This window comes from Phyllobacterium sp., from assembly GCF_037994405.1.
In the GTDB taxonomy this organism is placed as follows: Bacteria; Pseudomonadota; Alphaproteobacteria; order Rhizobiales; family Rhizobiaceae; genus Phyllobacterium.
Window position 1 is genome coordinate 1 of record NZ_JBBNAN010000439.1, and the last position, 56,653, is coordinate 56,653.

The following is a 56,653-nucleotide window of genomic DNA, read 5'->3' on the forward strand; positions in this document are numbered from 1 at the left end:
AACATACGAAAACAGCGACCCCGTCCGATCATCCCCACCGCGCATCCAAATCAATCCTATCTGTTGCACCATCAGGGAATCATGCCGCAAACCCAAAAGCCAGAGAGTTTTTCAGCAGCCTGCTAGAGCAAATGTTGTCTATTTAGAGCCGGAAACCCAGCCGTTGGTTTGCTGGGCAAACCTACCAGCTTTCAAACCCGCTGGTCGAATTGACCGCATTTCGAGAGAAATGTCGGCTTCGTCCAATGCACCCATGTCGGCCTTGCCAAACCTCTTGACCTTGTCCATGAATTTTCTCCGGCAGAACGACCCTAAATAGACAAAACTTGCTCTAGATACCCTTTTTGCCCGGTGCCATCGGTTTGTCGATCGGGACGGCGGATGCGCGAAACTCCGCCCATGGGTCGGTCTTTAGCGAGGCTATCCGGTTTGGCGTATTCAGGACTGTGAAATATGCAGGGCCAATGCCAGGGGTCAGTTCATCCCATTCAAGCGGCATCGAAACCGCCGCACCTGGGCGTGCGCGAGTCGAGTATGGGGCAACCGCGGTGGCGCCGCGCTGATTGCGCAGATAATCGATGAGGATCTTGCCCGTGCGTTTCGACTTGGTGATCGTCGAGACGTAACGATCCGGACTGTCCGAGGCCATGGAATCGGCGATAGCCTTGGTGAAAGCCTTCACCTCGGGCCACGTGGCTTTGGGCTTTAGCGGTGCAACCACATGCAGGCCTTTGCCGCCGGATGTCTTGAGATAGGCCCTTAGACCGGCTTGCTCAATCCGCCGACGGGTTTCCTGCGCCGCGTCGATCACCCTTGCCCAGGGCACGCTATCACCAGGATCAAGATCCATGATGATCATGTCAGGGTGTTCCCAATCCTTAACTGTCGAGCCCCATGGGTGAATTTCGAGAACGGCGGATTGCACCAGCCCGATAAGGCCATCCAGGTCGTTGATGCTGATCAGCGGTTCGCCATCCTTGTCTTTGGGATCCTTGACCAGGGCAATATTCGGATTGAGCCCCTTCCACGCATGCTTCTGGAAGAAGGATTGGCCGGTTATTCCCTCAGGGCTCCTGAGAAGGGCGAGAGGGCGGCCGACGACGAAAGGTGAAATATACGGCCAGACCTCAGTATAATAGTTCGCCAGACCTTCCTTGGTGACGCCCTGCTCGGGCCAATAGATACGATCAGGATGGGTGAGCTTCACGGTGTGCCTCTGGGGTTTTGATGGGGCGGCCGAACTTGCCGTTTCTCGCACGACCTCAGCAGCGTCTTTATCTTCACGCAGGCCGCGAAAGGCGGCGTGGCGCAGGTTGCCGTCGGCCGTCCACGCGCGGAACTCCACCTCGGCAACGAGCTGCGGCTTGGTGTAGCGCACCTGCCGCGCTGCGTCTGCGGTCAGGCGCTCGGCAAAGGGGCTTTCGGGGATGCGAATACGTTCCAGCCGGCGGTACAGGTCTTCGGCCACGGAAGTGCTGTAACCGGTTCCGACACGGCCGACGTGTTTGAGCTTCTTGCCGTCATAAACGCCCATGACCAATGAGCCGATGGCCTTGCGCGACGTCGTGGATGGCACGTAACCGGCAATGACAAATTCCTGATGCAACGAGCACTTGGATTTGACCCAGCTTTTGCCCCGGCCAGATCGGTACGGCGCATCGCGCAATTTGGAAACAATGCCCTCAAGGCCGAGGCGGCAGGCGTGGTTACGGATGACTGCGCCATCGCCCTCGAAATGCTCGCTGTAGCGGATGAGAGAGGCTGCATTGCCCACAAGGGTTTGCAGCAGCGTCTTGCGTTCGATAAGCGGTAGCCACTGCAAATCATAGCCATCAAGATAGAGAAAGTCGAAAACGTAGAAGACAAACCGGTCCGTCCGGTCCGCGCTGAGGTCGGCCTGCAGGGCGGAAAAATCGGAAGCGCCCGCTGCGGTTTCCACCACAAGTTCGCCGTCGATAAGCGCCGTACCCACTGGCAGATCCTGAAAGGCGGCGACAATCTGCTTGCCAAATCGCTTGGTCCAGTCGAGACCCGTACGGGTCAGGAGTTTTACACGGCCAGCCTCGATACGAACCTGCAAACGATAACCGTCGAACTTTATCTCGTGGACCCAGCGTTCGCCCGATGGCGGCTTGGTCACGAGGCTCGCCAAGGTTGGCTCGACGAAATCAGGCAGGCGCGCCTTCTTAGCGCCTTTGATTAAAGAGGGATCAGGCGCTACGATTTCGGCTGGCTCTGCTGGCTTTCTTGCAGGCTTGGCCCTCGAGGCGTTCCTGTCGATTTTGCCGGTCTTCGACGACCATCCTGGCTCTTCCCCCGCGACGTCGGCAATCTCGCGGCCGGTTTTTACGGATTTCGGCTTCTCCTCAAGGATATCCGGGTCACGTTCCGAGCGTGCAGCTTGGTCCTCGCCCTTGATCAGCAGCCAGTTCTCGTGCTTCTCGCGCGGTTTGCCTTGCATGCGCACTAAATGCCACCGTCCGGAGAGCTTCTTGCCGTGCAGCTCGAATTCCAGGTGGCCTTTCGCATAGCCTCGATCGGGATCTGCAACGGGCTCCCAAGTGCCGCGATCCCAGATAATGACGGTGCCGCCGCCATATTCGCCCTTGGGGATGGTACCTTCGAAGTCGCCATATTCGAGCGGGTGATCCTCGACATGGACGGCCAGTCGTTTCTCTCCGGGTACGAGGCTGGGCCCGCGCGTGACCGCCCAGCTCTTCAGAACACCATCCATTTCCAGCCGGAAATCATAGTGCAGCCGCCGCGCATCATGCTTTTGAATGACAAAGCTGTTTCCCGACTTGCGCGCCTTGCGGCCTCTAGGTTCGGATGTCGTCTTGAAATCGCGCTTCTTGCGGTAGGTTTCAAGCGCGACCACGGATCAGCTCGCTTTCCGCCGGGCAGGCTCCGCCTTTGCTTTCTTTGCTGCCGCCGGTTTCTTTTTCATGCCAGCGCTTTCGCGCAGTGCCTGCATAAGGTCGACGACCTTTTCGGTTTTTGCGGGCTTTCTCGCCGGGATCGGCTTGCCCTCAAGTTTTGCTTTCACCAGCTCGGCCAACGCAGCCTCGTAGCGATCTTTATACTCCGAGGGATCGAAGCTGCCGTACTTGGTCTCAATAATATGTTTGGCAAGGTCGAGCATCTCGCCCTTGATCTTCATGTCGGGAATGCTGCTGAAAGCGTCCTTGGCGGAACGCACTGCGTAATCGAAATTCAGCGTTGTGGCGATCATTCCAGCATCTTCAGCGCAAATGAGAACGGTGCGAACGCGCCGGAAGAGCACCGTCTGAGCCAGCGCCGCGACTTTCTTGGCTCTGAGGCCCTCGCGGATAAGGGCGAAGGCCTCCTGGCCATGCTTGTCGCTTGGTGTGAGATAGTAGGGTTTGTCGAAATAGATATCGTCCACCTCGTCATACGGGACAAAGGCTTCAACCGCGAGCGTCTTGTCGCTTTCGGGAACCGCCGCTGCGACTTCCTCCGGCTCCAGCACGATATAGTCGTTATTGCCTATCTCGTAGCCTTTGACCTGATCTTCCCGTTCGACCAACTTGCCGGTGTCGCTGTCGACGAATTGACGCTGAACGCGATGACCGGTCTCGCGATTGAGCGTGTGGAAGGCTATGCGTTCTGACGTCGACGCGGCCGTATAAAGGGCCACCGGGCAGGTGAGCTCGGCAACTTTCAGATAGCCTTTCCAATTCGCACGTGGCGCCAACACTCAACTCCCTTTGGCTACCGTGGCAATGCCGGAGCATGCAATTGGTTCCGATTGCAGCGGTTATTCTATCGAAATCATCTAAATTTGGATAGTGCGGGCCTTCACGTGCGTCGCGCGCCCCGCTCCCCAACCAAATATTGCAACACCGAGACCCAAGAGAACGAACAAGATTGCCGTTGCGCTGTAGCCGCCTGTCGCACTGTGGATCAAGCCCACAAGCAGAGGACCGATGGCCGCCAACATGTATCCGACACACTGGGCCATGCCAGAAAGATGAGAGGCAATATGGGCATCGCCTGACCGTAACACGATGATGGTCATGGCGACTGCGATAAGACCGCCTTGGCCGATGCCCTGAATGACGGCCCAGAGCCAGACAGTCGACAAGGGCGCGAACAGGAATCCGAGCAACCCCGTGACTGCAAGTGTGACAAGTGCCACATTGACCAATCGCTGGTCCTTGCAGCGTACGGCAATCGACGGCACAAGGAGGCAGGCGAAGACTTGTGCCATGACAGACACTGAAACAACGACGCCCGCTGTAACACCATCCAGGCCCCGGTCGCGCAGGATGGGCGACAGCCATCCAAAGACGCAGTAAGCCAAGGCCGATTGCAGGCCCATGAACAGCGTCACCTGCCAAGCGAGGCGATCGCGCCAGAGCCCCTCGACCCGGAAGCCGGCATGTTTCATCCGGACCTTTCTGAAAAAGGCGTGCGGAAACCAAATCAGTGCAACAAGAATTGCCGGGAGGGCCCATGCGCCGAGCGCCAGTGACCAGGATCCTCCCAGCATGCGTTGCAGGGGAAGCGTAAAACCAGCGGCACTGGCTGCTCCGGCGCAAAGCGCCATCGTATAAAGGCCTGTCATCAATCCTGTTCTGCTGGCGAAGTCACGCTTGACAAGGCCCGGCAGCAAAACGTTTCCAGTCGCGATGCAGGCGCCTGCGAGCGCGGTGCCAAGAAAAAGCAAGGGCAGGGACCCAAATCCTCGCAATGCAGTCCCAAGCGCCAAGAGCAGCAGAACGCCCAAAAGCGTGCGTTCAGCACCGATGCGTTGCGCCAGCCTTGGCGCGAGCGGGGCGAATACGCCGAGGCAGACAACGGGCAGGGTGGACAGAACGCCGGCACCGAGGGAAGATAGCCGCGTCTGCTCGATGATCTCCGGCAACAGGGCAGCAGCGCTGGAAAAGACTGGGCGAAGATTAAAAGCGATGAGGACGAGACTTAGACCGGTGATGATTTGTGCGGCACTGTTCGCAAAAACCGGAGCGCGCGGCTGAGGAACACTGTCGGCTTCGGCATTGATTAGCTGTTCGCTGACAATGTCCTTGGTACGCGGTTCGAGGGCGATATGTTGATTCATGATGCGAGAAGCCGATCGAGTTCTGAGAGAATGGGCGCCATGAAGGCGCGGGTGGTCGATGCTGCCCTGTCCGGGTCGCCGGACGCGATGGCATCAACAATAGCGACGTGAGCGGCCATGTCCGGTTCGGGAAGCTCGCCCGTTACCGTTGCTTTGATGACTTCCTGTATGGAAGCTGAGAAAAACTCGTAGACTTCTACGAACGCATGATTTCCGGAAGCGGCAACGACGGCCCTGTGGAAAGCAAGATCGCGTTCGACATAGCGGTCGTGAACGGCCGCGTCATATTCGCCGCGCTCAACCAGCAACTGGCGAAGGTCAGCTATAATCCCGGGCGTATGGCGCATGGCCGCCAGCCGGGCGGCCTCGACTTCAAGGGCGCACCGGGTTTCGACCTGGTCGCGAAGTCCGGTCCGCCGGATTCGCAAGAGGCTGTCCTGCGCATCGATCACGGATCGCACGTAGGTTCCGGAGCCTTGACGTGTCTCAAGAAAGCCTTGGGCAACCAGAACGCGAACGGCTTCCCTCACGGTCCCCCTGCTGACACCGAGCATGTCGGCAAGTGTCGCCTCATTCGGAATGCGGTCGCCAATCCGCCAGCAATTGGCAGTGATTTCGGTCCGGATGTTGTTAATCGCCGTTTCCGCAAGGTTTGTGCGCGCCGCAGGTTGCATTTGCTCATATTCCTCAAGTCATCCGATGACATGAGGAATATGAGTTTGTCCAAGCCCTGTCAACACGTCTTTATGGCACGAACGGTCCCCAATCCCGATTCAAGCCTGCCTCAGCCGCGGCCTGCATACTGCCGCGAGAGGTGGCAAGCGCGTCCCTAATCCTGATGCGGGCGGATCGTCGCAAATGAATGACAAGAAGTTACTGGATTCATCGAAGATACGGCGCGGTGCTTTTCTACATCCAATTCAGTAGACGGGTAACTTTATGGTTTTAGAGCGATTTCTGATTCAACCGATGGATTCGCTCGCCCACAACCGCCACAACAGAACTGTTACATTCCTGTCATATGACTGTAATAAAGCTTCTATAGACCGCAGACGACGTCGGAGGCGTCACGCAATTAATCCAACAGGAGCTGCTCCTATGAACAAGCTATTTTCCACTGCCGCATTGCTTGCAATCGCGGTGGCCGCATCGACAGTTGGCGCATCCGCCCGCGACCAGATCCAGGTTTCAGGCTCCTCGACGGTGCTGCCATATGCCAAGATCGTTGCCGAATCCTTCGGCGAAACATTTCCTAGCTTCAAGACGCCAGTCGTTGAATCCGGTGGTTCCGGCGCTGGCATCAAGGAGTTCTGCAAAGGCGTTGGCGAAGACACGATCGACATTGCCAATTCTTCCCGCCCAATCAAGGATAGCGAGCTGAAGTCCTGTGCCGATGCCGGCGTCAAGGATGTTGAAGAAATCCGTATCGGCTACGACGGCATCGTTTTCGCGACCGACATCAAGGGTCCGGACTGGAAGCTGACACCGAAGGACGTCTATCTGGCGCTCGCGGCACAGGTTATCGTTGACGGCAAGCTCGTTGCCAACCCCAACACCAAATGGAACCAGGTGAACCCAGCCCTTCCTGACTGGGATATCGCGGCTTACATTCCGGGTGAAAAGCACGGCACGCGTGAAGTCTTCGAACAGAAGCTGCTGGATGGCGGGTGCAAGGCATCCGGTGCTGCAGATGCAATCAAGAAGCTCGGTCTCGATGAAAAGGCCGCTGCCGCTGCCTGTATCGCTGTCCGCAAGGACGGCAAGGCAATCGATATCGATGGCGACTATCCGGAAACGCTGGCACGTATCGCGGCCAACAAGACTGGCGTTGGCGTATTTGGCCTCTCCTTCTATGAGAACAATGCCGACAAGCTGAAGGTTGCGACGGTTTCGGACATTGTGCCGAGCACGGAAACGATTTCTTCCGGCAAGTATCCGGTCTCCCGTCCGCTGTTCTTCTATGTCAAGAAGGCCCATCTCGGCGTCATTCCTGGCCTGAAGGAGTATGTGGAATTCTTCCTCAACGACCAGATGATCGGCGACGACAGCCCGCTCGTCGAGTACGGTCTGGTTGCTGCGCCTGCAGCAGAGCGCCAGGCCCAGCGCGACGCATTCGCCGCTGGCACGACGATGAAGAAGTAAACTTGAACCTGCGTGCGCGGGCGGCTATGGCTGCCCGCGGATGCGCTCCAAATTCATGACTTTGTGAGACAGATAAAGGGCTCTCGATGTCGACTTCATTGGTGTTTGTGATCGTCGTTGCGATTGGTGTTGTCGGATACTTCCTCGGGCGTCAGCGCGCTGTCAGCAAAGACGCGTTCGAAAAGGATGGCAGAAACGTCAAGGCACATTCTTTGCCCCATTATCATGGGTGGTGGGTCTTTCTGGCTTCAGCCTTGCCGGCCATTCTCTTCCTTGCCGTTTGGGCGGCCGCGAGCAATCTGTATCTGGAGCGAACTGCCATCGCCGCATTGCCGGTGCGCACCGCCGATACCGTCATTGCCAGCCAGAGTCTCGAGCTTGGCATGGTCAGCGGCATTGCCCGCGGTCTCGGTAAGCTGAGCAATGAGGAGAGAGCCAATCTTCCGCAGACCTTCGCCGAATTGCGGCCATTGCTGTCGGCCAAAGGCGTCGCCCTTGCGCCGGATGGCCAGGACTACATGATCCTCATTGCTGTCGAGTGGAACAAGAACACAGTAAGGGCAAATAATATTGGCGGCACTATCGCGCTGATACTTGCGGTCGCCGGTGCGATCTTCGGTCTTTCAGGCGTCCATGTTCGGGCGCGCGCACGCAACAATGTCGAGCGCGTTATCCTTGGCGGGCTGATCGCTGCTTCCACCATTGCCATTCTCACGACCGTCGGCATTATCCTGTCGATGCTTTTCCAGACACTGACTTTCTTCCAGTCGGTTTCGCCAACAAGCTTCTTCTTCGGCACGGTGTGGGACCCGCGCTTTGCCGCTGCTGGTTCCGGCGGATCGCAAGGTCAGTTTGGCCTCGTTCCCCTGTTGGCCGGTACAATCTACATTGCCTTCGTTGCCATGCTGTTCGCGGTGCCGGTCGGTCTTTTCTCTGCGATCTACATGGCCGAGTATGCCAGCCCAAGATTGCGCTCCGTCGTCAAGCCCCTGCTTGAAGTGCTCGCAGGCATTCCGACGATTGTTTATGGCTTCTTCGCACTCGTCACGGTCGGCCCATTCCTGCGCGATCTCAGCGCTGCACTTTCCGGTGGCTATGCCTTTATTCAGGCGCAGAGTGTCCTGACCGCTGGTGTCGTGATGGGCGTCATGCTGATCCCCTTCGTCTCGTCGCTCTCAGACGACATCATTACCGCTGTCCCAAGATCACTGCGCGATGGCTCTCTCGGCCTCGGCTCAACCCGCTCGGAAACGATCCGCCGTGTTGTCCTGCCGGCTGCCTTGCCAGGTATCGTCGGCGCACTGCTGTTGACGGCATCACGCGCAATTGGCGAGACGATGATCGTGGTGCTGGCGGCCGGCGTTGCGGCTAACCTAAACATTAATCCATTCGACGCAATGACGACGATCACCGTCAAGATCGTCAATCAGCTGACCGGCGATCTTGAGTTCAACTCGCCGCAGACGCTGGTAGCTTTCGCCCTTGGCCTCACCCTCTTCTTCATCACTTTGGCGATGAATATTTTCGCGCTTTACATCGTGCGTAAGTATCGGGAGCAGTACGAATGACCGACATAGCCCTCAATCCCGCTGCTGTTTCTGCCAAGCCGGCCCGCCGCGATATTGGCCTGAAACGCCGCTACGCCGCTGAACGCCGTTTCAAGCTCTACGGGATCATCGCGATTGGCATTGGCCTCTTCTTCCTGGTAGCGCTGCTCTATTCTGTTATCTCCAATGGATACACCGCCTTCTGGCAGACAGAGGTCAATCTTTCGATCAATCTCGATCCGAAGATCATCGATCCGGAAAACAAGCGGGCCACCGATCCGAATGTGCTGCTGACCGCCAATTATCCGCTCTTGGCCCGCAACGCGCTGGCCGAAAAACTGGGTGTGAGCCAAAGTGACAAGCCAGGATTGCGTGAACTCGGCAAACTTTTTTCTGATGGCGTGCGCGGGCAATTGCGCGAAATCGTGGTTGGCAATCCTTCGCTGATCGGTACGACACAGAATGTCTGGGTGCTGACCGGTGCCGATATCGATTCCGCTTTCAAGGGCCAGATCGATCTGAGCGTTGACCAGACCCGCCGCAAGGTCTCCGACAAGCAGGTCGAGTGGATGAACAAGCTGAAGGGCGAGGGTGTTATGGCCCAGCGTTTCAATACGGGCCTGTTCACCTATGGCGCATCGAGCCGTCCGGAAACGTCGGGGCTAGGTGTCGCGTTGATCGGCTCTCTTTATATGATGTTGATCGTGCTGCTGCTGTCGCTGCCCATCGGCGTTGCTGCTTCGATCTATCTTGAGGAATATGCACATAAGAGCCGGCTGACGGACATTATCGAGGTCAATATCAACAACCTGGCGGCGGTCCCGTCGATCGTCTTTGGTCTTCTTGGCCTCGCGGTGTTCATTAACTTCTTCCACATGCCGCGTTCGGCTTCGCTTGTCGGCGGTCTTGTGTTGACTCTCATGACACTGCCGACGATCATCATCGCAACACGCGCCGCGTTGCGGGCCGTTCCACCATCGATCCGCGCGGCCGCTCTCGGCATTGGGGCGTCGAAGACGCAGATGGTCTTCCATCACGTCCTGCCGCTTGCTGCACCTGGTATCCTGACGGGCACGATCATCGGCCTCGCCCATGCCCTTGGCGAAACCGCGCCGCTGCTCCTCATCGGCATGGTGGCCTTCGTCGCCAACAGTCCCGTCACGCCGCTTGATCCAGCTACGGCACTTCCGGTCCAGATCTACATGTGGGCCAATGAGGCAGAACGCGCGTTCGTCGAGCGGACATCGGGTGCTATCATCGTGCTGTTGCTTTTCCTCGCGGTCATGAACATCACAGCTATCATTCTGCGCCGGCGCTTCGAGCGTCGCTGGTAACCGCTCAGGAAAGGATCTAACGATGAACCTGATGACAGAACGAAATCTCGAAAAAGCGGTAAACGACAAAATGAACGCCCAGCCAAATGCGATCAAGATGCAAGGCAAGGATGTCACGGTTCACTACGGTGAGAAGCAAGCCTTGTTCGGCGTCAGCCTCGATGTGCCGGAGAAGATGGTAACCGCCCTGATCGGCCCGTCTGGCTGCGGCAAGTCCACGTTCCTGCGCAGCCTTAATCGCATGAACGATACGATCGAAGGCTGCAAGATTGGCGGCAAGATCACCCTCGACGACGAAGATATCTACAATCCCAAGATCGACGTTGTGGAGCTTCGCGCTCGCGTGGGCATGGTGTTTCAGAAGCCGAATCCATTCCCGAAGTCGATTTTCGAGAATGTTGCCTATGGCCCGCGCATTCACGGTCTTGCCAAGAACCGCCAGCAGCTCGAAGAAATTGTCGAGAAGAGCCTGCGCCGCGCCAGCCTTTTCGACGAGGTGAAGGACCGTCTGCACGAAGCAGGAACGGGTCTGTCGGGCGGTCAGCAACAGCGCCTGTGCATTGCCCGTGCCATCGCTGTCAGTCCGGAAGTCATCCTGATGGACGAGCCGTGCTCGGCACTTGATCCGATCGCCACTGCCAAGGTGGAAGAGCTGATCGACGAATTGCGCCAGAACTACACGATCGTCATCGTAACGCACTCGATGCAGCAGGCGGCACGTGTTTCGCAGCGGACCGCAATGTTCCATCTCGGCAATCTGGTCGAAGTTGGCGATACGGAGATGATGTTCACCAATCCGACTGAAAAGCGGACCCAGGATTACATCACCGGGCGCTTCGGCTGATCGAGCTTCGCCACAGGGAACGAGGAAAAGAAATGACCGAATTGCAATCCCAGCACACCGTCCGTTCCTACGACGATGAATTGAAGTTCCTAACCCACAAGATCGCCGAGATGGGCGGCCATGCGGAACGGATGGTCGAGCAGGCGGTTACCGCCATGGTCAATTCCGATAACGCGCTCGCGCAGCGTGTAATCTCGGATGATCTGATTCTTGATGCCGGCCAGCGCGAGATCGATGAAAAGGCCATCACCATCATCGGCAAGCGCCAGCCCATGGCGATTGACCTGCGCGAAATCATCGGCACGATCCGGATTTCCTCCGATCTGGAGCGCATCGGCGACCTCGGTAAAAACATTGCCAAGCGCGTCGTTGCCGTAACGGATACGCGCCAGACATTGTCCGTCTATCGCGGGTTGCAGACGATCGCGGAACTTGCATTGACGCAGCTGAAGGATGTGCTGGACGCCTACGCGACGCGCTCGGTGCAACAAGTCAACATCGTGCGCGAGCGTGATGACGAGATTGATGCGCTCTATACCTCGCTCTTCCGCGAACTCCTGACCTATATGATGGAAGATCCGCGCAATATCTCGGCCTGCACGCATCTTCTGTTCTGCGCCAAGAACATCGAGCGTATCGGTGACCATGCAACCAACATTGCCGAGACGGTCTACTACATCGTAACCGGCTCGCAATTGCCGGCCGAGCGGCCGAAGGAAGACCAGACCCACAGCATTGTTGTTGACGAAGCCAGACAACCGTAATCCAGGATAGACGAGCCATGGCGATAGCCCCCAAAATCACCGTTGTGGAGGACGAGGAAGCTTTGAGCGTTCTTCTCCGGTACAATCTTGAAGCTGAAGGCTATGTTGTCGAGACGATCACACGCGGCGACGAAGCAGAAATTGCCTTGCGCGAGAAAGTGCCGGACCTTTTGATCCTCGACTGGATGTTGCCGGGTCTCTCGGGCATCGAGCTCTGCCGGCGTCTTAGAACTCGGCGCGAGACCGAAATCCTGCCAATCATCATGCTGACGGCACGTGGAGAAGAGAGCGAACGTGTACGTGGCCTCGCCACCGGTGCTGACGACTACATGGTCAAGCCGTTCTCGACGCCGGAGCTTCTTGCCCGCATCAAAGCGATGCTGCGCCGGGTAAACCCAAGCTTGTTGTCGCACGTCTTAAGCTTTGGCGATCTTAAGCTCGATCGTGAACAGCACCGTGTATTCCGCAAGGAGCGCGAACTGAAGCTCGGGCCGACCGAATTCCGGCTGCTGGAATTCCTGATGCAGTCTCCGGGGCGGGTGTTCTCACGCGGCCAGCTTCTCGACAATGTCTGGGGTGCCGATATTTATGTCGATGACCGCACGGTCGACGTACATGTGGGCCGGTTGCGCAAAGCGATCAATATTGGCCGCTCGGTAGATCCCATCCGCACTGTACGCGGAGCGGGCTACTCGTTCGGCTGATCGGTCAATGCCTGCGCGACAGTTCGCGCGTCGCGGTTTCGATACCTGAAAGGGTGAGCGGATACATGCGATGCGCGAAAATCTTGCGGATCATGGTTGTCGATGCCGTATAGTCCCAATAGGCTTCCTTGGTAGGGTTGAGCCAGACCGTATTCTTCCATTGATCGAGCACACGCATAAGCCAGACGCTACCTGCTTCCTCGTTCCAGTGTTCGACTGAACCGCCGGGATGCGAGACTTCATAGGGTGCCATGGCCGCATCGCCAACGAAGATAACCTTATAGTCCGAGCCATATTTATGGATGATATCCAGCGTCGGGATGCTTTGTGTATAGCGGCGGCGATTGTCCTTCCAAACGCTTTCATAAAGGCAATTGTGGAAGTAGAAGTATTCCATGTGCTTGAACTCGGAGCGCACGGCCGAAAACAGTTCTTCCGCAATCTTGATGTGTTCGTCCATTGAACCGCCGACATCGAAGAACATCAGGAGTTTCACATGGTTTCGCCGTTCTGGACGGGTCTGGACGTCCAGATAACCATGCTCTGCCGTTGATCTGATCGTTCCCGACAGGTCCAGCTCATCCTCAGCGCCTTCGCGCACCCAGCGCCGCAACCTTTTCAGTGCAACCTTGATATTGCGCGTACCGAGTTCGACGCCATCGTCAAAGTTTTTGAACTCGCGCTTGTCCCAGACCTTGACGGCACCGCGGTGACGGCTCTCGTCCTGGCCGATCCTTACGCCTTCCGGGTTGTAGCCATAGGCGCCAAAGGGCGATGTCCCGGCCGTGCCGATCCATTTCGAACCGCCCTGATGTCGTCCCTTCTGTTGCTCCAGGCGCTGGCGCAGGGTTTCCATCAGCTTGTCAAAGCCGCCAAGCGCTTCGATCAGCTTTTTCTCTTCCTCCGTCAGGTGTTTTTCCGCCAGCCGCCGCAACCACTCCTCCGGAAGATTGGCAATATTGATACCGCCATCGCCGCTCAAGGTTTCGATGCCCTTGAAGACATGGCCGAAAATCTGGTCGAAGCGGTCCATGTACCGCTCGTCCTTCACCAGCGACGACCGGGCAAGGTAATAGAAGCCTTCGACATCATAGGTTACGAGCCCCGCATCCATGCCCTCAAGCAGCGTCAGGTATTCCCGCAAGGATACGGGAACCTTCGCCGCTTTGAGTTCAAGGAAGAAGGGGATGAACATAGCTTTCAGACCATCTTCACATATTTGATGAACGGCGTGACCTTGGCGATGCGGTCATATAGCAGCCTTGCCGTCGCATTGTTCTGGTTGGTCGTCCAATAGACCGAATGCGCACCGGCCTTTGTTGCTTCGGCGTGGACGGCCTCGATAAGAGCGCGGCCGATGCCCTTGCCGCGCACTTCCGGATCAGCATAGAGATCCTGCAGATAGCAGACATTCTCGACACTCCAGCAATGGCGATGGAATAGGTAATGGGTGAGGCCCACTGGCTTGCCGTCAACCTCGGCAATAAAACCGCGATACTCATGGTCGGCGCCTGACGTCAGCCGCGCGAATGTGGTCCGATAGACATCTTCAGAGACGGTCGTCTCGTAGAAGGTCAGATAGCCGGTCCACAGCCGGCGCCATTCGGCTTCATCGGATTTCCGTAGAGGGCGGACTTCAACGCTCATTTATCCCTGTCTCCTCGCCATGAAGGCCAATCGTTCAAACAGGTGCACGTCCTGCTCATTCTTCAACAGCGCTCCATGCAATTTGGGCAATGCATTTTTCGGATCGGCGCGCAGATCTTCCGGTGCGATGTCATCGGCAACAAGCAGTCTGATCCAGTCGAGCGCCTCTGATGTGGAGGGCTTCTTCTTCAGGCCGGGGACCACGCGGATTTCGTAGAACTGTGTGAGGGCGGCGCGCACAAGATTCTGCTTGATGCCGGGATAATGCACCTCGACGATCCTGGTCAGTGTGTCGACATCGGGGAATTTGATGTAGTGGAAGAAGCAGCGCCGCAGAAAAGCGTCCGGCAGTTCCTTCTCGTTATTCGAAGTAATAATGACAATGGGCCGATGCGCGGCGCGGATGGTCTCGCCGGTTTCGTAGACGTAAAACTCGTTGCGATCGAGTTCCTGCAACAAATCATTGGGGAATTCGATGTCGGCTTTGTCTATCTCATCGATGAGGAGCACGATTTTCCTATCGGCGGTGAATGCGTCCCACAGTTTGCCCGGCTTGATGTAGTTCTTTATATCGTTGAACCGGGTGTCCCCAAGCTGCGAATCCCGTAACCGGCTCACCGCATCATATTCATAAAGGCCCTGCTGTGCCTTCGTAGTCGATTTGACATTCCATTCGATCAGATCGAGATCAAGTGCAGAAGCAATCTGACGGGCAAGTTCCGTCTTGCCGGTTCCAGGCTCGCCCTTGACGAGAAGTGGCCGTTCAAGTGCAATCGCCGCATTCACGGCCACCATCAAATCCTTATCGGCCACATAGGCCGCTGTTCCTTCAAACCGCATCATAGGTCCTTTCGCGATGGGACGAGATTAGAGTTGGGATGGAACGAGGGCAAGAGTGCGAAATTAGCCGACAACGCCACTGGTGCAAGACAAGCATCCGTCCTATATTTGTGGCGGCGCTCTGCGCTTCTCGACAGGAGAGACATATTCCCCGGGGCCTTAATGATCCCTTAGGGAGCTGTCCCTGAGGAGGCCCGTGGGCTTCCTCACACGGCGCCCACCTACTTTGTAGGTTCCCGGGATCGACTTCTCCATCGGTTGTGTGGACGCCACTTTTATTTCGTGCTCATCCCGAGCTGGCTCGCCGTCAGCGCCTCATGAGATCCACTGTGAAGCACCATTCTCCCGTCAAAGAACTGAAGAAACATCTGCGGCTCGAGGCGTTGGGCCGACGTGATGCGCTTGAGATCGAAGATCGCATCGAAGCATCGATGCGGATCGCAGATGTCGGCCTCGCGTCGTTTGTGCTTGATCGCGGTACCATCGTCTCGGGTTTCTGGCCTATCCGTTCGGAAGTGGATCTGCGTCCGCTCCTCTTCGGTCTGCGTGATCGCGGAGCTCAGCTTTGCCTGCCCGTAATCATGGACAAGAAGACTATCCTGTTTCGGGAGCTGGTGCGGGGGGCTTCAATGATCGACACCGGTTTTGGTACGGCAGGCCCCCCGGAGGATGCTCCGGTCCTTGATCCCACCTTCATGCTGGTGCCGCTTGCGGCCTTTGATGCGCGCGGTCACCGTATCGGCTATGGTGCGGGCTATTATGACCGCGCAATTGCGCGCCTCCAGGAGATAGGCGTCAATCCGCGGCTGATAGGCGTGGCATTTGACTGCCAGGAGGTCGAAATCGTGCCGGATGAGCCGCATGACATGCCGCTGGAGGCTATCCTGACCGAAAGCGGGTTGCGCAGGTTTGGCAGGATCGATAAAGCCAGTTAACAATTATGAGCCCCGCAGGAACGGGGGCTTTTTGTCAGGATATAGGCGTGAGATTACTTTTTCTTGGTGACATGGTGGGCCGTTCGGGCCGGACAGCTGTCTATGAGCAATTGCCGGGTTTGATATCCGATCTGAAACTCGACTTTACCATCGTCAATGGCGAAAATGCCGCCGGCGGCTTTGGCATCACCGAAGATATCTTCCACGATACGATCAACGCCGGTGCAGATGTTGTCACGACAGGTAACCACGTCTGGGATCAGCGCGAGGCGCTGGTCTTTGCGGCGCGGGAACAGCGTTTCCTGCGACCCGCGAATTTCCCGCTCGGTACGGCCGGCAAAGGTTCTGGTGTTTTTCTTGCCAAGAATGGAGCGCGCGTACTCGTTTCCAACATTCTGGGCCGGGTTTTCATGCATCCGGACCTACATGATCCTTTTACCGTTGCCGAGGAAATTCTGGCGGCATGTCCGTTGGGTGAACAGGCGGACGCCGTCGTTTTCGATTTCCATGCGGAAGCGACCAGCGAAAAACAGTGTTTCGGACATTTTGTCGATGGCCGCGCCAGCTTCGTCGTAGGTACCCATACCCATGTGCCGACCGCGGACGCACAAATCCTGAATGGCGGTACGGCCTATATGTCCGACGCGGGAATGTGCGGCGACTATGATTCCTCGCTCGGCATGGACAAGGAAGAGCCGCTCAACCGCTTCCTGTCCAAGGTGCCGAAGGGCCGATTTGAAGCGGCCAGCGGCAAGGCGACAATTTGCGGTGTTGGCGTCGAGATTTCAGACCGCACCGGGCTTGCCGAAAAGATCGCACCTTTGCGGCTTGGCCCGAGACTTGAAGAGACAATCCCATCGTTTTGGAAATGACTTCTGAAACGACCTATTACATCCGTCTTCGGTTTGCACCATCCGGGCCAACAGCAACGCAGGAACGACCCCCATGGAAGCACTTCTGTCTCATTTCGATTTCATCTATCAGCCATCCGGTCTGATTGCACTTGTCACGCTCGTCGTGATGGAGGTCGTGCTCGGCATCGACAATCTCATCTTCATTTCGATCCTCACCAATAAGCTTCCAAAGGCCCAGCAGGCGCGTGCGCGCCGCCTTGGCATTAGTGCGGCACTCATTCTCCGACTGGCCCTGCTGTTCGCCATTTCGATCATCGTTCGGTTGACTGAGCCGGTGTTCGAAGCCTTCGGGCACGGTTTCTCATGGCGTGACCTCATCCTGATTGCCGGTGGATTGTTCCTGGTGTGGAAGGCTACAAAAGAGATCCATCATACGGTCGATCATGAGGACGCCAAGGAAGATGTCATTGGCAAGGCTGTGACATTGACAATGGGCGCAGCGATTACGCAGATACTTGTGCTCGATCTGGTGTTTTCGGTGGACTCGATCATAACCGCCGTCGGTATGACCGATGAAATCGCCATCATGGTGATTGCCGTCATCGCCGCCGTGACAGTCATGTTGCTCGCTGCCGAGCCGCTGTCGAAGTTCATTGCGGCCAATCCGACGATCGTCATGCTTGCCTTGGGCTTCCTTCTGATGATCGGTATGACGCTGATTGCCGATGGTTTCGGGTTCCACGTGCCGAAAGGCTATATTTACGCGGCGATGGGCTTTTCTGCCCTTGTCGAAGCCCTCAACATGCTGGCACGGCGCAGGAAAAAGAAGGCGCAGGCCGCAGAATAATTCAACATTCGTACAAGGACTCTAATTCAATGAACCACATGACGTTTTCCGGTGCTTTCGTTCCTCTGAGATTCGCCAACAGTCCACTAGCCTACAAGGTCTTGGCTGTGCTGATCGGTACGGCGTTTCTCGCTGTCAGCTCGTGGATCGAGGTGCCGATGTATCCGGTCCCGGTCACCATGCAGACATTCGCTGTAACCTTGGTCGGAGCGCTTTATGGATGGCGCCTGGGCGGCCTGACGGTCATCGCTTGGCTCGCCGAGGCTATGATCGGCTTTCCGGTGCTGGCCGGCGGGGCAGGCGGTTTTGTTCACTTTGCTGGACCGACGGCTGGCTATCTCTTTGCCTTTCCGGTTGTTGCAGCCTTTGTTGGCCTTCTCGCTGAGCGCGGTCTGACCCGCAATCCGTTCGTTTCAGCTATTGTCATGCTTCTAGGCAATGCGCTCTGCCTCGTGCTCGGTGCGTCCTGGCTTGCTAGCATAATCGGGTTTGAGAAAGCCTGGGTATTCGGTGTCGCCCCCTTCATCGTGGGTGGTGTGCTCAAATCGGCGCTGGCGGCCGCAACGATCGAACTGTTGCGCCGTTCGGGAATTCTGGTTCGCCTGTCTTGACTATAAAGCTTCGCCCGCATCATCTGCTGTGCATGCTGACCTATGTCGGCAAAGGCTATAATCCGGCCTTTACCGCTAACTACAATCAGGTCATTGCACGGCTGATGGCCGGCGAGGATATCATGATCCACGAGGGGCCGGACGATATCTGCCAGCCTCTCCTTGCGACGCGTGAACCGCATTGCCTTCGTGACAGCGTTGCGGAGCGCGATGCCAAAGCCGCACGCGATGTCGGCCAGTTGCTAGGCCGGCCATTGCATGCGGGTGATGTCATCAACCTCGATGGCGGGATACTCGATGACTTGCGCAATGCCTTTCTGAATGGCGTCACGCGCTCCGCTTGCACGGGGTGCGAGTGGTTTGACCTTTGCTCGGCCGTTTCAGCAACAGGCTATCCCGAGACCCGCCTCAAGCTATCTTGAAAAAATAGTGTGGCAGCTAAACACGTTTGTGCGCTGGACGAGACGCCGCTTTTTACCTATAAGGGCGCCATTCCAGAAGCATGTTTCTGTCCGGAGTAGCCCGCAGCCTCAACTTGCAGGGCCCCTGATGTGAAACACAACAACCGTATTAAGCACGCAGGGGTGCCATGGCAGGTCATTCACAATTCAAGAACATCATGCATCGCAAAGGGCGCCAGGACGCCGTGCGGTCAAAAATCTTCTCCAAGCTCGGGCGCGAAATTACCGTCGCCGCAAAACAGGGCTTGCCCGACCCGACGATGAATCCGCGGCTTCGTCTCGCCGTGCAGAATGCTCGGGCACAGTCGATGCCGAAGGACAATATCGAACGCGCCATCAAGAAAGCTGCCGGCGGCGACGCCGACAATTATGAAGAAGTACGTTACGAAGGTTATGGCCCGGGCGGGGTTGCCGTCATTGTCGAGGCCTTGACGGATAACCGCAATCGCACCGCCTCCAATGTCCGTGCCGCCTTTACCAAGGCCGGCGGCGCAATGGGCGAAACGGGGTCGGTGGGCTTCATGTTCAACCGCGTCGGTGAAATTACCTACAAGCCCGAAGCCGGCAATGCCGACAAGGTGATGGAAGCTGCGATCGAGGCTGGTGCCGACGACGTTACGAGCGACGAAGACGGCCATGTGATCCTCTGCGGTTTCGAGGATATCGGCGAGGTGTCGAAGGCTCTGGAAAGCACGCTCGGCGAAGCCGAGTCGATCAAAGCGATCTGGAAGCCACAGACAACGGCACCAGTGGATGAAGAAAAGGCCCAGTCGGTTCTTCGACTTATCTCGACATTGGACGATGATGATGACGTTCAGAATGTTTATGCGAATTTCGAGGTAAGCGACGAAGTTCTGGCCAAACTCAGCGCGGCCTGATCCTTTGCAAAATCTGTCGAGTTCGATCCCGCCAGCCGAAAGTCTGGCGGGATTTTTCATTTATGATTAGTTCGTGGGGCCGCCGCCGCCGAGCGTTTCCATATCCGGTTCCGCGGGTTTGACACCGGTCGCCCGGTTGATGAGAACCGTGACTATCCACAAGGCAATGCCAATACCGATGAGGATCCCGGCAATCTTGTATTGTACCGGATCACGCCCTGTCCAGGGACCGGCAAAGAAGGCGCAAGAAATCGCGCCCAGAACCGGCAGGAAGGTCGGGGTACGGAAATGCTGGTGATCGACGGTTTCCCGCCGCAGGATCAGCACGGCTACATTGACGATGGTGAAGACGAGCAGCAACAGCAGCGCTGTTGTGCCGCCGAGTGCTGGAACCTCGCCGACAAACATGATCAGGCAAAATGCCAGCAATGTAGTGAAAGCAATGGCGAGATAGGGCGTGCGCCGGCGTGGATGTACCTTGCCAAACACTGGCGGAAGAACATGTTCTCGGCTCATGCCATAAACGAGACGGCTGGCCATCAGCATGTTGATCAAGGCGCTATTGGCGACGGCGAACATGGTGATGAAGCCGAAAATCCATAACGGGAAATTCGGCGCACCTGCCTGAACCACCTTGAGCAGCGGTGTTTCGCCTTCGCCAAGCTCTGATGGTGAAACCAGGGTAATGGCAGAGATGGAGACGAGTACGTAAATGGCTCCGGTAATGAACAGACCGGCCAGCAGTACCTTCGGAAAAATTCTTGTCGGGTCCTTGCATTCCTCTGCCATGTTGACGGAATCCTCGAAACCGACCATGGCGAAGAAAGCGAGGGTGGTGGCCGCCATGACCGACCAGAAGACGCTGGAATCCGGCGCTGTCGTGAACTGCGTGATGCGGGATACGTCACCCTGACCACCCGCAATAGCCCACAGCCCGATAATATGATGATCAGCAGGCCGGTCAGTTCAACCATTGTGAGAACGACATTGGCTTTCACACTTTCGCCCACACCACGAAAGTTAACCGCCGCGACGATGCCCATGAAGGCAAGGGCGACGAGGGAGATGCCGATGCCGGCTTCGAGATTGAGCTGAAATGCTCCGGAAAGATTGGCCGCGAAGGCGCGCGATGCCGTCGACGCGGACGTGATGCCGGAGCACATGACGGTGAATGCAACAATGAATGTGATGAAATGAATGCCGAATGCCTTGTGTGTATAGAGCGCGGCGCCTGCCGCCTTCGGATATTTCGTTACGAGTTCAAGATAACTCAAGGCGGTGACCACAGCGACGATGAAAGCCACGAGAAAGGGCAGCCAGACCACCCCGCCAACCTGTTTTGCTACTTGTCCAGTGAGCGCATATATTCCGGTTCCGAGGATATCACCGACGATGAACAGGAGTAGAAGCCAAGGGCCCATGACCCTATGAAGACTTGGCTCGATCGCTGTCCTTGAAACAATCTTGCTACCTGAAGTCGTGTCAGTCATCGGGCTCTCCTTCCCTTTGCGTGCAGACAAGATTGAAAAAAGCTATTGGCAAATCAGCGACTTGTCGAACAACCCGATGTGCCTGCTCTGCTTGGAGATCAAGCTTGCGGGCCGGCAAGCCAGGTCTCGATACAACTGATAGTTATTGAAGCTGCATCACTGATGTGCGAACTGAAAATACGCCGCAAGCCCTTCATTTCCGCTGCCTATGCGCTATGATTTTCAAACGAGTCAGAGCCGCAGGGAACCGTCATGAAAAAGCTTGCCATATTTGCCGCGACCGCGCTTGGTTTCGCTGTGGTGCTGCCTGCGGGCGCGCAGCAGGCGGCCGAAGACCGGATTGAACAATCCACCTATCTCTGCGAGCGGGGTGTGATCGTCGACGCGACCTACATCAATACGAAAGATGGTTCGGCCTTTGCAGTGATCAACGTCGAAAATAAGCTGGTGCCGATGCGTAGCGCGCAAAGCGGCTCGGGTGCGCTTTATATCGCGATCGATCAGCAAGACGGCTACCGCTGGCATACCGAGGGTGATGGCGCGATCCTGTCTTACCTCGATGCTTCACCGGGTGCACAGGAAAAGACCCTGCTCTCCGAGTGCAAGGCGAGCGACGCGGAAGAGTAATCGCAGCTCCCTTGTTATTGGCTCAGGGCAGCCATCTGGATTGCCCAAAAACGAAGACGGCCCCGAATGATCGGAGCCGTCTTCAAATCCAGTTTGCGGATAAAACTTATATGCCGAGATTCGCAAAACGGCTCTTGAACTTCGACACGCGGCCGCCACGATCGGTGAGCTGCTGCGAACCACCGGTCCATGCCGGATGGGTGGACGGGTCGATATCGAGGTTCATCGTATCGCCTTCCTTACCCCAAGTGGAGCGGGTCAGGTATTCGGTGCCATCGGTCATGACAACCTTGATGGTATGATAATCGGGATGAATCTTGGCTTTCATCTGTATTGTCCTAAACTAGAGGGCACAAAACCAGAGCCACTGACTATGTGGGATGCCGGTTGGGAGCCGATTGGTAGAGATGAAGCCAAACGTCACAGGGGCGTGGGCTTCCAAAACTGTTGGCGAGCCTATACATCAGCCTTTAAGCAATAACAAGGCCGTCTGGCCGCAAAGTCGCATAGCGATGTGAGGAAGACAGATACAATGGCCGATATGGCTCCATCTCAGTCAAAAGAGACGGAAAGAAAGCGGCGCTCGTTGAAGCCGCTGCGCCGCATCTTCCCCTATATGTCCCGCTACAAGGGCATGGTGGCTGGTGCAATGGTCTCGCTGGTCCTTGCAGCAGCAACGACATTGACGCTTCCACTTGCCGTTCGCCGCATGATCGATCACGGCTTCACGGGCGCCAATGGTGCTTTTATCAATAACTATTTCGGCATGCTGGTCCTGCTTGCTGCCCTCCTCGCGGTCGCTTCGGCCGGCCGTTACTATTTTGTCATTACACTTGGCGAGCGGATTGTTTCTGATCTGCGCCATGATCTGTTCGCTCATCTGACGAAGCTCTCGCCGGCGTTCTTCGACAATACCCAATCGGGCGAGATCGTCTCAAGGCTGACTGCTGACACGACGCAGATCAAATCGGCCGTTGGTGCTACGGCTTCAGTTGCACTGCGCAACGTTATTCTTGCCTTTGGCGCCATCGTTATGATGATCATAACGAGTCCAAAACTCTCGGGTCTGGTCATCGCTGCCATCCCGGTGATCATCATTCCGCTGGTTGCATTCGGCCGATCAGTCCGGCGCCGCTCTCGCGCTGCGCAGGATACGCTGGCTAACGCCACAGCCTATGCAAGCGAATCCATCTTATCAGTACGTACGCTGCAGGCCTTCACCAATGAAAAGCTGGCGACCGGACGGTTTGGTGCCGCGGTTGAGGACGCCTTTCTTGCGGCCCGATCTTCAGTGAAGGCGAGGGCAGTCCTGACAGCATTCGCAATCTTCATGATCTTTTCGAGCGTGGTCGCCGTGCTCTGGTTCGGGTCACGTGATGTTCTATCCGGTGCGATCACACCAGGAACGCTTGGCCAATTTCTGCTCTATTCGGTGTTTGCCGCAGGAGCACTCGGTGCGCTCTCCGAGGTGTGGGGTGAACTCAGCCAAGCTTCGGGAGCTGCGGAGCGGCTGATGGAAATATTGGCTGAGACGCCTGTCATTGCTGCACCGGCCAATCCTGCCGCGCTGCCCTGGCCGCCAATTGGCTCGGTCACTTTCGAAGATGTACAGTTCAACTACCCGACGCGTCCCGATGCCCCGGCACTGAAGGGTCTCGATTTCACGATTCGGCCGGGTGAGACAGTGGCGATCGTCGGCCCATCCGGCGCTGGCAAGAGTACTGTGTTTTCGCTGCTGCTGCGCTACTACGATCCGGTATCAGGTAGCATTCGTGTCGACGGCGTCGATCTGCGTGATGCAGATCCGTCAGCCCTTCGCTCGCGTATCGCTATCGTTCCGCAGGATACGACGATTTTTGCCGCGAGCGCGCGCGAGAATATCGGCTTTGGCCGACCTGATGCCAGCAATCCCGAGATCGAGGCAGCCGCCGGGGCGGCGCTCGCGCATGATTTCATTGTGGCGCTGGATCATGGTTATGACACACAGGTCGGCGAGCGCGGCGTGACGCTGTCTGGTGGCCAGCGCCAGCGCATTGCCATTGCCCGGGCTATCCTGCGCGACGCGCCGATCCTGCTGCTTGACGAAGCAACCTCCGCACTCGACGCCGAAAGCGAAATGCTCGTTCAGAAAGCGCTCGACCACCTCATGCAGGGCAGGACCACGCTCGTCATTGCCCACCGCCTTGCGACCGTGCTCAAGGCCGACCGCATTCTCGTCATGGATGATGGCCGCATCGTCGAGGAAGGCACCCATCAAACGCTGGTCAAGCAAAACGGCATCTATGCCAGCTTGGCCAAGCTGCAGTTCGAAGCGGGAGCCGACGCCTTCAAGGGCGCTGCCGAATAACCTACCCATTGCCATTCGAATCATCCGATGCTTTTGTCGAGTTGGGGCAAGGGGAGATCGAGCATGATTGCAAACATCCTGATGGTGCTGGTGGCGCTATTGCACGTCTATTTCATGTTTCTGGAAATGGTCGCATGGGACAAGCCATTGGGTTTGAAGACCTTCAGGTTGACGCAGGAATTCGCTTCCGCCTCCAAGGCACTTGCAATGAACCAGGGGCTTTACAATGGCTTTCTGGTTGCCGGATTGGTTTGGGGGCTGTGGCTCGGCGATGCTGGCTTCGCCATCAAAGCGTTTTTCCTTGGCTGCGTGATCGTTGCCGGGATCTTTGGCGCGCTAACCGTCAGCCGGAAAATCCTTTACGTGCAGGCTGCCCCCGCTTTGCTAGCATTGCTGGCACTGATCTACCTTTAGGGTCAGGACCTGTTAATCTGGTCGAAATGGTATTTGGCTTTTCGTTCGGATACGAGGAGCAAAGGGACAAGAAATGTTTATCCATTTTCAAGTCCTTTGCGAGGACGTTGCTGGTCAGATGGCCCATATCCGGCGGACGCCGAAACGGCGGCAAGCTCAAGTGTCGAACCGTTCGGCCCGGGGGAAAGACCCCGCCCTCCTCGCATCTTCTTGCCGTTTCAGGCGCCATTTCGATCAGATTAACAGGTCCTGACCCTCGATCTCAGCGCTCCGTCAATTTCAGCTCGATACGCCGATTGCGGGCGCGGACTTCTGGCGTATCGCCGGGCTCGAGCGGCTGGAACTCGCCAAAACCCGCCGCGACGAGCCGGTTGGCTGGAACGCCGTTGGCGATCAGGAACTTGACGACGGAAATGGCGCGAGCGGACGACAGCTCCCAATTATCCTTGAACTGGCCAGTACCGGAAAGCGCGATATTGTCCGTGTGACCGTCGACGCGCAGAACCCAGTTGATGTCATCAGGAATTTCCTTCTGCAGGTCGATCAGGGCGACGGCGAGCTTCTTCATTTCTTCAGAGCCAGCTTCGTTCAGAACGGCCATACCCGAAGGGAAAAGGACTTCGGACTGAAAGACAAACCGATCGCCAACAATGCGGATATTTTCGCGATCGGAGAGGATCTCGCGCAGTCGGCCGAAGAAGTCAGAGCGATAACGGTTGAGCTCCTGCACGCGCTGTGCCAAGGCCACATTGAGGCGCTTGCCCAGGTCAGCGATCTTGGCATTGGACTCCTTGTCGCGCGTTTCGGAGGCATTCAGTGCATCTTCCAGAGCGGCAATCTGTTTGCGCAGGGCCGCAATCTGCTGGTTGAGGATCTCCACCTGTGACAGCGCACGCGCACTGATCTGCTTTTCGTTTTCGAGGCCGGTCGAGAGCTCGTTGATCTTACCCTCTGCAGCCGCGCCTGCGCCGGCGCCTTGCGAAAGCAATGATTGCAGACGCGACTGCTCATTCTGTGCATTGGTCAGGGAGGCCTGAAGGTTGGCGATCGTGTCTTCAAGATCCTGTTTGTTGCCTTGCTCCAGCGACAGGAGCTGCGTGAGCTCATTGATTTGGGCGTTAAGCCGGTTGAGAACGGCGTCCTTGCCAGTGATTTCCTGGCTCAGGAGGAACTGCGCCAACACGAACACCGACAACAGGAACATGATCGACAGCAGCAACGTCGATAGCGCGTCAACGAAACCCGGCCAGTAATCGACGTGGCGTAGAGCTTTGCGATTACGAATAAGAGCCATGTGGTCAATCTACCTTGTTACGAGAAATGGCATCTCCGAGTTTGGCCAATGTCTGGCGTATGGATTTTTGCTCGTCCGCCTGCTTTTCCACCCAATCGCGCATCATCTGTTGTTCCGACCGCATGTTCTTCACAAGGCCCTGAATGCCTTCGGCGAGGCTCGCCAGGGCTGCTGTGGTGCGCTGGCTCGATCCACCTGTCTCCTGAATGTTCTGCAGGCGCTCTGACAAGGCACGGAGTTCGTCAGATGTTCCGCTGCTTGCAGCATCGAGCGCATGCAAGTCGGATCCTAGATCGGTGACGCTGGAAAGCCAGTTTTCAAGCTCGATGTAGAAGCGGTTCTGCGCACGCCCGGCCTGAAGATCGAGAAAACCGAGGATGAGCGAGCCGGAAAGACCAAAGAGCGAGGATGAAAACGCGGTGCCCATGCCGCGAAGCGGTGATTGCAGCCCGGCCTTGAGCGAGTCGAGGACGCTGTTTGCGTCCCCTGCGCGTGGGTCGAGCGACTGGATTGTCTGGCCGATGGAGCCGATTGTTTCAAGAAGGCCCCAGAACGTTCCGAGTAGGCCGAGAAACACCAGAAGACCGATCAAGTAACGGGAAATGTCGCGGGTTTCATCGAGGCGCGCAGCGATCGAATCGAGCAACGAGCGCATCGCGCTTGTCGAGAGAGCCATGGATTGGCGTCGTCCGATCAGGGCACGCATAGGCGCTAACATCACGGGCTTGGCATTAGGATCATTGTTGCCCTGACGGAAGGAGTTGACCCAGCGCACCTCCGGAAAGAGGCGGATGACCTGACCAAAGCCAAGAAGGATACCAACGACAAGAACGCCGATAATCAGGCTGTTGAGGCCGGGATTGGTGACAAAGAAGACCGAGATCTGCCGAAAGAGGATGGCGGCAAGAAATGCAACGATCGCCAGAAAGATCGCCATCGATAATAGAACAAACCGCGGGCTGGATAGCCGGTAGGGATCATATTCGTCACCGTCCATACCCTGTCGGGTCGAACTGAAATCAGCCATTGCATCGTCTCCGCGTCGACCAAATCGATTTGTGCGACCCTAACCGAAATCGTGGTGAAAATGGAAGTGCAATGGGGCAACGGTTGAATTTGTTCTTATCGGATCAAATTCAACCGCGTTTGCACCACATAGCAGAGAGCTCAGATTGGCTTCTTGAGCGTTTTCAGAAGTGCGCGCTGGATGGCTTCGTTGCCGGCGACGATGGATTTGCTTTCGACAACATCTTGTCCGCCGTCGAAATCCGTAACAAATCCGCCCGCCTCGCGGACCATAATGATTCCGGCGCCGATATCCCAAGGTGAAAGACCGCTTTCCCAGAAGCCGTCCAGGCGGCCAGCCGCCACATAGGCAAGGTCGAGAGCGGCCGCGCCCATGCGGCGCACGCCCGATACCTCGCCCATAACATTGCGAAGTTCGACGAGATAGTTTCCGTGGTGGCCGCGACCGAGATGCGGAACGCCTGTGCCAATGACGGCATCTACCAGCTTGGCACGACCGGCAACGCGAAGGCGGCGGTCATTGAGGAACGCACCACCGCCGCGTTCAGCGGTGTAGAGCTCGTCCATGGCAGGATTGAAAATCACACCGGCAACAATTTGCCCTTGACGTTCGAGTGCAATGGACACTGCAAACATCGGAATACCATGCAGGAAATTGGTGGTGCCATCGAGCGGATCGACCAGCCAGCGGTGCTGACTGTCACTGCCTTCAACCGCCCCCGATTCTTCCATCAGGAAACTGTAGTCGGGACGGGCGCGACGTAATTCTGCATAGATAATCTCTTCGGCCTTCTTGTCGGCCTGGCTGACGTAATCGCCTGGACCCTTGAGCGAAACCTGGAGATTCTGTACTTCGCCAAAATCGCGCGCCAAGGAGCGTCCCGCCTTCATGGCAGCCTGCACCATTACATTGAGAATCGCTGAACGCGCCATTTTGGATATTTCTCCGTCAGATCAAAAGTGAGGGCGCTGAGGAAACCAGCCCCCTTGAACCGGCTCAGTCAGCGCGGCGAATATAAGTTAGTTCGTTGGTATCGACGACAATGCGCTCGCCCGACGAGATAAACGGGGGAACGAGAACACGGATACCGTTCTCAAGCACAGCCGGCTTATAAGACGATGCTGCGGTCTGACCCTTAACGACAGGATCTGCCTCGGTGATTGCCAGCGTGACCTGATCGGGAAGGGAAATGCCGATTGGCCGCTCATCATAAAGTTCAACAGTGACCATCATGCCGTCCTGGAGGAAGGCAGCGCGATCGCCGACGAAATCCTTCTGCAATTCGAGCTGTTCGTAGCTGTCGGTATCCATGAAAATCAGTGCGTCGCCCTGTTCGTAGAGGAAGGAGAAATCCTTCTGCTCGAGGCGAACCTTTTCGACGGTCTCGGCGGCGCGGAAGCGCTCATTGAGCTTGGTGCCGTTGAGAAGGTTTTTGAGCTCGACCTGATTGTACGCGCCACCCTTGCCAGGCTTTACGGCGTTGGTCTTGACCGCGACCCAGAGGCTGCCATCATGCTCGATTACATTGCCTGGACGGATTTCATTACCGTTGATTTTCATTTTTCTATCCGGATTGATGTTGGAATTGGCGCCGAACTTCATCGTGGGGCCAATATTGGCGCCTCCAAGACCACAAATTTGCGCATTAGGCAAGCGAAAGCACGGAATCCAGCTCCATGCTCTCTGTATTGCAGGTGGATAGTGACGTCAGGCGGCTAGTGCAGTCTCCGCCAACGAAACCCAGTAGCTGATACCATAGGGAATGGCGTCGTCATTGAAATCATAGGCTGAATTGTGGAGTCCCGGCGTATCGCCATTGCCAAGAAACACAAAAGCGCCGGGACGGCTTTCCAGCATATAGGAAAAGTCCTCCGCACCCATAACCGGCGGCATACTCGTATTGACGGCAGCGTCACCAACGATTGTTTGAGCAATACTGACGGCAAAATCCGTTTCCCGGTCATGATTGAATGTGACTGGATACCCTTGGTGGTAAACAACTTCCGCCTTGCCGCCAAATACGGCGGCGGTGGACTCTGCGATTTCCGTCACCCGTTTCTGTGCAAACTCGCGAATTTCCGGCACAAGGGTGCGCACCGTGCCGCTCAACTTGATGACATCGGGAATGACATTGGATGCGTCACCGCCATTAAGCTGCGTCACGGACACGACGAGTGCCTTAAGCGGGTCGGTCTCGCGCGAAACGATCGATTGCAGGGCAAGAATAATGTGTGCCGAAATCACCACAGGGTCTATCGTGGTGTGTGGCTTGGCGGCGTGCCCACTGCGCCCGGTCACTGTTATCTCGAATTCGTTGGTCGCCGCCATGATCGAACCCTTGCGGGTGGCGAACTGGCCAACGGGAAGACCCGGTGCATTGTGCATGCCATAGACTTCGCGGATGGCAAAGCGGTCCATCAAGCCATCGTCAATCATTGCACGAGCGCCAGCGCCCCCTTCTTCGGCTGGCTGGAAGATGACTGCGATCGTGCCTTTGAAATTACGCGTTTCGGCAAGGTATTGTGCTGCGCCGAGCAGCATGGCCGTATGGCCATCGTGACCGCATGCGTGCATTTTGCCGGTTATTTTCGAGGCCCATGGCTTGCCGCTGGCTTCGGTGATAGGCAGGGCGTCCATATCTGCGCGGAAACCGATTACCGGGCCATCGCCATGGCGACCGCGAATGAGGCCAACGACGCCAGTTTGACCAATGCCGGTCTCAATAGCATCGCAGCCGAACTCCCGCAGCTTCTCGGCGGCAAAGCGCGATGTTTCGTGCACGTCGTAGAGAATTTCTGGATTTTCATGCAGATGCCGGCGCCATTCGGCGACGTGTTGTTGCATTTCATGAGCACGATTCATCAGCGGCATTTCGAATTCCCATCTTCATCAAGCCGTTCAAGTCTTGATCAGAAGCTACGTCCGGCGCGCATGATCCGTCAACGCAACAAATTGCACACAGCGTTATTGCAGTTTGTTCGCCTCGGTAATGGCGGCCTGCTTCTGGTCGTCATCGAGACCATCCATAAAGGAATCAAGGTCCGGGTCATTCAAGCCGGCACGCTTGGCAACGATGTACCAGGCGGCGGCCTTGATGAAATCGCCCTCCACGCCAATGCCATCACGGTAGAGCTTGGCGAGACGCGCCTGCGCTGCCACATTGCCGCCTGTCGCTGCCCTTAACATCCATCCAAACCCCGCCTTGTATTCATGCGGTCCTCCGAGCCCGGCGACAAGCCAACTGCCGAGATCAAGCTGGGCTGTATCGTGGCCCTTGATGGCAGCCTTGATGAGATAGAGGCGAGCTTTTGCCAAATCGCGGGGGATCGTGGACGTGCCATTTGCGAGCACTTGGCTTACCGCGTATTCACCGTCCGGCAGACCCTGATCGGCTGCCTTTTGAAACCAGGGATAGGCGTTTTCAAGACCGGCGGCGCCTGGTCGCTCCTGTATAAGGATTTGTCCGTAGTTGAATTGTGCTGCGGCGTTTCCGGCATCGGCCGCCGACTTCGTCAGGTCCTTGGCCTTCCTGACATCCTTTGGGGCATATTTGCCTTGCAGCAGAATTGCCGCATAGCGGAATTGTGCCTCAGGTACGCCCTGCTCGGCGGCCTTGTCATACCACTTGGCCGATTCTGCCATATTGACCGGAATACCAAGGCCGCGTGCCAGCATTTCGGCAAGCAGCACCTGTGCTGCGCCATCCCCTGCTTCGGCGCGTGGTAACGCCAGATTGTATGCAGTCTTGTATAGGCCACGCTGATAGGCGCCGAAAGCTTCGTCGGGCGGCGCCTTGCCAAACCGTGTCGGATTAACCTTTTCCAGCTCGGGATCACCGGGTGATTTCGGCTTGTCCTGTTTTGGGGTGGTTTCAGGAGAAGCGCGATTTTCGGGAGCAGGCGCTGATGACGCAGGCGGCGCAACCGCCGGCTTTGCCGGCTCGACGACCGTCGGTTTTTCCGCCGTCTGGGCGAAAGCCGCCAACGTCAGAACCGGGGAGGCTGCCAGCATTGCTGCAACAATGGATAGAAGTTTTCCGGGGCTTGCTGCCATGAACGTCTATTCCTCGAATCTCGGTGCATGTTGGTCGAGTAGCCTGTTGGCCTCCTTGACCGCAGCAGCCGGATCGTTTCCATCAAATATGGCAGCACTCAGCGCAATGAATTCCGCACCTGTCAATGCAGCGTCCGGGATGCTTTCAAGACTGTTGCCGGCCTGGACGATGCAGGGGATTTCGACCATGGAGGCCCACCAGTCGGCAAGTTCAACATTGCGCGGATGGGCATCCGGCTTGCTGTCGGCGCCGATCTTGCCGAACAGCACATAGTCCGGCTGCGCTTCGCCGATTTCGAGTGCCGAGTGCCGGTTCTTGATGTTGCCCGTACCAACAATCAGCTTTGGTGAAAACCGCTCGACGCTGGCCGCAATATCAGCAGCCGAGCCTTCTATATGCAGGCCGTCTGCCTTGACGCGTCCAGCGATCTGGGTATTACCGACAATGATTGCGGCAGCGCCCGCATTCTGGATGACCGGGACCGCTGCTTCGGCAATCGTCTGGAATAGCGTTTCGTCCGCGTCGTATGCGGGCAATAACACTGAGGCGACATCACCGCCGGACAGCGCGTTGCGAAGCCTCTCGACAAGTTCATTGGCGCTCGCGGTTTGGGGGGCGATCAGAACGATGCGGCAGCGTTGGGGCGGTGGTTCGGTGTTCATAGCTGCGACCTTAAATCGTTCTAAGATTGGACGGGCCCTATAGAATGGGCAAACGTGATGAAATTCGGGCATAGAGGATGATGAATGTTTTGAATAGTCCTCTCCTGCAATGGGTCAATACTCCTCCTTGTATATTCAATGCCTTATGGATCAAATCAGGGCATATTTCCAAAAAAAGCATTTTTCATTCCTGACAAGCAGGACTAAAGAAGGGTTACCCTCCTGCCGGATTTTCCTGCCATGTCTGATCTCTTGATGAACCCATGGTTCTATGCCGCCGCCGTTCCGGCCACGATTCTGATCGGGCTTTCCAAGGGTGGCCTTGGCGGTGCCATGGGCCAGGTCGGTGTACCATTGATGGCGCTGGTCATGCCGCCGGTCCAGGCCGCGGCGATCATGCTGCCGATACTGATCATCATGGATGTCGCCAGTCTATGGTCGTGGCGCGGATATCGCGATTCCAAGACGCTGAAGCTGATGCTTCCCGGAGGGTTGCTGGGTGTCGGCATCGGATGGCTCACCGCCTCGGTTGTCACCGACGACATGGTGAAGCTGATCGTTGGCATCATCGCGATCATATTTTTTGCGCGCTATATTTTTGTGAGTGCTGCCAAGCGTGCAATTGCACGACCGCATAACCCGGCTACCGCCACGTTTTGGTCGACCATTGCCGGGTTCACAAGTTTCGTCGCTCATGCGGGCGGTCCGCCCTATCAAGTCTATACCTTGCCGCTGCGGCAGGACCCCAAGATCTATAACGGAACCAGCGTCATTTTCTTTGCAATCATCAATGCGGTGAAGGTCATCCCTTATTTTGCTCTTGGTCAATTCGACACGGCAAATCTGAAAGCATCAGCCGTTCTCGTACCCCTTGCTCCGCTCGCTACATTTGCCGGCGCCTGGATCGTAAAACGCATGCGTCCGGAGGTTTTCTATCCCTTCATGTACGCCATGATCCTGCTGATGGGATTGAAGCTGACCTATGACGGGATCGTTAGCCTGTTATAATTTTCAACGAAAGTTGATCAGGCGAAACGCAACTTTTGCCCTATGCCAACATTACCAATCGCAACCGCAACATGAGTCGTTTCCCATCGAGGCCGGAAGCGAAACTGAAATTCGCATGACAGGATATTGGTGAACGCTATGACACAGACTCAGCTCAAACAGCGGGATACCCGTATCGATGTTTTCCGGGCCTTGGCGCTCCTGACGATCTTCATCAATCACGTTCCTGGCACGGTTTACGAGAATTTGACCCACAAGAATTTCGGCTTCTCCGATTCTGCGGAGGCCTTTGTGCTGATTTCCGGCATTGCTGTCGGGCTAGCCTACGGCTCCAAATTTGAAGCAGGAAACCGCTTTCTGATAACGCTTAAGGCCTGGCGCCGGGCAGCAACGCTTTATAGCACACACATTCTGACAACCATCGCCACACTGGCGATTTTCTGCGCCGCCGGCATCTATCTGAAGCGTCCGGAATTCATGTCCTTCATCAACATTGGCCCGCTGATGGACCAACCGGCGAAGGCCCTCATAGGTCTTGCAACAATGGGTCACCAGCTTGGCTACAACAATATCCTCTCGATGTATGGCGTGCTTTTGCTGATGCTGCCGCTGTTTCTGATGATTGCAAACATCAGCATTTCGGCCATGTTGGGCCTGTCGGGTACTCTATGGCTCGTTTCCGGTGTATATCAGATCGCGCCACCGAACTATCCGACAGACGGTGTCTGGTTTCTCAATCCGCTGTCGTGGCAGTTCCTTTTCGCAATCGGCATAGCCGGCGTCATGCACGTGCGCCGCGGCGGCACCATCGCCTTCAACAAATATCTCTTCGGCCTTTCTGTGGCCTATATTCTGATTGCGCTGGTCTGGGTGCGCTGGCCGCTGTGGGGTATCGATACTTCGCTGGGCCTGCCAACGGTCGTCACCGGTTTCGACAAGACATTCCTGTCTCTGACCCGTCTTGCCCACGTTCTCGCGCTGGCTTATGTGATCGTGTCGGTCCCGTCGATTTCCAATCTTGCACGCACTGCCCCCGATCATCCGCTGGCCATTTTGGGCAAGCATTCGTTGCCTGTGTTCGTTGCTGGGACGATCCTTGCCATGGTGGCGCAGGTCGTCAAGGCCATGGACCCTGGTGGATTGCTGGACGACACATTGCTCGTAGCCAGTGGAATCATGGCGCAGTTTGCTTTGGCCTATTACCTCGAATGGCTGCCGCGTATTGGGTGGGGTGGACGCGCTGTCTCGAAGGCGGCCAAGCCCGCGCCTGTTGTTACCGGTAAGTCCGTCGGAACGAGCATGAAGCCTGTGACCAGAGCTATCATGTCCTGACCGCTCGCGGGCCATTCCAGATCGACCCGCTCCGAGACATCGCGGAGCGGGTTTATTTTGCGTGTTAGAAAAAACCGGTAGCCTCTCTTTGCCTGCCGGGTTTAAGCTTCGCTCACTAGCGCGTTGGGAGGCGTGTATGGGCGGACTTTTCGATCATGATCTAGAGCGCAATCCGGCAAATCATCAGCCGCTGACGCCGCTCTCCTATCTTGAGCGGGCCGCGCGCGTTTATCCCACCCGTACCGCGATCGTCCATGGGGTGCAGCGTTATGATTACGGGACATTCTACCGACGTACACGGCAGTTGGCATCCGCGCTCTCCAGACAGGGAATAGGCAAAAGTGATACAGTCAGTGTCATGCTTTCCAATACCCCTCCTATGCTCGAAGCACATTTCGGCGTGCCGATGGCGAAGGCTGTTCTGCACTCGCTGAACACACGTCTCGACGCAGCAGTCATTGCATTTCAGCTTGATCATGCGGAAACCAAGCTTGCGATTGTCGATACGGAGTTTTCTGCCGTTTTTCGCGAGGCGCTGAACCTTGCCAAGGTCAAGCCCAAGGTCATCGATTTTGTCGATAGCCAATATCCGGCCGATGCACCCTATCCGCAGGGCAAGCCGATTGGCGGTACTGACTATGATGCCTTTGTGGAGTCTGGTGACCCGGATCATGTATGGTCGATGCCCGATGATGAATGGGATGCCATTACGCTCAATTATACGTCCGGCACGACCGGCAATCCGAAAGGTGTTGTCTATCATCATCGCGGCGCGGCGCTGATGGGCTATGGCAACATTATTGCATCTGGCATGGGGCGCTATCCGGTCTATTTGTGGACGCTGCCGATGTTTCATTGCAATGGCTGGTGCTTTCCCTGGACGCTGGCACTGCAATTCGGCACACATGTCTGTCTGCGCTGGGTGCGAGCCAAGCAGATGTATGATGCGATCGCCGATCATGGCGTCACGCATCTTTGCGGTGCGCCCATTGTCATGTCGACGCTGATCAATGCCGTGGAAAGCGACAAGCGTGCATTTCCGCAGAAGGTAACATTCAACACTGCTGCCGCGCCACCTCCAGAATCGATTCTGGCTGGCATGGCGGATGCGGGGTTTGCCGTTACTCATCTCTACGGCCTCACGGAAACCTACGGTCCTGCAGTCGTCAATGAGTGGCAGGACGAATGGGACGCGCTTGAGACATCACCGCGCACGGCGAAAAAGGCGCGCCAGGGCGTACGCTATGCAGCATTGGAAGATCTTGCCGTCCTCGACCCAGAGACCATGCGTCCCGTGCCGGCCGATGGCGAGACAGTCGGCGAGGTAATGTTCCGTGGCAATATCGTCATGAAGGGATACCTCAAGAACCGACAAGCCAGCGACGAGGCGTTTGCAGGCGGGTGGTTCCACTCCGGTGACCTTGGTGTCATGCATGCCGACGGTTATATCCAGCTCAAGGACCGGTCGAAGGACATCATCATTTCCGGCGGCGAGAATATTTCCTCGATTGAGGTCGAGGATGCGCTCTACAAGTTCCCTGCTGTCAGTGCCTGTGCCGTGGTGGCGCGGCCGGATGACAAATGGGGCGAAACACCGCTCGCCTTCGTCGAACTGAAGCCGGGGCATCAAGCCAGCGAAGAAGAACTTATTGCCCATTGCAGAACGCTGCTGGCGCGGTTCAAATGCCCCCGGCACGTGCTGTTTGAGGCCATTCCGAAGACATCAACGGGGAAGATCCAGAAGTTCGAACTGCGCAAACGTGCCAAGCTGCTTTCCCGCGAGTAGGCCTGACTCGGGTTATGCTGCAGCAATAATCTCGAGCTCGATGAGCCAGTCGGCAGAAAGGGTCTGAACCACGATTGCTGTTGTCGGAACGATATTGCCCTGGAGTGCTGCAACACGGGCATTCTGGTTCTCAGTCGCAAAGGCCGCGTCGCGCAAATAGCTCGTAACCCTGACAATGTTGGCAACCGTCATTCCAGCGGAGGCGAGGATCGCACGTATATTCGACCACACAAGCTCCAGTTGTTCGGTGAGATCGCTGCCCGCCGTTCCGGATGCGTCGAGGCCCATTGTGCCGCTGAGATAGACGATCCGCTGAGGCCCATTGATTTCCAGCGCATGAACATAATCGGGCGTTGCCGGGTAAATTCGTTGGGTCGGGTTGTGTATGATACGTTTCATCAACGTTCCTCGCTGTTCACAAAATTTCCTTCTGGATTAAAGTGATATTGCCGAATGAAATTTTGCAGCAAGGGAAAAACGCATGGGGAAAGAAGGAACGAACGGTATTCGGGGCAAGCGGACAGCCAGTGCTGTATTGGATGGTTTCGACCGAAAAATATTAGGAGCGCTCGTCGAGGATGCAGGTCTCAGCTATACGAGGATCGGCGAGAGGGTGGGGCTTTCGGCGCCGGCTGTTTTCGAGCGGGTCAAGCGCCTGCGCAGTGCCCGGGTGATTGAATCCGTCGCCGCACGGCTCGATGGCGAATCGGTAGGCAAACCGCTCCTTGCATTCGTACACGTGGATACGACCGGCTGGGGCAAAAGCGAGCGGCTCATGCGTATGCGGGAATTTCCCGAGGTCGAGGAAATGCACTCAGTGGCCGGCGACACCGGAATGATATTGAAGGTGCGCACGCAGGGCCCGCAGGCGCTGGAGCATCTACTTTCGCAGCTCTACGTGATCCCCGGTGTCACGGCCTCTCGCAGCTATGTCGTGCTCTCCACCTATCTCGACCGTCCGGTCCAGGCCGATCATACGGTGGACTGGCCCAAGCACCCGCTGGCGAAGGAATGAAGGGTGCCTCCAACTTGATGGTCGGCGTTAACCATTCGTTAAGCACTACAATCTATAAATTGATCATCCAGTTTTCTGGATTCTTACCAAGTGGTTTGGCCACTTTGTTTGACGCCTCCCTGTTAGACTCCTGAGAGCCGCCACGTTTGCGGCTCTTTTTTTGTGTTCATATCTTTCCTCCCACCCTGCCGTTAACCCTTTATTAAGGATAAACTTGCGCTCCTGTGAGGATGCAGGCAGGTTGCTGGGGAATACTGCCCACCGACTATTGAGGTGCCTTGCTTGCTGTTCCAGTAAGGGGGCACTGCTTTGGCAAAATTGCGGATTATGGCAGCGCATTTTAGGTAGGGCATATAATGGCTGAACAGGAATTCCATGTGGACAACACGATACGGCTCGCAGAGCGCATGGTCCGCTCGGAGGGCTTTAATCATCTCTACGATGAAGGCATGAGCCTTGTGGAAGAAGCAGCCTCCTACCTCGATGGCGAGGGTCGCGAGGCGGCCAGGCGGCTATCTCGCACAGCCGCAACACTTTACGCTGCCGAATCCATGCGGCTGACGACACGTCTGATGCAGGTGGCATCCTGGCTGCTTTTGCAACGGGCGTCGCGTAGCGGCGAGATGACGCTGGAACAGGTTCTTTCGGAAAAAGCGAAGGTTAGACTGGATACCGATTCGGCGCCTGAAACGGTCGCTGGCTGGGAAGAAATCCCGCTCTCCTATTGCGATATCGTGCATCGTTCCTTGCGCCTGCAGGCCCGCGTCCGTCAGATGGACGATGAAATCTACAATGATGGGGCGCAAGCCGAGCAGAGACGAATACTCTCCGCCAATCCGGTTTCTGATCAAATTACGTTGCTGGCGACTGCGTTCAGCCACCGCTGATATCATTCTTCTGTAAAACGCGGATATAGCGCACAGATTTGTTTCTCTTTTGTTCACCTTTCTGCTGTCAACATGCGCGACACGTGGATAAGGTCTCGGCATGAAAGAAGCGATTCGAATCATCGGTATTGATCCCGGGCTCAGGCGGACCGGATGGGGCATCATCGAGACGCTAGGCAATTCGCTGCGCTTTGTTGCGGCCGGTACGATCCTTTCAGATGCCAAGCTCGACCTCGCCTCCCGCCTTTGCCAATTGCACGACGGCCTTGCAGGGGTGATTCATGAATTGATGCCGCACGAGTCGGCAGTTGAGCACACTTTCGTCAACAAGGACGCAACTGCAACACTGAAACTCGGCCAGGCGCGTGGGATAGCCTTGTTGGTGCCTGCTCTGGCCGGATTGCACGTGGCGGAATATGCACCAAATGCAGTGAAGAAGGCGGTGATTGGTGTCGGACATGGCGAGAAACAGCAGATCCACATGATGGTAAAGGTGCTGATGCCAAAGGCGACGTTTGATACCGACGATGCGGCCGATGCGCTGGCTGTTGCCATCTGCCACGCGCACCATAGGCAAAGCGCAATCGGACGCATTGCTATTGAACAGAAACTTGCGGCACTCTAGAGGCCTCTCATGATCGGAAAACTCAAGGGCACGGTGGACGAAATCGGCGAGGATCACGTGATCGTCGATGTGCATGGCGTCGGCTATGTCGTTTATTGTTCGGCACGGACACTGTCCAATATGCCTGGACCCGGTGAAGCCATAGTATTGCTCATCGAGACCTACGTGCGTGAGGATCTGATCCGGCTATTCGGTTTCGGCACTGCGCTGGAACGTGAATGGTTCCGCCTTTTGCAAAGCGTTCAGGGCATTGGCGCCAAGGTGGCGTTGAGCGTGCTGGGTACGCTGCCTCCGTCTGATCTCGCCAATGCCATCGCATTGCGCGATATCGCCATGGTAAGCCGCGCACCGGGGGTCGGTAAGCGTGTGGCCGAGCGCATCGTTACGGAACTCAAAAACAAAGCCCCTGCCTTTGCAGGCGAGGCGACAGGCACGATCGGGCTCAAGCAGGAACTGGGCGAGGGCGTTGCTTCCGGCCCGATCACCGATGCTGTGTCGGCGCTCACCAATCTCGGTTATTCGCGCGATCAGGCTGCCAATGCAGTGGCCGCTGCGCTGAAAGATGCGGGCGAGGGCGCGGATACCACCAAGCTAATCCGGCTAGGTCTGAAGGAATTGGCACGCTAATGCGGTTGTTTGAAAACGCGGGTTGTGCGAGGAGAGGCGCATGAGTGATGCAAGCCGCCTGATTACACCTGACAAGCGTGGAGAGGACCTCGATACTACGCTGCGACCGCAAACCCTTGCCGATTTTGTTGGTCAGGCGGCGGCACGTGCCAATCTGAAAGTCTTTATCGAAGCAGCCAAGTCGCGGGGCGAGGCACTCGATCATGTGCTGTTTGTTGGGCCGCCGGGTCTTGGCAAGACGACCTTGGCTCAGATCATGGCCAAGGAACTCGGCGTCAATTTCCGATCGACCTCCGGACCTGTGATCGCCAAGGCGGGGGATCTCGCGGCGCTTCTGACCAATCTCGAAGAGAACGATGTGCTTTTCATCGACGAGATTCACCGGCTCAACCCGGCGGTTGAAGAAATTCTCTATCCGGCGATGGAGGATTATCAACTCGACCTGATCATCGGCGAGGGCCCAGCGGCACGCTCGGTGAAGATCGATCTCGCCAAGTTTACGCTCGTTGCCGCCACCACACGGCTCGGGCTGCTGACCACACCGCTGCGTGACCGCTTTGGCATTCCCATTCGACTCAATTTCTATACGGTCGAAGAGCTCGAACACATTGTTAGGCGTGGTGCGCGGATCATGGGCATTGGCATGACCGATGACGGAGCACTGGAAGTTGCCCGCCGTGCACGCGGCACTCCGCGCATTGCCGGGCGGCTTCTGCGCCGGGTACGGGATTTTGCCATCGTCGACGGCAAGGACAAGATCGATCGCGAGACCGCTGATGCTGCGCTGTTGCGGCTTGAGGTGGATTCGCTGGGCCTCGACCAACTCGACCGGCGTTATCTTGCAATGATTGCGCATAATTTTGGTGGAGGCCCGGTCGGCATCGAGACAATCGCGGCAGGCCTTTCGGAGCCGCGCGATGCCATCGAAGATATTATCGAACCCTATCTGATCCAGCAAGGTTTCATCCAGCGCACGCCGCGCGGACGCGTCCTGACGGCCAATGCATGGAAACATCTCGGCTTAACGGCCCCAGCTGAGATTATCCAGCAGCAGATCAACCTGTTTCAGGAAGACGATTGAAGTTTACTGGGGTTTCAACCCCAGACCCCTGAGAAGAACCGGGTCAAGGACGCGCTTTTTGTCATCAAGGGTGATACCGAAGGCGCCGCCCCACGACCACACTGACCAGCGAAAGCCGGTAGTCATGTCGCTCAGATAGGCAGCGCGCCAGGCTGATGGCTTGCGGAATTCCTTCCGATATTCCTGACGGATCATTCCGAATTCGCCGAGCAATATACGCTCTGGCGCGATACCATATTTCTTGCCCCAGGCTTCCGCCTTGTCGAAGGGTTCATTCAGTGCTTCGCGAACCTTGCCGTAGGTCGTGACGCCAAGAGCCATCTCGTTGAGGCCGGTCAATAATTCCTCGCGCCGCTCTTCTGGGGCCTTGCTCTCGATTGTCTGGCGTATGGTTGCAAGGCAATCATCGAATGCCTTCCTCCCCAGAAGATCCGGTGGATAGGGCAGGCCCTCCACATAACTCATGGCGTCGCCCGTCCAGTCTGCGCGCCGATGGGTCAGGAAGTAGGGCTCGTAGGAGTGGAAGGTCCAGATGACATTGTCATCCACGATAGCGTCCGGATCGATCTTCTCCAGCCCATAGGCGCTCGACCAGCAGCCGCCCGACAGGATCAAAGTGTGATTTGGGACAGCCTTGCGTGCCCTCGCATGCAATTTCTCCAGCATGGAAGGCCATTTCGAAAAAAGGGTCGGGTCGCAATCGACCGTTGGTTCATTAAACGGCTCAAAAGCTGTGGTGGCGGGGTCAGTGCCGGACAAGGCCCTGCCCAAGCGTGCCACTGTCTGCAGGTATCTCGTGAAGAGTATTTCGTCAGCCAGAATCTGATTGGTGCCGACTTTACGCGTATCGCTCGGGATCGAATGAAAGTCGATGATCACTTTGAGCCCGGCCTTGTGTAGCGTATCGACGGCCTTTAGCGTCTCGGCGATCAGTGTAGTGACACGGCTATCGGGCGCGTCCTCGAGAAAGATCGCCGGATCGATCGGCATGCGGACGAAGTCGAAACCGGCACTTCTTATTTCCAGCAGATTGTCTGCGCTGGCGCCCCGCCGCCATTCGGCGAAATTGGCGAGGACCACTTCGTCGTCCATTTTTCCGGCCCAGGCCACGTGGTCCATAGATCGAGATTTAGGCCATGTTCCATCGTAAAGGCCGTGGCCGAAGCAGGCGATGCACCGGCAACCATACAGCTGAGGCAAACAAGGACGCGGAGCAATGGCAGAATCAATTCTTTGGCGTCCTTGCTGTCTTGGGTCTGGACAAAATGCCCGCCAGGCCTGCAAAAGAGAAGAACCATGATCGAAAACAATTCTCAATCATCAATTGCGGCTGGACTTGCTGGCGAATTGACCAACGCCGGACACCGACTGCTGGCCCGGGTCTATTATGCCGATACCGATTTTTCCGGCATTGTCTATCACGCACGTTATCTGGAATTTCTGGAGCGGGGGCGCACGGACTATTTGCGGTTGCTCGGCGTGCATCATTCGGAACTTGCTGACGGCAAGCTCGGCGAAAGCACCGTCTGGGTCGTGCGGCGTATGGAGATCGATTTCAAATCCGCGGCACGTATCGACGACATATTGACGGTTGAAACAAGAACCGCGGAAATATCCGGGGCACGGGTGAAAATGGCTCAGGCCATCAAACGCGGGGACGAGCTCTTGATCTCGGCTGTCGTCGAGGCGGCCATGATCAATAGCGCGGGTCGCCCGCGAAGATTTCCCGCCGAATGGATCAAGCTCTTCAGGCCGGGATCGCAGGATCAGACAATTTAAAGTGCCTCTTGTGCCTGAATCATAACTGATCCTTAACCATAACAAATCATGAATATGGCATTCAAACGAGGTGTTTCGCGTTAACGCCTTCGTTTTACCAAAATTAACCGTGAGAAGCCGCTGTGTGGTTACTGGAAAAAATCCGGTTTCAAAACGTGGCTCATCTGGAATGAGAGACGATTGCGCCCCGGTCAACATGCCGGGTTTTCGGATTCGAGGATAGTTGATATGGAAAATTTAGCGGTTGCTGTTCAGACGTCGGACATTTCCTTGTGGGGACTATTCTGGCAGGCCGGATTTGTTGTCAAGCTGGTCATGGTGGGCCTGCTCGGCGCATCGATCTGGACCTGGGCAATCATCATAGACAAAGTCCTCGGCTTTGGCCGCGCAAAACGCGCCTTCGATCGTTTCGAGCAGGTATTCTGGTCGGGACAATCGCTTGAAGAGCTTTACCGAAATCTCGGCGAAAAGCGTACCACCGGCATGGGGTCTATCTTCATTGCTGCGATGCGTGAATGGAAGAAGTCCTTCGAAAAGGGCGCCCGTTCGCCGATCGCATTGCAGATGCGTATCGACAAGGCAATGGATGTGGCGCTTGCGCGCGAGAGCGACTATCTCGCTGCCCGGCTGACCTTCCTCGCAACCATTGGTTCAGCAGGCCCCTTCATCGGTCTGTTCGGGACGGTCATTGGCATCATGACCTCGTTCATGGGCATTGCCGGTTCGAAGTCCACCAGCCTTGCTGTCGTGGCGCCGGGTATTGCCGAAGCTCTGCTCGCAACGGCTATCGGCCTTGTCGCCGCTATCCCGGCGGTTATCGCCTACAACAAACTTTCAAGCGATGCGGGCAAACTGACCGCACGCATGGAAGGCTTTGCCGATGAGTTCTCCGCCATACTCTCGCGGCAAATCGATGAGAAGCTGCAGCGCACTTGAGTTACTGCCTGAGCAACCGACAATTGAATAGCGGGATTTGATGCCATGGGCATGTCAGTAGGAAATAACGGTTCTTCAGGCGGACGCCGCCGGCGTGGACGTTCCAGCAAAGGTGTAATGAGTGAGATCAACGTAACGCCACTCGTCGACGTCATGCTGGTGTTGCTCATTATCTTCATGGTCACCGCGCCGATGATGACCGTGGGTGTTCCGATCGACATGCCGGAGACGCAGGCAAAGGCTCTCAACAGCGAGACCAATCCGATCTACGTCACGATCAATCAGCAGGGACAGATCTATCTGCAGGAAACCGAAATCCCGGTTGAGGAAATCGTGCCCAAACTCCAGGCTATCGCCAAGACCGGCTACGATGAACGTATTTTCGTCAAGGGCGATAAGGCCGCTGACTACGGAACGATCATGAAAGTCATGGCCCGGATTTCCGGCTCTGGCTTCAAGAATATCGGTCTCGTCAGCTTGCCAGAGGTTAACTAATCGATCATGCGGGCCAGTGTCACAACCTCCGCCATTATCCATGCCGCTATAATCGGCTGGGGGCTGTTGTCGTTTTCCGCGCCCACGCCGATGGATATGGCAAATTCGGAATCGATGCCGATCGATATTGTATCGGATACCAGTCAGTTGCAGAAGGGTGACAAGAAGGCACCGAAGGCTGAAAAGCCTGCGCCTAAGCCGACGGAAAAACCGCAGACAGTGCCGGACGCACAGAATATCGGCGATAGCGAAACGGACTCCGACACGAAACCGACGCCGGAGACCAAGCCAAAGCCTGTGGAAGCGGCACAGGCGCCGAAGCCGTCGGAAATGCCTGTGCCCAAGCCGGAGCCGCAGCCTGAGCCGAAGCCTGAAGTCAAACCAGAGCCTAAGCCAACTCCCGTTCCCGCAACTGAAGTTAAGCCTGAACCCACTCCCAAGCAGGAAGTGGCTCCTGATCCAATTACCGCGGCCATCAACGACGCGAAAGCACAACCAACACCTGAAGCACCAGTGACGCCCGAGCCGACTGCCCCAGCGGAGAAGCCGGCGGAGGAAGCATTCAAACTACCTGATGTCGTAGCCAAGCCGGAAGCCAAGCCTACGCCGCCTGCTCAGACGGCCAAGACGCCTGAACGCAAGGAAATGCAAGAAAAACCCAAGCCCAAGCAGACGGCATCTACCCCGTCGAAGGAAAAAGATGCAATCGCCGACGAAGTTGCTGCCTTGCTCAACAAGCAGAAAGCATCGGGGGGTGGAGCGCAACGGTCATCAGATCAGGCTTCGCTTGGCGCAACCAAGGCGACGGGGGGATCGACGCTTAGCCAGAGTGAGATGGATGCCTTGAAGGGCGCGATTCAGAAGTGCTGGAATGTTCCTGCCGGGGCAGAGGATGCTGAAGGCTTGAAGGTGACGGTCAAAATGAAATTGACGCAAGCGGGTGAAGTTGAAGGTACGCCCGAAGTAACAGGCTCAGGTAATTCTCCTGTTCAGCGTGCAGCAATTGAAAGCGCCCGCCGTGCCGTGATGCGCTGCGCACCCTATACCCTGCCACAAGACAAGTATGACACCTGGTCTAATGTAACCGTGAATTTTGATCCACGCGATATGTTCTGACACTAATTTGGCCAGCCAGATGAGGGCCCCTTTGCCATGATGAAAATGTTCCGGATTATCCTTTCAATCTTTGCTGCGACCATCGCTACAGCGATGGTGGCGACTTTGCCAGCGCGTGCAGAAGTTGTAATCGATATTACGAAAGGTACTGTCGAACCATTGCCCATCGCTATCACCGATTTCCTTTCTGGTGATCAGCTCGGCGCCAATATTTCCGGTGTCATCGCCGCCGATCTGGAACGGTCGGGCCTGTTCGCACCGATCGACAAGGGCGCTTTCATCGAGAAGATCTCCAATCCGGACGCAGCTCCGCGTTTCGAGGACTGGAAAGTCCTCAACGCTCAGGCATTGGTCACGGGTCGTGTCACAAAGCAGGGGGATGGCAGGCTGAAGGCTGAGTTCCGCCTCTGGGACACATTTGCCGGTCAGCAGCTTGAGGGCCAGCAATTCTTTACCTCGCCCGACAGCTGGCGCCGCGTGGCACACATCATTGCCGATGCCATCTATGAGCGTCTGACTGGTGAAAAAGGCTATTTCGACACGCGTGTCGTCTATGTCGATGAATCCGGCACAAAGGAAAAGCGCGTCAAGCGCCTCGCCATCATGGATCAGGACGGTGCCAACACGCGCTACCTGACCAATGGCAAGGATCTGGTGCTGACACCGCGCTTCTCGCCAAGCCGTCAGGAAATCACCTATATGTCCTTTGAAGGTGGCAAGCCGCAGATCTATCTCTTGCAGCTTGAGACTGGCCAGCGCGAACTTGTCGGCAATTTCCCAGGTATGACCATTGCGCCGCGCTTCTCACCGGACGGCCAGAAGGTCATCATGAGTCTCCTGCAGGAGGATGGCAGCGCCAATATCTATACGATGGACCTGCGCAGCCGCACAACCACACGTCTGACAAGCACATCCGCCATTGATACCGGCGCCTCCTATTCGCCGGATGGCACCCAGGTTGTGTTCGAATCGGACCGCGGCGGACGCCCGCAAATCTACAAAATGGGCGCTGATGGGTCGAATCCGCAGCGTATCTCCTTCGGTGACGGCTCCTATTCAACGCCCGTGTGGTCACCCCGCGGCGATCTGATCGCGTTCACCAAGCAGTCCGGCGGACAATTCTCGATCGGCGTGATGAAGACCGATGGATCAGGCGAGCGCATCCTTTCGAGTGGCTACCATGACGAGGGTCCGACCTGGGCTCCGAATGGCCGTGTGCTGATGTTCTTCCGCCAGCCGCCCGGCTCGAACAGCCCACATCTCGTCACGATCGATCTGACGGGGCGCAATCTTCGCCAGATACAGACCCCAAATCTGGCTTCGGATCCGGCTTGGTCGCCATTGCTCGAATGATCCAGTTTGAACAATAACAATGATCGCACTCATTGGCGGCGGTGTTGCCCGACATCGCCGCGAACGTCGTTTTTCCGCCGCATTGTTTGCATTAAGGATGCGGGAATAGTCATTCGCTTCGCCGTTAATCCTGGTGTTAAGAGTGGATTAACCCTGTTTCTTGAACTGGCCTTAACCTCAATATGGTTACTGCTTGTTCACCGAAACAATTCAATTCTTAAGGAGTCCAGGCTATGCGCCGCTTCGAAATGATCGCCCGCAGTCCAGTTGTCGTTGCACTTTTCATGTCTCTCGCCATTGCGGGGTGCGCTTCGAAGAAGAACATGCCCAACAGCGCAGGAGACCTTGGTCTGGCTGGCAGCGCAAAGCCCGGCTCCACGCAGGATTTCACGGTCAATGTTGGCGACCGTATCTTCTTCGACGTCGACTCCTCCGTCATTCGCGCTGATGCGCAGCAGACATTGACCAAGCAGGCGCAGTGGCTGAAGCGTTATCCGAACTATGCGATCACCGTCGAAGGCCACGCCGACGAACGCGGCACGCGTGAATACAATCTGGCTCTTGGTCAGCGCCGGGCAGCTGCCACCCGCAACTACCTCGCCTCGCAGGGTGTACCAGCAGCCCGCATCAAGACCATCTCCTACGGCAACGAGCGTCCGGTCGCTGTGTGCGACAGTGAATCGTGCTGGTCGCAGAATCGTCGTGCCATTACTGTGCTGGGTGGCGCGGGCAGCTGAGCCGGCCAAACTGATCAACGAAAAGCGGCTTTCAGGCCGCTTTTTTTGTTTTGACACACGCCAAAACAAAATTTGGCCGAAGTCACATTGCTCGTGTTAGATAGGCTGCCGCAAATCACAGCGGTGTTTCAATTCCCATATCAGGGGCGGTAAAAGGAATGAACAAACGACTGAAGAGAATGGTTCTGGCAATGACGGTGCTGCCATTTCTGGCGACCGGCGTGAGTCATGCCTCGGGTCTTGATGGCGGCGGTTTTTTCCCGCCAGCGCCAAAGGCGCATATCGCAACAAGCGATGCGCCTGTGTTGATGGCGCAGGCGGGTGATCCACGTGTCAGTCAGCTGGAAGAGCAGATCAGGCAGCTCACGGGCAAGATCGAGGAATTGAACTTCCAGATTCTGCAAATGCAGGAGCAGATGCGGAAGGTGCAGGAAGACAATGAATTCCGGTTCCAGGAACTGGAAAAGGGCAAACGGTCGGACGCTGGCGGCAAAGGCGATCGAAAGGTCGCTTCGGCACCATCCTCGCGGACAACTGGGGAGGCATCGGGCGATGCCTCCACCGGTTCAACACCATCAGCACGCGGCATTTCGCCGGGATCCACTGATTCCGCTGCTATTGATCCACAGACCGGTTCTTCTCAGCAGGTCGGCGAACCGCCGCGCGACCTTGGGCAAATCGAGTTTGATGCCAATGGCAACGTAATTGGTGGTTCGAAGAACGACAATCCGGCTCAGCCAGTTGAGAATACGACCGTAGCTGCCTTGCCGCAGACCGACGATCCGAAGGTCCTTTATAACCAGGCCTATCAGCTCTTCCTGTCTGGGGACTACAAGAGCGCGGAAGTGGCCTTCCGCAGCCATGTCGAACGTTTCCCCAAAGATCCCGCCGATCCGGATGCGCGCTATTGGCTCGGTGAATCACTTTACAGCCAGGGACGCTACCAGGATGCAGCCTCCGTATTCCTGGACAATCACAAGCAATTTCCAGATTCCAAGAAGAGCCCTGAAAACCTCTTGAAGCTTGGGATGACGCTTGCCAAGATGCGGGACCATGATGTTGCCTGCGCGACTTTCGCCTCGGTCACCTCGCGCTACTCGAATCTTTCTACGGCGATCAAAGAGCGCGTAAAGAATGAACGTGCTGCCAACAAATGTTGAGACGGCGCTCGATCCAGCCGGCCTTTTTGACGCGATCGATTTGAAAGGCCTGAAATCCGTCATCGTTGCCGTGTCCGGCGGCAGCGACTCGCTGGCGCTGTTATATCTTCTCATTGCATATCATGCGTCACGCCCATCGCCGCCTGAGATAATTGCTGTGACGATTGATCATGGTCTTCGCCCTGAATCGGCGGGCGAAGCGCGCTATGTCGCAGCGCTGTGCAAGGAAGCCGGCATTTCACACCGCATTCTGAATTGGAGCGGGCCCAAACCTTATACCGGCATATCGGCCAAGGCGCGCGATGTACGTTACACCCTCCTGTGCGAGGCCGCCCGCGATGCGGGTACTGACGTCATCCTTACGGGCCACACGCTTGACGACCAGATCGAAACCTATGTCATGCGGTCGGCGCGCGTCGGCGAGGAGGGGAGTGATCGGGGCCTGGCAGGCATGGCGCCAGCAACCTTGCTTGATCGGGAAATCTGGCTTGTGCGCCCTTTGCTCGCAACATCGCGGGCAAGTTTGCGTGATTATCTGCGGGCGAAGGCAATCGCCTGGTGTGATGATCCTTCCAATGATGATCCGAAATATGAGCGTGTCCGCGTTCGCAAGGCATTAAAGGGGGATGATCGCGAGAATGTTAGCAAGGTAATCGACGAGAAAGTCGGGCAGAGGCGGCTCGTGAACGCCAACACCGCACAGATGCTCCGACATTGCGTGGCGATTTGCGATGGCGTTCGTGCGGAACTTCGACGAGAAATCTGGGCTGCGCAGGATGCCGACAGTCAATATCTTGGTATTGGCGTGCTGCTTGCGACGATCGGCGGATTGTCGTTTCTGCCATCTGCGGAAAATTGCCGCAAGGCCCTGCACCATATCTTTGAACACCAACCATCGGGACGTATCACCCTCAGCCGCTGCGTCGTGCAGCTCAAAAGGGACAAGGTCCTGATCTACCGTGAAATGCGGTCGCTGCCAGAACTCACGATCGCGCCAAATGAAACAGCGATTTGGGATGGCCGTTACCGGATCTGCAATCATTGCAACCGGCCGCTCAACGTCGCCGCAGGTGGCACAGAAGGATTGCGATTTCTGGAGGAGAGGGGATATCCGAACTTCAACCGTGCGTCGACTTTGTCCAGTCCCGCTCTGCTTTCAGACGGTGTCGTTATTGGCATGCCGGCGGCTATTGATCACGCGAAGTTGCCTGAGGGGGTTGCCGTGGACAGGTACCTTGCCCTGTTCGATCATATCCTTTCAGGTTATGATGAAATTCTGGCTCAATCCGTTGCAGATATCTTCCAAGTTCAGGCCTATCCTGTAAACCAGATTAACAAGAATTGACCTCTGTTTGAATGCCAGCCTTGGCAAGGCCATGCTTCGAACCTATGTTACGTATAAATTCCGCGTCCTTGCGGTTGTGATTGATGGGACCCGATATGAATCCTAACTACAGGAACTTCGCACTGTGGGCGATTATCGCCTTGCTTCTGATTGCGTTGTTCAATCTTTTTCAAAGCCCCACCTCGCGTTCGGCATCGAGTGATGTTCCGTATTCGCAGTTCATCAGTGACGTGAATAGCGGCCGCGTTAAATCAGTAACGATTGCTGGCAACCGCATCACGGGTACTTATTCCGACAATGGTTCGAACTTCCAGACCTATTCACCTGGCGATGCCGGTCTTGTTGGCCGTCTGGAAAGCAAGAATGTGCAGATCGCTGCGCGGCCGGAAGCTGATGGCTCGACCTCGCTGGTCGGTATGCTGATTTCATGGTTGCCGATGATCCTCATCCTGGGTGTTTGGATTTTCTTCATGCGCCAGATGCAGGGCGGCTCACGCGGCGCCATGGGTTTTGGCAAGTCCAAGGCGAAGCTCCTGACCGAAGCGCACGGCCGTGTGACGTTCCAGGACGTGGCCGGTGTCGACGAAGCCAAGGAAGATCTCGAAGAAATCGTCGAATTCCTGCGCGACGCCCAGAAATTCCAGCGGCTCGGCGGGCGTATTCCGCGCGGCGTGCTGCTCGTCGGTCCTCCCGGTACCGGTAAGACATTGCTCGCACGCGCGATTGCGGGTGAAGCGAATGTGCCGTTCTTCACCATTTCCGGTTCTGACTTCGTTGAGATGTTCGTCGGTGTCGGTGCGTCCCGGGTACGCGACATGTTCGAACAGGCCAAGAAAAATGCGCCCTGCATTATCTTCATCGACGAAATCGACGCGGTCGGCCGCCATCGCGGTGCTGGCCTCGGCGGCGGCAATGATGAACGCGAGCAGACGCTGAACCAGTTGCTGGTGGAGATGGACGGCTTTGAAGCCAATGAGGGCGTTATCCTCATCGCTGCGACGAACCGTCCTGATGTGCTTGATCCTGCGCTGCTCCGCCCAGGCCGTTTCGACCGTCAGGTCGTTGTGCCAAATCCCGACGTGATAGGCCGTGAAAAGATCCTGAAGGTGCATGCGCGCAACGTACCGCTGGCACCGAATGTCGATCTGAAGGTTCTTGCACGGGGTACACCCGGGTTCTCCGGTGCTGATCTTATGAACCTCGTCAACGAAGCCGCATTGATGGCTGCGCGCCGCAACAAGCGTCTCGTCACCATGCTCGAATTCGAGGATGCGAAGGACAAGATCATGATGGGTGCCGAGCGCCGCTCGACAGCCATGACGCAGGCCGAAAAGGAACTGACCGCTTATCACGAGGCTGGCCATGCCATCGTAGCCCTGAATGTCGAAGTCGCCGATCCCCTGCACAAGGCAACGATCATTCCGCGCGGCCGTGCCCTCGGCATGGTCATGCAGCTGCCTGAGGCGGACCGTTACTCGATGAGCTATAAATGGATGATCTCGCGCCTTGCCATCATGATGGGCGGCCGCATTGCCGAAGAACTGAAGTTCGGCAAGGAGAACATCACATCCGGCGCTTCCTCCGATATCGAACAGGCAACCAAACTTGCTCGTGCCATGGTCACCCGTTGGGGGTTCTCGGACAAGCTTGGCCAGGTCGCCTATGGCGAGAACCAGGAAGAGGTTTTCCTTGGCCACTCCGTGGCCCGGACGCAGAACGTCTCGGAAGAAACTGCGCAGTTGATCGATGCCGAAGTACGCAAGCTGATCGACGACGCCTATAACCATGCCCGTGCCATTCTGACAAAGAAGAAGAAGGAATGGATCGCTATTGCGGAAGGTCTGCTTGAATACGAGACGCTGACCGGTGAGGAAATCAAGGCTCTGATGGCGGGCGGCAAACCTGCCCGCGATCTCGGCGACGATACACCGCCATCACGCGGGTCCGCAGTTCCAAAGGCGGGTTCGGCGAAGAAGCCGCGTAAGGGGGATGAGCCTGACAAAGGTCTTGAACCACAACCACAGTCCTGAATGTGGTACGTATCTCCTACAAACGGCCGGTGAAAACCGGCCGTTTGTACGAATTGTTCACGCATTGGAAGTAAGTATAATCGCTACACAATTTGTGAGATGCGGAACTGGGAAGCTTTTGCAATAAGCGAGGGCCAAACTCCGGGCACAACGAGGCCGCGATCGGGTTCGACCCAGACGGCCCAAAATTTGGATAGACCATATGGCGCGCAAATATTTCGGTACTGATGGTATTCGCGGACAGGCAAATGCCTATCCAATGACACCCGATATTGCGATGAAGGTTGGCATGGCTGTCGGCCTCGCTTTCAAACGCGGCGAACACCGCAACCGCGTGGTGATTGGCAAGGATACACGGCTTTCCGGTTATATGATTGAGAACGCGCTTGTCGCAGGGTTCACATCAACCGGTATGGATGTGTTTCTTCTTGGCCCGATACCAACGCCGGCTGTCGCCATGCTTTGCAGGTCGCTGCGCGCCGACATCGGTGTGATGATATCGGCTTCCCACAATCCCTATTTTGACAATGGTATCAAACTGTTCGGACCGGATGGGTTCAAACTGTCCGATGAAATCGAACTCGAAATCGAACGCCTGATGGAAGAGGACCTGGTTGATCGCTTGTCCAGTTTCGATGCGCTTGGCCGAGCAAAGCGTGTTGATGGCGATATTTATCGCTATATCGAGTTTGCCAAGCGCACAATGCCAAAAAACATCTCGCTCTCTGGGTTGAGGATCGTTGTCGATTGCGCCAATGGTGCAGCATACAAGGTTGCCCCTTCGGCCCTCTGGGAGCTTGGCGCGGAGGTCGTCACGATCAATGATAAGCCTAACGGTACCAATATTAACGAGGATTGCGGCTCCACCCATCCGTTGGGTCTGATCAAGAAAGTTCACGAAGTGCGGGCCGATATCGGCATTGCGCTCGACGGCGATGCCGACCGCGTACTGATCGTCGATGAAAATGGCGCGATCATCGATGGCGATCAGCTGATGGCCGTCATTGCACAGTCCTGGCAGGAAACCGACCGTCTGGTTGGGGGCGGCGTCGTGGCGACGGTCATGTCCAATCTTGGTTTTGAGCGATTTCTCGTGGATCGTGGCCTGACACTGGCCCGTACAAAAGTTGGCGATCGCTATGTGGTCGAACATATGCGTTCGCATGGGTTCAATATTGGTGGCGAGCAGTCGGGTCATATTGTGCTTTCGGATTTTTCGACCACCGGCGATGGCCTGGTTTCCGCTCTGCAGATTCTGGCGGTCGTTCAGGAGCAGGGGAAGCCGGTCAGTGCGGTCTGTCGCAAGTTCGACCCGGTACCACAGCTCCTCAAGAACGTCCGCACCACAGGTGGCAAGCCGCTAGAGAACAAGAAGGTCAAAAGCGCGATTGACGAAGCACGCGATCGGCTGGGCAATTCGGGACGGCTGGTCATTCGCCCGTCTGGCACGGAGCCTCTGATCCGTGTCATGGCCGAAGGCGATGACCGCAAACTGGTAGAGTCCGTTGTCAACGACATCATTACTGTTATCTCATCTGCCGCATAGTCAGCAATCAACTTGTTTCAATAAAGCAAATGGGCCCGCGATCGGGCCCATTTGTCATTGTGGCGCCGATTTTTACTGTTTCATATCCATTAACCTTAATGGATATGGTGAATAAACACGGTTAATTGCGATTTAACTTTTCCCCCTCATATTGGTCTCTACAACCTTTGGTGGCAGTCGCTGCGCTTCAATCATTTGGGCCTTGTGAGGGAAATGGAAATGAGCACTTTCAACAACTATGCTGCATTGAGCGCAGCGCTCGCGTGTCTGGGTGCAGCCCCGGCCCATTCAGCGGATATCCAGGAGGATCCCGTCGTCGAGGTTCAGCCCTTCAGCGGATGGTATCTGCGTGGCGATATTGGCATGAGCAATCAACAGTTTGACAAACTGGATTATGTCGGGTTTGCCGACCCGGTCATCCATGGCTGGCATGATGAGGGCGACTTTGATGCCGGCATCACCGGACAGATCGGCGTCGGCTATCAATTCAACGATTGGTTCCGGGCAGATGTTACAGCGCAATATCGCGGCAAGACCGAGTTCAGCGCGCTCGATTTCTATGACACCGACGGCGTCCCCGGCACCGGCGACGAAGCCACCAACGAATACCATGCCAAAAAATCTGAATGGTTATTCCTGGCCAATGCCTATGCCGACCTCGGAACCTTCAGCGGTATTACGCCCTATGTCGGTGCCGGTATCGGCGCCTCCCGCAATACGATCTCGAACTTCACTGACGACAACATCATAACCGGTGGCGGCGGGTTTGCCGGCAGCGCGTCGGAGTGGGAACTTGCCTGGGCCCTTCACGCCGGTGTTGGCATCAAGGCGACCGACCGCATGACCATCGATCTCGGCTACAGCTATGTCGATCTCGGCGATGGCAAGACCGATACTGCGTTCAATTACGATGGCGTCGGTACACGCAATGCACCATTCAAGTTCAAGGACATTACGTCGCATGACTTCAAGGTCGGTGTCCGATACGCGTTCTAATTGATTAGACACATAAATTCCAACGGCAGGAGCGTGCTCCTGCCGTTCTCGCCAGGCGGTCTGGCCGAATGTCGTCGTAAGATTTCCATGTCGCGCCCAAACATATTTCTTGACTGACAGCGACATTTCTCCTAGTTCCCGCAGTGGGCCACCTCTCCCCAACGAGAGGCGTGCTATCTGTAAGGATAGGAGAAAACATGACGACGCTTTTGAAGCCGGCGCAACGCCCGGCTAATCCCAATTTTTCATCAGGTCCCTGTGCAAAGCGTCCCGGATGGTCGCTCGATGCACTTTCCGATGCACCGCTTGGCCGCTCGCATCGTGCCAAGGTTGGCAAGGCGAAGCTGAAACAGGCGATCGATATTACTCGCGAGATTCTGCAGGTTCCGGCCGATTATCGTATCGGTATCGTTCCGGCTTCCGATACCGGCGCCGTCGAGATGGCCCTCTGGTCGCTGCTTGGCGAGCGTGGTGTCGACATGGTTGCCTGGGAAAGCTTTGGTGCCGGCTGGGTGACCGATGTCATCAAGCAACTGAAACTTCCCGACGCCCGCACATTTGAAGCGGGCTATGGCGAACTGCCGGATCTCTCCAAAGTCGATTTCGATCGTGATGTGGTTTTTACCTGGAACGGCACCACTTCGGGCGTGCGTGTGCCGAATGGCGATTTCATCCCGGCGACGCGCAAGGGTCTGACGATTTGCGACGCGACATCCGCTGCCTTCGCCCAGAGACTGGACTTCGACAAGCTCGATGTCGTGACATTTTCCTGGCAGAAAGTGCTTGGCGGCGAAGGCGCCCACGGCATGCTCATTCTCAGCCCAAGGGCAGTTGAACGGCTGTTGACCTACAAGCCAGCCTGGCCCCTTCCGAAGATTTTCCGCCTGACTTCAGGCGGCAAGCTGATTGAAGGGATTTTTGCCGGCGAGACCATCAACACACCATCGATGCTCTGCGTCGAGGATTATCTCGATGCCCTGAACTGGGCAAAATCGATCGGTGGTCTGGATGGGCTGGTCGGACGCGCGGACAAGAATTTTGCCGTTCTTGATGCCTTCGTCGAGCGCACTCCCTGGATTGCCAACCTCGCTGCGGTTCCGGCAACTCGGTCCAACACCTCTGTGTGCCTTACCATCGTTGATCCGGAAATCGCTGCTCTCGACACCAACGCACAGGCAGATTTCGCTAAAAACATCGTGGCTGCTCTCGAAAAGGAAGGCGTTGCCTTTGACATCGGCGCCTACCGCGATGCACCTTCGGGGCTACGCATCTGGGCAGGTGCGACAGTCGAAGCGTCCGATCTTGAAGCGTTGACGTTGTGGCTCGATTGGTCTTTCCAGACGCAAAAGGCCGCCTTGAAACAGGCCGCCTGACTTTGGGCGAACGTGGCCGCAACAGCGCGGCCACCCCTCATTCATATTCATTTCAGAATCAACGATGGAGGCCACGATGGCACCGCGCGTACTCGTATCTGACAAACTTTCTCCGACGGCCGTGCAGATCTTCAAGGATCACGGAGTGGAAGTCGACTATTTGCCAGAGCTTGGCAAAGACAAGGACAAGTTGCTTGAAGTGATCGGGCAGTATGACGGTCTCGCCATTCGTTCTGCCACAAAGGTCACCGAGAAGCTGATTGGTGCCGCCAAAAACCTCAAGGTCATTGGACGTGCCGGCATTGGCGTGGACAATGTCGACATACCTGCAGCGTCCCGCTGCGGTATCATCGTGATGAATACGCCTTTCGGTAACTCGATCACCACAGCCGAGCACGCGGTTGCGCTGATGTTCGCTGTCGCTCGCGAATTGCCTGAGGCCGATGCCTCGACGCGCGCTGGCAAGTGGGAGAAGAACCGCTTCATGGGCGTTGAAATCACCGGCAAGACGCTCGGCATCATCGGTTGCGGCAATATTGGCTCGATCGTCGCGACGCGTGGTGTCGGACTGAAAATGCACGTGATCGCGTTCGACCCATTCCTATCGGAGGGCCGCGCGGAAGAACTCGGCGTCGAGAAAGTGGAACTCGAGGAGCTTCTGACACGGGCGGATTTCATCAGCCTGCATACGCCAATGACTGACAAGACGCGAGGCATCATCAATGCGGATGCCATTGCCAAGATGAAGGACGGCGTCCGTATTATCAATTGTGCACGTGGCGGCCTGATTGTTGAAAAGGATCTGGTGGCAGCGCTGAAATCCGGCAAGGTCGCGGGAGCTGGTATCGACGTCTTTGAAGTCGAGCCTGCTACCGACAACGAGCTGTTTCACCTTCCCAACGTCGTCTGCACTCCGCATCTGGGTGCATCGACCAGCGAGGCGCAGGAAAATGTCGCCCTGCAAGTCGCCGAACAGATGTCGGACTATTTGATCAGGGGCGCAGTTTCAAACGCAATCAACATGCCGTCCATCACGGCAGAGGAAGCACCGCGCCTGAAGCCATTTGTCAAACTTGCCGAAGTGCTCGGTGCTTTCGTCGGTCAGGTTACGGAAGAGCCGATCCAGGAAGTGGAGGTACTGTTCGACGGCTCTACCGCGGCAATGAACACACGTGCCCTCGTCAGCGCCACTCTGGCTGGTCTGATCCGTCCGCAGGTTGCCGACGTCAACATGGTCTCCGCACCCATTATGGTGAAGGAGCGCGGCATCATTCTCTCCGAGGTCAGACGCGACAAGTCCGGCGTGTTTGATGGTTACATCAAGCTCACGGTGAAGACGGATTCACTGACACGCTCGATTGCTGGTACTTGCTTCTCCGATGGCAAGCCGCGTTTCATCCAGATCAAGGGCATCAATCTCGACGCTGAGGTCGGGCAGCATATGCTCTACACGACCAATAATGATACGCCGGGCATGATCGGCCTGCTTGGAACCATTTGCGGCAAGAACAACGTCAACATCGCGAATTTCTCCCTCGGACGCGACGCACCGGGCGGCAATGCGATTGCCATGCTTTATCTTGACGAGCGCATTCCCGACCATGTTCTCGAGGAATTGCGGGTCAATCGGGCGATTGTTTCGGCAAAACCGCTAGAATTTGACGTCGCTTGATCTCATAGGGGTCTAATTGTAGGGATTTCATATGATGACATCCCTACATAGTCCAACGCATTGGCGCCTGATGGGCGAAGACGATCTCGCTTCGGTCAGCGCCATTGCGAAGGACGTTCATCCGGATTTTCCCGAGGACGACGCTGTTTTTCTCAATCGTCTCGCACTGCATGCGAAGGGGGCATATGTCCTTGAAGTGGAAAATAGCGTTGTTGGCTATGCCATCACGCATCCATGGAAGAATTTTGACATTCCAGCTCTGAACACCGTGCTTGCGGCTTTGCCGCAGCAATCTGGCACCTATTACATCCATGATATTGCTCTGCTTGATACGGCGCGCGGTACTGG

General features: G+C 56.4%; 56 protein-coding genes, 1 other RNA gene and 1 pseudogene (1 of these 58 cut by a window edge). 38 read left to right on the forward strand and 20 right to left on the reverse strand.

The features are described 5' to 3' along the window. Positions 1 to 138: 138 nt before the first annotated feature. From AAAC48_RS23625 to AAAC48_RS23645, 5 genes are all read right to left on the reverse strand, one after another. Positions 139 to 288 carry a hypothetical protein gene (locus AAAC48_RS23625; RefSeq protein WP_340656530.1) on the reverse strand — a complete coding sequence of 50 codons (150 nt, stop codon included), beginning with the start codon at positions 286 to 288 and terminating at the stop codon, positions 139 to 141. 43 nt (positions 289 to 331) lie between these two features. Next, on the reverse strand, positions 332 to 2,878 hold the full coding sequence (gene ligD / locus AAAC48_RS23630; RefSeq protein ID WP_340656531.1) for a DNA ligase D: 2,547 nt from the start codon (positions 2,876 to 2,878) through the stop codon (positions 332 to 334). 3 nt (positions 2,879 to 2,881) lie between these two features. Next, positions 2,882 to 3,715, reverse strand: a complete 834-nt coding sequence (locus AAAC48_RS23635; protein ID WP_340656532.1) for a Ku protein — start codon at positions 3,713 to 3,715, stop codon at positions 2,882 to 2,884. A gap of 81 nt (positions 3,716 to 3,796) precedes the next feature. Then, entirely contained in the window at positions 3,797 to 5,083 is a 1,287-nt protein-coding gene (locus tag AAAC48_RS23640; RefSeq protein ID WP_340656533.1) for a CynX/NimT family MFS transporter, read from the reverse strand. Beyond that, the gene (locus AAAC48_RS23645) at positions 5,080 to 5,757 is read right to left on the reverse strand and encodes a FadR/GntR family transcriptional regulator (protein ID WP_340656534.1); all 678 of its coding nucleotides are present in this window, start codon (positions 5,755 to 5,757) and stop codon (positions 5,080 to 5,082) included. Before AAAC48_RS23645 ends, AAAC48_RS23640 begins: the two co-directional genes overlap by 4 nt. Positions 5,758 to 6,181: 424 nt before the next feature. Here AAAC48_RS23645 and AAAC48_RS23650 point away from each other — a divergent pair, with 424 nt between their 5' ends. From AAAC48_RS23650 to phoB, 6 genes are all read left to right on the forward strand, one after another. Then, positions 6,182 to 7,225: a substrate-binding domain-containing protein gene (locus AAAC48_RS23650; RefSeq protein WP_340656535.1), complete on the forward strand. Its 1,044-nt coding sequence runs from the start codon at positions 6,182 to 6,184 to the stop codon at positions 7,223 to 7,225. An 86-nt stretch (positions 7,226 to 7,311) separates the two neighbouring features. After that, the gene (gene pstC, locus AAAC48_RS23655; RefSeq protein WP_340656536.1) at positions 7,312 to 8,793 is read left to right on the forward strand and encodes a phosphate ABC transporter permease subunit PstC; all 1,482 of its coding nucleotides are present in this window, start codon (positions 7,312 to 7,314) and stop codon (positions 8,791 to 8,793) included. Beyond that, positions 8,790 to 10,106: a phosphate ABC transporter permease PstA gene (gene pstA / locus AAAC48_RS23660; RefSeq protein ID WP_340656537.1), complete on the forward strand. Its 1,317-nt coding sequence runs from the start codon at positions 8,790 to 8,792 to the stop codon at positions 10,104 to 10,106. Before pstC ends, pstA begins: the two co-directional genes overlap by 4 nt. A gap of 70 nt (positions 10,107 to 10,176) precedes the next feature. Next, positions 10,177 to 10,950 carry a phosphate ABC transporter ATP-binding protein PstB gene (pstB, locus tag AAAC48_RS23665; RefSeq protein ID WP_340656585.1) on the forward strand — a complete coding sequence of 258 codons (774 nt, stop codon included), beginning with the start codon at positions 10,177 to 10,179 and terminating at the stop codon, positions 10,948 to 10,950. A gap of 41 nt (positions 10,951 to 10,991) precedes the next feature. Continuing rightward, a complete protein-coding gene (phoU, locus tag AAAC48_RS23670; RefSeq protein ID WP_340656586.1) occupies positions 10,992 to 11,714 on the forward strand; it encodes a phosphate signaling complex protein PhoU in 723 nt (240 codons plus the stop codon). A 17-nt stretch (positions 11,715 to 11,731) separates the two neighbouring features. Further along, positions 11,732 to 12,418, forward strand: coding sequence for a phosphate regulon transcriptional regulator PhoB (phoB, locus tag AAAC48_RS23675; RefSeq protein WP_162759907.1), 687 nt, complete (start codon positions 11,732 to 11,734; stop codon positions 12,416 to 12,418). Positions 12,419 to 12,422: 4 nt separating this feature from the next. Here the strand turns inward: phoB and AAAC48_RS23680 are convergent, their stop codons facing one another. From AAAC48_RS23680 to AAAC48_RS23690, 3 genes are read right to left on the reverse strand one after another with little or no spacing between them, the layout of a single operon-like run. Beyond that, entirely contained in the window at positions 12,423 to 13,613 is a 1,191-nt protein-coding gene (locus AAAC48_RS23680) for a VWA domain-containing protein (RefSeq protein ID WP_340656538.1), read from the reverse strand. 5 nt (positions 13,614 to 13,618) lie between these two features. Further along, positions 13,619 to 14,065 carry a GNAT family N-acetyltransferase gene (locus AAAC48_RS23685; RefSeq protein WP_340656539.1) on the reverse strand — a complete coding sequence of 149 codons (447 nt, stop codon included), beginning with the start codon at positions 14,063 to 14,065 and terminating at the stop codon, positions 13,619 to 13,621. Beyond that, complete coding sequence (locus tag AAAC48_RS23690; protein WP_340656587.1) at positions 14,066 to 14,905, reverse strand: MoxR family ATPase; 840 nt, start codon at positions 14,903 to 14,905, stop codon at positions 14,066 to 14,068. It lies immediately after the preceding gene. Positions 14,906 to 15,020: 115 nt separating this feature from the next. On the opposite strand from AAAC48_RS23690, the gene ssrS reads away from it, so the two are divergent. The 7 genes from ssrS to AAAC48_RS23725 all read left to right on the forward strand — a co-directional run bounded on the left by ssrS (position 15,021) and on the right by AAAC48_RS23725 (position 19,491). Beyond that, positions 15,021 to 15,177, forward strand: a non-coding RNA gene (ssrS, locus tag AAAC48_RS23695) — 6S RNA. A 57-nt stretch (positions 15,178 to 15,234) separates the two neighbouring features. Beyond that, positions 15,235 to 15,840 carry a 5-formyltetrahydrofolate cyclo-ligase gene (locus AAAC48_RS23700; RefSeq protein ID WP_340656540.1) on the forward strand — a complete coding sequence of 202 codons (606 nt, stop codon included), beginning with the start codon at positions 15,235 to 15,237 and terminating at the stop codon, positions 15,838 to 15,840. 47 nt (positions 15,841 to 15,887) lie between these two features. Beyond that, the gene (locus AAAC48_RS23705) at positions 15,888 to 16,712 is read left to right on the forward strand and encodes a TIGR00282 family metallophosphoesterase (protein ID WP_340656541.1); all 825 of its coding nucleotides are present in this window, start codon (positions 15,888 to 15,890) and stop codon (positions 16,710 to 16,712) included. A 73-nt stretch (positions 16,713 to 16,785) separates the two neighbouring features. Continuing rightward, entirely contained in the window at positions 16,786 to 17,541 is a 756-nt protein-coding gene (locus AAAC48_RS23710) for a TerC family protein (protein WP_340656542.1), read from the forward strand. 29 nt (positions 17,542 to 17,570) lie between these two features. Continuing rightward, positions 17,571 to 18,152 (forward strand): biotin transporter BioY, encoded by a 582-nt coding sequence (locus tag AAAC48_RS23715; RefSeq protein WP_340656543.1) that lies wholly within the window; start codon positions 17,571 to 17,573, stop codon positions 18,150 to 18,152. After that, on the forward strand, positions 18,149 to 18,574 hold the full coding sequence (locus tag AAAC48_RS23720) for a DUF1284 domain-containing protein (protein ID WP_340656544.1): 426 nt from the start codon (positions 18,149 to 18,151) through the stop codon (positions 18,572 to 18,574). The genes AAAC48_RS23715 and AAAC48_RS23720 overlap by 4 nt, the downstream gene beginning before the upstream one ends. A gap of 167 nt (positions 18,575 to 18,741) precedes the next feature. After that, positions 18,742 to 19,491, forward strand: a complete 750-nt coding sequence (locus tag AAAC48_RS23725) for a YebC/PmpR family DNA-binding transcriptional regulator (protein ID WP_340656545.1) — start codon at positions 18,742 to 18,744, stop codon at positions 19,489 to 19,491. A 66-nt stretch (positions 19,492 to 19,557) separates the two neighbouring features. Here AAAC48_RS23725 and AAAC48_RS23730 read toward each other — a convergent pair whose 3' ends face one another. Both AAAC48_RS23730 and AAAC48_RS23735 read right to left on the reverse strand, forming a co-directional pair. Continuing rightward, entirely contained in the window at positions 19,558 to 20,433 is an 876-nt protein-coding gene (locus tag AAAC48_RS23730) for an APC family permease (RefSeq protein WP_340656588.1), read from the reverse strand. A gap of 38 nt (positions 20,434 to 20,471) precedes the next feature. Continuing rightward, positions 20,472 to 20,981: pseudogene (locus AAAC48_RS23735) on the reverse strand (amino acid permease); the annotation flags it as partial. Positions 20,982 to 21,233: 252 nt separating this feature from the next. Here AAAC48_RS23735 and AAAC48_RS23740 point away from each other — a divergent pair. Next, positions 21,234 to 21,608, forward strand: a complete 375-nt coding sequence (locus tag AAAC48_RS23740) for an MliC family protein (RefSeq protein ID WP_340656546.1) — start codon at positions 21,234 to 21,236, stop codon at positions 21,606 to 21,608. Positions 21,609 to 21,714: 106 nt separating this feature from the next. On the opposite strand, the gene rpmE is transcribed toward AAAC48_RS23740, so the two are convergent. After that, positions 21,715 to 21,936, reverse strand: a complete 222-nt coding sequence (gene rpmE, locus AAAC48_RS23745; RefSeq protein ID WP_106667026.1) for a 50S ribosomal protein L31 — start codon at positions 21,934 to 21,936, stop codon at positions 21,715 to 21,717. Positions 21,937 to 22,140: 204 nt separating this feature from the next. Between rpmE and AAAC48_RS23750 the strand changes: the two genes are divergently transcribed. Further along, on the forward strand, positions 22,141 to 23,955 hold the full coding sequence (locus AAAC48_RS23750) for an ABC transporter transmembrane domain-containing protein (protein ID WP_340656547.1): 1,815 nt from the start codon (positions 22,141 to 22,143) through the stop codon (positions 23,953 to 23,955). A gap of 63 nt (positions 23,956 to 24,018) precedes the next feature. Next, complete coding sequence (locus AAAC48_RS23755; protein WP_340656548.1) at positions 24,019 to 24,369, forward strand: DUF1304 domain-containing protein; 351 nt, start codon at positions 24,019 to 24,021, stop codon at positions 24,367 to 24,369. Positions 24,370 to 24,631: 262 nt separating this feature from the next. Here the strand turns inward: AAAC48_RS23755 and AAAC48_RS23760 are convergent, their stop codons facing one another. The 7 genes from AAAC48_RS23760 to AAAC48_RS23790 all read right to left on the reverse strand — a co-directional run bounded on the left by AAAC48_RS23760 (position 24,632) and on the right by AAAC48_RS23790 (position 31,406). Continuing rightward, the gene (locus AAAC48_RS23760) at positions 24,632 to 25,663 is read right to left on the reverse strand and encodes a peptidoglycan -binding protein (RefSeq protein ID WP_340656549.1); all 1,032 of its coding nucleotides are present in this window, start codon (positions 25,661 to 25,663) and stop codon (positions 24,632 to 24,634) included. Positions 25,664 to 25,667: 4 nt separating this feature from the next. Beyond that, complete coding sequence (locus AAAC48_RS23765) at positions 25,668 to 26,690, reverse strand: MotA/TolQ/ExbB proton channel family protein (protein ID WP_340656550.1); 1,023 nt, start codon at positions 26,688 to 26,690, stop codon at positions 25,668 to 25,670. A 140-nt stretch (positions 26,691 to 26,830) separates the two neighbouring features. Beyond that, positions 26,831 to 27,622: an inositol monophosphatase family protein gene (locus AAAC48_RS23770; protein WP_340656551.1), complete on the reverse strand. Its 792-nt coding sequence runs from the start codon at positions 27,620 to 27,622 to the stop codon at positions 26,831 to 26,833. Positions 27,623 to 27,686: 64 nt separating this feature from the next. Beyond that, positions 27,687 to 28,250 carry an elongation factor P gene (gene efp / locus AAAC48_RS23775; RefSeq protein WP_340656552.1) on the reverse strand — a complete coding sequence of 188 codons (564 nt, stop codon included), beginning with the start codon at positions 28,248 to 28,250 and terminating at the stop codon, positions 27,687 to 27,689. A 147-nt stretch (positions 28,251 to 28,397) separates the two neighbouring features. Beyond that, positions 28,398 to 29,561 (reverse strand): M20 aminoacylase family protein, encoded by a 1,164-nt coding sequence (locus AAAC48_RS23780; protein ID WP_340656553.1) that lies wholly within the window; start codon positions 29,559 to 29,561, stop codon positions 28,398 to 28,400. Between the two features lie 93 nt (positions 29,562 to 29,654). Continuing rightward, positions 29,655 to 30,743, reverse strand: a complete 1,089-nt coding sequence (locus AAAC48_RS23785; protein ID WP_340656554.1) for a tetratricopeptide repeat protein — start codon at positions 30,741 to 30,743, stop codon at positions 29,655 to 29,657. Between the two features lie 6 nt (positions 30,744 to 30,749). Continuing rightward, a complete protein-coding gene (locus AAAC48_RS23790) occupies positions 30,750 to 31,406 on the reverse strand; it encodes a thiamine phosphate synthase (protein WP_340656555.1) in 657 nt (218 codons plus the stop codon). Positions 31,407 to 31,646: 240 nt separating this feature from the next. Here AAAC48_RS23790 and AAAC48_RS23795 point away from each other — a divergent pair, with 240 nt between their 5' ends. The 3 genes from AAAC48_RS23795 to AAAC48_RS23805 all read left to right on the forward strand — a co-directional run bounded on the left by AAAC48_RS23795 (position 31,647) and on the right by AAAC48_RS23805 (position 35,532). Beyond that, complete coding sequence (locus AAAC48_RS23795; RefSeq protein WP_340656556.1) at positions 31,647 to 32,414, forward strand: sulfite exporter TauE/SafE family protein; 768 nt, start codon at positions 31,647 to 31,649, stop codon at positions 32,412 to 32,414. 138 nt (positions 32,415 to 32,552) lie between these two features. Continuing rightward, entirely contained in the window at positions 32,553 to 33,746 is a 1,194-nt protein-coding gene (gene opgC, locus AAAC48_RS23800) for an OpgC domain-containing protein (RefSeq protein WP_340656557.1), read from the forward strand. A 136-nt stretch (positions 33,747 to 33,882) separates the two neighbouring features. After that, a complete protein-coding gene (locus AAAC48_RS23805) occupies positions 33,883 to 35,532 on the forward strand; it encodes an acyl-CoA synthetase (RefSeq protein WP_340656558.1) in 1,650 nt (549 codons plus the stop codon). Positions 35,533 to 35,544: 12 nt separating this feature from the next. On the opposite strand, the gene AAAC48_RS23810 is transcribed toward AAAC48_RS23805, so the two are convergent. Next, positions 35,545 to 35,931, reverse strand: coding sequence for a RidA family protein (locus AAAC48_RS23810; protein WP_340656559.1), 387 nt, complete (start codon positions 35,929 to 35,931; stop codon positions 35,545 to 35,547). Positions 35,932 to 36,013: 82 nt separating this feature from the next. On the opposite strand from AAAC48_RS23810, the gene AAAC48_RS23815 reads away from it, so the two are divergent. The 5 genes from AAAC48_RS23815 to ruvB all read left to right on the forward strand — a co-directional run bounded on the left by AAAC48_RS23815 (position 36,014) and on the right by ruvB (position 39,767). Then, positions 36,014 to 36,547: an Lrp/AsnC family transcriptional regulator gene (locus AAAC48_RS23815; RefSeq protein ID WP_340656560.1), complete on the forward strand. Its 534-nt coding sequence runs from the start codon at positions 36,014 to 36,016 to the stop codon at positions 36,545 to 36,547. Positions 36,548 to 36,903: 356 nt separating this feature from the next. Then, entirely contained in the window at positions 36,904 to 37,434 is a 531-nt protein-coding gene (locus AAAC48_RS23820) for a DUF1465 family protein (protein ID WP_340656561.1), read from the forward strand. A gap of 100 nt (positions 37,435 to 37,534) precedes the next feature. Next, positions 37,535 to 38,059: a crossover junction endodeoxyribonuclease RuvC gene (gene ruvC, locus AAAC48_RS23825; protein WP_340656562.1), complete on the forward strand. Its 525-nt coding sequence runs from the start codon at positions 37,535 to 37,537 to the stop codon at positions 38,057 to 38,059. Positions 38,060 to 38,068: 9 nt separating this feature from the next. After that, positions 38,069 to 38,686: a Holliday junction branch migration protein RuvA gene (gene ruvA / locus AAAC48_RS23830; protein WP_340656563.1), complete on the forward strand. Its 618-nt coding sequence runs from the start codon at positions 38,069 to 38,071 to the stop codon at positions 38,684 to 38,686. Between the two features lie 40 nt (positions 38,687 to 38,726). After that, the gene (gene ruvB / locus AAAC48_RS23835) at positions 38,727 to 39,767 is read left to right on the forward strand and encodes a Holliday junction branch migration DNA helicase RuvB (RefSeq protein WP_340656564.1); all 1,041 of its coding nucleotides are present in this window, start codon (positions 38,727 to 38,729) and stop codon (positions 39,765 to 39,767) included. Positions 39,768 to 39,770: 3 nt separating this feature from the next. Here ruvB and AAAC48_RS23840 read toward each other — a convergent pair whose 3' ends face one another. Further along, positions 39,771 to 40,859, reverse strand: coding sequence for a cellulase family glycosylhydrolase (locus AAAC48_RS23840; protein WP_340656565.1), 1,089 nt, complete (start codon positions 40,857 to 40,859; stop codon positions 39,771 to 39,773). 204 nt (positions 40,860 to 41,063) lie between these two features. Between AAAC48_RS23840 and ybgC the strand changes: the two genes are divergently transcribed. From ybgC to AAAC48_RS23910, 14 genes are all read left to right on the forward strand, one after another. Then, a complete protein-coding gene (ybgC, locus tag AAAC48_RS23845; protein WP_340656566.1) occupies positions 41,064 to 41,546 on the forward strand; it encodes a tol-pal system-associated acyl-CoA thioesterase in 483 nt (160 codons plus the stop codon). A gap of 228 nt (positions 41,547 to 41,774) precedes the next feature. Continuing rightward, complete coding sequence (tolQ, locus tag AAAC48_RS23850; RefSeq protein ID WP_340656567.1) at positions 41,775 to 42,482, forward strand: protein TolQ; 708 nt, start codon at positions 41,775 to 41,777, stop codon at positions 42,480 to 42,482. Positions 42,483 to 42,527: 45 nt separating this feature from the next. Beyond that, positions 42,528 to 42,977 (forward strand): protein TolR, encoded by a 450-nt coding sequence (gene tolR / locus AAAC48_RS23855; protein ID WP_340656568.1) that lies wholly within the window; start codon positions 42,528 to 42,530, stop codon positions 42,975 to 42,977. A gap of 6 nt (positions 42,978 to 42,983) precedes the next feature. Beyond that, positions 42,984 to 44,093, forward strand: a complete 1,110-nt coding sequence (locus tag AAAC48_RS23860; protein WP_340656569.1) for a cell envelope integrity protein TolA — start codon at positions 42,984 to 42,986, stop codon at positions 44,091 to 44,093. A gap of 39 nt (positions 44,094 to 44,132) precedes the next feature. Further along, positions 44,133 to 45,446 carry a Tol-Pal system beta propeller repeat protein TolB gene (gene tolB, locus AAAC48_RS23865; protein WP_340656589.1) on the forward strand — a complete coding sequence of 438 codons (1,314 nt, stop codon included), beginning with the start codon at positions 44,133 to 44,135 and terminating at the stop codon, positions 45,444 to 45,446. 233 nt (positions 45,447 to 45,679) lie between these two features. Beyond that, positions 45,680 to 46,183: a peptidoglycan-associated lipoprotein Pal gene (gene pal / locus AAAC48_RS23870; protein ID WP_340656570.1), complete on the forward strand. Its 504-nt coding sequence runs from the start codon at positions 45,680 to 45,682 to the stop codon at positions 46,181 to 46,183. 158 nt (positions 46,184 to 46,341) lie between these two features. Beyond that, positions 46,342 to 47,343 carry a tol-pal system protein YbgF gene (gene ybgF / locus AAAC48_RS23875; RefSeq protein ID WP_340656571.1) on the forward strand — a complete coding sequence of 334 codons (1,002 nt, stop codon included), beginning with the start codon at positions 46,342 to 46,344 and terminating at the stop codon, positions 47,341 to 47,343. Further along, positions 47,318 to 48,688: a tRNA lysidine(34) synthetase TilS gene (gene tilS / locus AAAC48_RS23880; protein WP_340656572.1), complete on the forward strand. Its 1,371-nt coding sequence runs from the start codon at positions 47,318 to 47,320 to the stop codon at positions 48,686 to 48,688. The genes ybgF and tilS overlap by 26 nt, the downstream gene beginning before the upstream one ends. Before the next feature lie 95 nt (positions 48,689 to 48,783). Further along, the gene (gene ftsH, locus AAAC48_RS23885) at positions 48,784 to 50,718 is read left to right on the forward strand and encodes an ATP-dependent zinc metalloprotease FtsH (protein ID WP_340656573.1); all 1,935 of its coding nucleotides are present in this window, start codon (positions 48,784 to 48,786) and stop codon (positions 50,716 to 50,718) included. 202 nt (positions 50,719 to 50,920) lie between these two features. After that, entirely contained in the window at positions 50,921 to 52,264 is a 1,344-nt protein-coding gene (glmM, locus tag AAAC48_RS23890) for a phosphoglucosamine mutase (RefSeq protein ID WP_340656574.1), read from the forward strand. A gap of 219 nt (positions 52,265 to 52,483) precedes the next feature. Beyond that, positions 52,484 to 53,260, forward strand: a complete 777-nt coding sequence (locus AAAC48_RS23895; RefSeq protein ID WP_340656575.1) for an outer membrane protein — start codon at positions 52,484 to 52,486, stop codon at positions 53,258 to 53,260. Positions 53,261 to 53,457: 197 nt separating this feature from the next. Continuing rightward, on the forward strand, positions 53,458 to 54,633 hold the full coding sequence (locus tag AAAC48_RS23900; protein WP_340656576.1) for a phosphoserine transaminase: 1,176 nt from the start codon (positions 53,458 to 53,460) through the stop codon (positions 54,631 to 54,633). A 76-nt stretch (positions 54,634 to 54,709) separates the two neighbouring features. After that, positions 54,710 to 56,305: a phosphoglycerate dehydrogenase gene (gene serA, locus AAAC48_RS23905; RefSeq protein WP_340656577.1), complete on the forward strand. Its 1,596-nt coding sequence runs from the start codon at positions 54,710 to 54,712 to the stop codon at positions 56,303 to 56,305. Positions 56,306 to 56,336: 31 nt separating this feature from the next. Further along, a protein-coding gene (locus AAAC48_RS23910; protein WP_340656578.1) for a GNAT family N-acetyltransferase crosses the window boundary here: on the forward strand, positions 56,337 to 56,653 show its 5' portion. Its footprint extends 199 nt past the window's final position; the window shows 317 of its 516 coding nt (coding positions 1-317); the start codon lies at positions 56,337 to 56,339; its stop codon lies beyond the right edge, outside the window.

Bases quoted from the DNA above. Each gene is read 5' to 3' on its own strand.
- pstB (WP_340656585.1), top strand. From the start codon at position 10,177: ATGAACGCCCAGCCAAATGCGATCAAGATGCAAGGCAAGGATGTCACG.
- tolB (WP_340656589.1), top strand. From the start codon at position 44,133: ATGAAAATGTTCCGGATTATCCTTTCAATCTTTGCTGCGACCATCGCT.
- AAAC48_RS23795 (WP_340656556.1), top strand. From the start codon at position 31,647: ATGTCTGATCTCTTGATGAACCCATGGTTCTATGCCGCCGCCGTTCCG.
- ruvC (WP_340656562.1), top strand. From the start codon at position 37,535: ATGAAAGAAGCGATTCGAATCATCGGTATTGATCCCGGGCTCAGGCGG.
- efp (WP_340656552.1), bottom strand. From the start codon at position 28,250: ATGAAAATCAACGGTAATGAAATCCGTCCAGGCAATGTAATCGAGCAT.
- tolR (WP_340656568.1), top strand. From the start codon at position 42,528: ATGGGCATGTCAGTAGGAAATAACGGTTCTTCAGGCGGACGCCGCCGG.
- AAAC48_RS23755 (WP_340656548.1), top strand. From the start codon at position 24,019: ATGATTGCAAACATCCTGATGGTGCTGGTGGCGCTATTGCACGTCTAT.
- opgC (WP_340656557.1), top strand. From the start codon at position 32,553: ATGACACAGACTCAGCTCAAACAGCGGGATACCCGTATCGATGTTTTC.
- ruvB (WP_340656564.1), top strand. From the start codon at position 38,727: ATGAGTGATGCAAGCCGCCTGATTACACCTGACAAGCGTGGAGAGGAC.
- AAAC48_RS23900 (WP_340656576.1), top strand. From the start codon at position 53,458: ATGACGACGCTTTTGAAGCCGGCGCAACGCCCGGCTAATCCCAATTTT.
- AAAC48_RS23680 (WP_340656538.1), bottom strand. From the start codon at position 13,613: ATGTTCATCCCCTTCTTCCTTGAACTCAAAGCGGCGAAGGTTCCCGTA.
- ybgC (WP_340656566.1), top strand. From the start codon at position 41,064: ATGATCGAAAACAATTCTCAATCATCAATTGCGGCTGGACTTGCTGGC.
- pal (WP_340656570.1), top strand. From the start codon at position 45,680: ATGCGCCGCTTCGAAATGATCGCCCGCAGTCCAGTTGTCGTTGCACTT.
- AAAC48_RS23740 (WP_340656546.1), top strand. From the start codon at position 21,234: ATGAAAAAGCTTGCCATATTTGCCGCGACCGCGCTTGGTTTCGCTGTG.
- ftsH (WP_340656573.1), top strand. From the start codon at position 48,784: ATGAATCCTAACTACAGGAACTTCGCACTGTGGGCGATTATCGCCTTG.
- phoB (WP_162759907.1), top strand. From the start codon at position 11,732: ATGGCGATAGCCCCCAAAATCACCGTTGTGGAGGACGAGGAAGCTTTG.
- AAAC48_RS23770 (WP_340656551.1), bottom strand. From the start codon at position 27,622: ATGGCGCGTTCAGCGATTCTCAATGTAATGGTGCAGGCTGCCATGAAG.
- serA (WP_340656577.1), top strand. From the start codon at position 54,710: ATGGCACCGCGCGTACTCGTATCTGACAAACTTTCTCCGACGGCCGTG.
- AAAC48_RS23750 (WP_340656547.1), top strand. From the start codon at position 22,141: ATGGCCGATATGGCTCCATCTCAGTCAAAAGAGACGGAAAGAAAGCGG.
- AAAC48_RS23860 (WP_340656569.1), top strand. From the start codon at position 42,984: ATGCGGGCCAGTGTCACAACCTCCGCCATTATCCATGCCGCTATAATC.
- AAAC48_RS23625 (WP_340656530.1), bottom strand. From the start codon at position 288: ATGGACAAGGTCAAGAGGTTTGGCAAGGCCGACATGGGTGCATTGGAC.
- AAAC48_RS23790 (WP_340656555.1), bottom strand. From the start codon at position 31,406: ATGAACACCGAACCACCGCCCCAACGCTGCCGCATCGTTCTGATCGCC.
- AAAC48_RS23820 (WP_340656561.1), top strand. From the start codon at position 36,904: ATGGCTGAACAGGAATTCCATGTGGACAACACGATACGGCTCGCAGAG.
- AAAC48_RS23690 (WP_340656587.1), bottom strand. From the start codon at position 14,905: ATGCGGTTTGAAGGAACAGCGGCCTATGTGGCCGATAAGGATTTGATG.
- ybgF (WP_340656571.1), top strand. From the start codon at position 46,342: ATGAACAAACGACTGAAGAGAATGGTTCTGGCAATGACGGTGCTGCCA.
- AAAC48_RS23815 (WP_340656560.1), top strand. From the start codon at position 36,014: ATGGGGAAAGAAGGAACGAACGGTATTCGGGGCAAGCGGACAGCCAGT.
- ruvA (WP_340656563.1), top strand. From the start codon at position 38,069: ATGATCGGAAAACTCAAGGGCACGGTGGACGAAATCGGCGAGGATCAC.
- AAAC48_RS23780 (WP_340656553.1), bottom strand. From the start codon at position 29,561: ATGCCGCTGATGAATCGTGCTCATGAAATGCAACAACACGTCGCCGAA.
- AAAC48_RS23640 (WP_340656533.1), bottom strand. From the start codon at position 5,083: ATGAATCAACATATCGCCCTCGAACCGCGTACCAAGGACATTGTCAGC.
- pstA (WP_340656537.1), top strand. From the start codon at position 8,790: ATGACCGACATAGCCCTCAATCCCGCTGCTGTTTCTGCCAAGCCGGCC.
- AAAC48_RS23685 (WP_340656539.1), bottom strand. From the start codon at position 14,065: ATGAGCGTTGAAGTCCGCCCTCTACGGAAATCCGATGAAGCCGAATGG.
- rpmE (WP_106667026.1), bottom strand. From the start codon at position 21,936: ATGAAAGCCAAGATTCATCCCGATTATCATACCATCAAGGTTGTCATG.
- AAAC48_RS23650 (WP_340656535.1), top strand. From the start codon at position 6,182: ATGAACAAGCTATTTTCCACTGCCGCATTGCTTGCAATCGCGGTGGCC.
- glmM (WP_340656574.1), top strand. From the start codon at position 50,921: ATGGCGCGCAAATATTTCGGTACTGATGGTATTCGCGGACAGGCAAAT.
- AAAC48_RS23715 (WP_340656543.1), top strand. From the start codon at position 17,571: ATGAACCACATGACGTTTTCCGGTGCTTTCGTTCCTCTGAGATTCGCC.
- AAAC48_RS23895 (WP_340656575.1), top strand. From the start codon at position 52,484: ATGAGCACTTTCAACAACTATGCTGCATTGAGCGCAGCGCTCGCGTGT.
- AAAC48_RS23805 (WP_340656558.1), top strand. From the start codon at position 33,883: ATGGGCGGACTTTTCGATCATGATCTAGAGCGCAATCCGGCAAATCAT.
- AAAC48_RS23760 (WP_340656549.1), bottom strand. From the start codon at position 25,663: ATGGCTCTTATTCGTAATCGCAAAGCTCTACGCCACGTCGATTACTGG.
- pstC (WP_340656536.1), top strand. From the start codon at position 7,312: ATGTCGACTTCATTGGTGTTTGTGATCGTCGTTGCGATTGGTGTTGTC.
- AAAC48_RS23645 (WP_340656534.1), bottom strand. From the start codon at position 5,757: ATGCAACCTGCGGCGCGCACAAACCTTGCGGAAACGGCGATTAACAAC.
- AAAC48_RS23725 (WP_340656545.1), top strand. From the start codon at position 18,742: ATGGCAGGTCATTCACAATTCAAGAACATCATGCATCGCAAAGGGCGC.
- AAAC48_RS23785 (WP_340656554.1), bottom strand. From the start codon at position 30,743: ATGGCAGCAAGCCCCGGAAAACTTCTATCCATTGTTGCAGCAATGCTG.
- AAAC48_RS23710 (WP_340656542.1), top strand. From the start codon at position 16,786: ATGGAAGCACTTCTGTCTCATTTCGATTTCATCTATCAGCCATCCGGT.
- tilS (WP_340656572.1), top strand. From the start codon at position 47,318: ATGAACGTGCTGCCAACAAATGTTGAGACGGCGCTCGATCCAGCCGGC.
- AAAC48_RS23765 (WP_340656550.1), bottom strand. From the start codon at position 26,690: ATGGCTGATTTCAGTTCGACCCGACAGGGTATGGACGGTGACGAATAT.
- AAAC48_RS23810 (WP_340656559.1), bottom strand. From the start codon at position 35,931: ATGAAACGTATCATACACAACCCGACCCAACGAATTTACCCGGCAACG.
- tolQ (WP_340656567.1), top strand. From the start codon at position 41,775: ATGGAAAATTTAGCGGTTGCTGTTCAGACGTCGGACATTTCCTTGTGG.
- AAAC48_RS23840 (WP_340656565.1), bottom strand. From the start codon at position 40,859: ATGGACGACGAAGTGGTCCTCGCCAATTTCGCCGAATGGCGGCGGGGC.